Source organism: Neorhizobium sp. 05N33 (assembly GCF_056397445.1).
In genome coordinates, this window is record NZ_JBFTNK010000004.1 from 339,253 (window position 1) to 394,629 (window position 55,377).

The window sequence follows — 55,377 nt, forward strand, 5'->3', positions numbered from 1 at the left end:
TGGTGGCCGAAAAGCTCGATGCCGACGAGCTGGCTGGCGCCGGCATAGACGGTCGCGCTCATCAGCCCGGCTTCCATGACCGAGAGGCCGTTGTCGCTTGCCACGGCGCCGAACAACACGGCGAAGGGCGCCGAGGAGAGGGCGATGATAAGCCCACCCTTCACACCCTGTTTGAATTCGCTGCGATTCATTGGATAAATCCTTTTCGCATCGGCTTTAGAGCCCTGCGGGACCTCGCGCAATTCAATTGGGCTGATGGAACGATCGATTCCGCTGAACTATCGAGCTCCGGCGGCTCCGGTGCCGTCGATCAGTCGGCGAGGATGTCCTTGCTCGAAACGATGCCGATTCCTTTGGCTCTCATCTCGGCGATGGCGCTCTTTACGCCTTCCGGATCGATGCCACGGCTGGCATCCTCGATGAAGCGCACTTTTACACCCGGCAGCATTTCCACGGCGTCAAGAGCGGAAAATTTCACGCAGTAGTCGGTTGCAAGCCCGCAAAGATCAAGTTCGGTCACCTGCTGGGCTCTCAGATAGCCGGCAAGGCCCGTTGTTGCGGCCTGGTCGTTGTCGCGGAAGGCGGAATAGCTGTCGACGGCAGGGTTCTCGCCCTTCTGCTGGATATAGTCGACGGCATCGATGTTGAGGTCGGGATGGAATTCCGCATCCGGCGTGCCCTGCACGCAATGGTCCGGCCACATGACCTGCGGCTGGCCGGACAGTTCGCCCATCTCGAACGGCTTCTTACCCGCATGTCGCGAGGCAAAGCTGCCGTGGTTTTCCGGGTGCCAGTCCTGCGAGGCGACGATGACGTCGTAACCGCCGCCTTCTATCAGCTGATTTGCGACCGGCACGATCTCGTCACCGTGCGCCACGGGCAGATTGCCGCCCGGGCAAAAACCGTTCTGGATGTCGATCAGGAGCAGCGCTTTCATCCGTCATCCTCCGAATCCTGGATTGCCGAAGGATGCCAAGGGTGAAGGGCAGGATCAAGGCCGATATGTTTTGCAGCGCAGCAGTCAGCGCAGTTCCGTCGCGAGCTTGAGCACCGTATCCTGGCCAAGCGGCGCGTCGTCGGGAGCGACGATCAGCCGGTAGCCCATCAGCCTGGAAATCGGGGCAAGGGTGGCGAACATCAGCTTCTGCACCCAGATCGGCGGGCCCGCGAGGTAGAGATGGTCGCGATAGGCGTGGAGCTTCAGAGCGATGGCGAGCAGCTTCGCGTCCCCCTGCGGCGAGAAATTCTCCGGCGTCAGCACCGTCGACGCAGCGAGGTTGATGAAGAAACGCAGATGCTTCTGGCCGGGCATGAACGACACCGTGGCATGGGTTTCGTCGTCGCTGGCATTGCGGAAGAAATGCGCCTTGCCACGCGGGACCATGACGGTTTCGCCGACATCGGCGAAATGTTCGACGCCGTCGATCATGATCATCAGCCGGCCCTTGTGGACGTGGAAATATTCGTCCGCCTTGGGGTGGATATGGGCGATCGCATTGCCGCCGCCCGAACCACCCTTTTCGAGGATGACGTCGAACTTGGACAGAGCCTCGCTTTCCACCGGATCGGTGAAGACGAAGGTCTCCTTGTTGAAGTGGTTGACGATCCTGGTATGGGCGGGGACGAGTGCTCTCGGCATGGGTTCTCTCCTTGGCAATCTTTGATCAGGGCAATCTTTTGATCGGGGCAACCCGTCGAACGGGGAAGTGCCGGGAGAATGACCAGCAAGGCCAGTTCCGCCGGCGATAAAAGGCGTGTAGGTTGCCGGCGAAACTACCGCAAACACCTTTTTTGCCCGTCCATTCACCGTTTTTGCATAACCAATCCATGGGCCAATTGAACTACGACGATCTGCGCTTTCTGCTCGCCGTAGCCGAGACCGGCTCGACGCTTTCGGCTGCGCGCCTGTTGAAGGTCAGCCAGAGCACGGTGTCGCGGCGGATCGCCGGCCTGGAGCAGGATCTCGGCGTCGAACTCTTCGACAAAAGGCGCACCGGCTACGAGTTGACTGATGTCGGCCGATCGCTGATCGGCCCGGCGACGGTGGTGCGCGATGCCATGACGGCGTTCTCCAATGCAATGGACGCGGTTTCCTGCGACATTACCGGGAGCGTTCGTTTCACCACCAACGATGTATTGGCCGCTCGATTCCTGCCCTTGCTGATCAGCCGGCTCAAGGCGACGCATCCCAATATCAGCCTGCACGTGGTGACGACCGACAGCCGGCTCGATCTTTCAAGAGGGGATGCCGATATCGCGCTGCGCGCTGCCGCCCGTCCGGTCGAGGGCGGGCTCGTCGGCGTGCGGATCACCGACGACATCTGGAGCCTCTACTGCAGCCGCGCCTATGCCGAACGCCACGGCGTACCTCGTGAAGTCGGCGAACTTCACCGGCATTCGCTGATCTCCATCGACCCGCATATCAAGGATCATCCGGCCGTTTTGTGGGTGCGGAAAAACTTCCCCGAAAACGCGATCGTGGTGCGGCAGAACACCGTCTCTGCAACGCTGTCGAGCATTCGCAGCGGGCTCGGGATTGGGCTGTTTTCGGAGTTCGTGGCGACCGGTGACGACGACCTGATCTACTGTTTCCGACCCGAGATGCCGCCTGCTGCGGAGATCTGGCTGATCACCCATGAAAGGCTTCGGTATACACCTCGCGTCCGCGCGGTCATGGACGTCGCCAAGGCACTGCTGCTCGAATATGTGTCCGAGGGCCGGCGGAGGGCAGAAAGAGAAATGGTATAAAAATTGTGATAAGCCTTGAAAGAATGAGATTTTGTGGCTAAACAGCAACGGTCGTTGGCTTGACCTGCCTTAAAGCGCGCCGAGGGGGACACCCTGTTGCCGCATTTCGGTTAAACTTCCGACGGCATGCGCTTTTATGTGCACCACCGAAACCAAATCGGGGCGACGTAAAGACATTGGTTACCATAATCGTTCATCCTCACATGCAGTCGATTGGCGGCGGTGAGCAGGTTCTCTTCTTGCTCAATGCTTGTCGGGGTTGTTTTGGCAGTCTCGCGGAAGCGATGCCTGCCCGTGTGAGTAACGGTTCGGGTAACGAGTGATGGCGCGTTCGGTCCAGACGTCGGTGAATGGCAGGCAGGCAGGTAAAGTTCCGCAACGCCGCAAGAAATCCCGCTCTCTCTTGGTCAATGTCACGGTCGGTTTCGGCCTGACGGTCGCAGCCCTGATGGGTGCGTCGATGGTTACCATGGCGACCGCGGTGAAGTCGGCTTCCGACGTCAAGTTCGAAACGGCACTGACAAGACCGATCGCCCTTGCAGCTCCCGCCGCTGTTTCGCGCGAGCGCGAAATCGACGTCTCGAAATTCTCCCGCCTGCCCGGTAGCGCACCCGCCGATCCGAAAGGCAAGCGTCTGGCTGGCGCCGATGTGGCAGCCCTCGAGGCCCGCAAGCCGGATATTTCGGCCATCAAGCAGACGCTCAATGTCGCGATGGCGAAGGCCGTACGGCATCAGGAACATGAACAGCAGTTTGCCGCTCTCGAAAAGATCCGCCCGGATGCCAACGCCATCCGCGCCGTGCTTGCGCCTGCGATGGAAAACCTCGTCGTCGTGGCGCCGCGTGCCGGATCAACCTTGCCGGACATGATCCAGGATGCCGAGACGGTCACCACCGTTGCCGGGCTCAGGGACATGAAGCCCGTCGAGATGGCGGCGCTTGAAGAAACCGCTCTGAAGGAAGACGAGGACGGCGACGACGAAAGCGAAGTCGCGGTGGTCGAACAGGCCGCCCCGGCGGCGCCTGCCTATGCCCTGCCGAAGGCCGGCCCGCTGCCCGTGATCCGCCCGGGATCTACCGCCGACAAGCCCGCCAAGCCGGCAGCGCTTGCCGCCATCGCCGCGGTCGCGCCGCAAAAACCCTCCAGGGCGGCTGACGGCGACGACAAGCCGACCGCGCTCGCCTTTGCCAAACCCGACAATCCGATGCGCGAGGAGCCGACCCGTCCCTCGCAATCGGCGCCGGCCTGGCCGGGAATCGGCACAAAAGTGGCCGTCTACGATATCGCCGGCGGCATGGTCTATATGCCGAACGGCTCGAAGCTCGAAGCCCATTCCGGCATCGGCAAAATGCGCGACAACCCGAACTTCACGCATGTGACGATGCGTGGCCCGACGCCGCCCGGCACCTATAAGCTGTCGATGCGCGAAACGCTGTTCCACGGCGTTGCCGCGATCCGCCTGACGCCGGTCGACGGCAGGGCGCCGCAGGGCCGCACCGGACTGCTCGCCCACAGCTTCCTGCTGCGCGTGCGCGGCGACTCGCATGGCTGCGTCGCCTTTGCCGACTACAACGCGTTCCTGAAAGCGTTCCAGCGCGGCGATATCACCCATATGGTGATCGTGCCCAAGTGGGACGGCAAGCGTCCCGGCCGCGGCACCAATGGCGGCTTCATGGCCAAGCTGTTCGGCAACAACGACGCCTGATCAGGCGTCGTCTCCTCCGGCCCAATTTCAGCCGAGAATATCCCGCGCGACCCGCATAAAAATTTTCGTGCCGATCGGGATCAGGTCGTCGGGAAAATCGTAGTTCGGATTGTGCAGGTTCGGCATGTTTTCGCCGGCACCCAGGAAGAACATCGCCGATTTCGACACGGTCGCGAACCGGCCGAAATCCTCCGAGCCGCGCATCGTTTCTCCCGCCTCGTGCGAGATGCCTTCGGCTTCCATCGCCGCGCGCAGCAGCGTGGTGGCTTCCGCATGGTTTTCGCAATGGCCGAAGATGTCGTGATAGTCCATCGCGTATCCGAGACCGCCGACGGCTGCGACCTCGCGGACCAGATCTTCGGCCTTGGTCGTCAACGCCTGCATCTGGCCATCGGTCATGGTGCGCAACGTTACCCAGACTTCGGCATGGCCGGGCGCAATCCCAAAGGCCGGTTCGCCGACCGAGGCATGCGTCACCGTTGCCAGCACCATGTCGCCGGTTGCGATCGAGCCTCGGCTGAGGGCCGTCAGCGCCGGCATCAGCGTTGCCACCGCCGGCACCGGCGAGATGCCGGTCTCCGGCATGGAGGCATGCGCGGTGCGGCCGGACAGGACGATCTTCAGACCACGCGAGGCGCAGTTGACGATGCCGTCCTTCAGCCAGGCATGGCCGAGCGGCAGGCCCGGCATGTTGTGCAGGGAAAAGCTATAATCCGGCGCCAGTTCCTGGAATTTTTCGTCGGCGATGACGGCCGCCGCGCCGGCGCCTGTCTCCTCGGCCGGCTGGAAGAGCAGGATGACGCGGCCGCGTTTCGGCTTTTCCCGGCCGAACTGGCGCCCCAGCGACGCAAGCATGGTCATGTGACCGTCGTGGCCGCACATATGGCCTTTGCCGGGGATTTGCGAGCGATAGTCCGGCGTGCCGATCTCCTCGATCGGCAGCGCGTCCAGCTCGGCGCGGAACAGAACGGACGGGCCGGGAAGGCCACTCTCATAGATAACCGCGACGCCCGTGCCGCCGAGGCCGGTCACGATCCGATCCGGTTTCGTATCGGCGAGGACCCCTTGCACCTCCGCCGCTGTCGCGATCTCCTCGCCGGAGATTTCCGGCATGGCATGCAGCTTGCGCCGCCATGCGGTGAGCTCGATGACGTCCTGATTGCTGAGAAACATGGGCGCTCCCTGATTGCCGGGTTTGAGGTAACCGGGGCAGGGGCTCCCTGCAAGCAGAACCTCTGCCCTCGGCGTATCACCACTCGATGCCGATCTTGCCGAAATGGCTGCCGCTCATCTCGTAACGGAAGGCGTCGGCGAGCTTTTCGAGCGGGAACGCCCGGTCGATCACCGGCCGGACGAGACCCGTATCGAGTGCACGCACGAAATCCTGCTGCTGCCGGCGGCTGCCGACCAGGATGCCGGAAAGAACCGCCTGCTTGCCCATCAGCGCCGCCGTCGGCACTTCGCCGCGCGCGCCGGTCAGCACCCCGATCATGGCGATATGGCCGCCCATCTTCACCGCCTGGATGGACTGTCCGAGCGTTACGGGACCGCCGACTTCCACCACATGGTCGACGCCGCGGCCGCCGGTCCAGTCAAAAACCTGTTTGCCCCAGTCGGCATGATCCCTGTAGTTGACCGTAAACTGGGCCCCGAGCTTTTTGGCGCGCTCCAGCTTGTCGTTCGAGGAGGAGGTGATCGCCACCCGCGCGCCCATGGCTTTGGCGATCTGCAGCGCATAGATCGACACGCCGCCCGTGCCGAGCGCCAGCACCGTCTCGCCGGCCTTCAGCTTGCCGAGCTCGACAAGCGCCCGCCAGGCGGTCAGGCCAGCCGTGGTGATCGTCGCCGCTTCCACATGGCTGAAACCTTTCGGAGCAAGCGTGAAGGCGGCCGCCGGCCGCACCGCATATTCCGTCGCGAAGCCGTCGATCCCATCGCCGGGCGTGCGCGAAAAACCGCCGGGCAAAGGCGGACCATCCTGCCAGTCCGGAAAGAAGCAGGAGACCACATGGTCGCCCGGCTTGAACTCGGTCACCCCTTCGCCGACCTCCTCGACCACGCCGGCGCCATCCGCCATCAGCACCCGCCCATCGGTCGGCGTCCTGCCGCTTGCGACGCTCAGGTCATGGAAATTGATGGAACTCGCATGCAGCGCCACCCGGATTTCGCCCCGGCCCGGTTTGCCGGGATCCGGCAGATCGACGAGCTTCAGGGCATCGAGCCCGCCAGGGGCCGTGACGATGGCTCTCATGAGTTCCTCCCTTAAAAATTCCAAAGCTCCGGTGCTTGAGGTAGCGGGAGACAGGGAGGCTGACAAGGTTGACTGTCCGCCCGTGTGGCTGCTCTGGTGGCCAAGCAAGTCTAGAACATTTCAGTCCGATTTTGCGGTTGAAGCCAGTCTATCCTGGCTAAAACGTCGTCTGTAATCTCGGAAGCGGTGCGTCCGTCGGTATTTATGTAAAGAATATCCTTGCCCGTTTCGGTCGCCATGCGGTTCATCTGCCGGAGAGAACGTCCGAGTTGATCCTCCATGCTTCCTTCAGTTTCTCGCCGGGCCAATCTGCTGGCAATGTTTTCTTCTGTTGCCATCAAGCGAACGACAGTGAACCTGGCGCCGGGTATCGCCGATGTGATCCACCTTCTGTCGAAATCCAGGTGTATCATCACGCCCGACAGGATCAGGCGCTTGCTCCCCAGCTCCTTGTAAGTCGACCATATCGCCTTGAGGGTGAGGGCACTGACATCGATCGTGCCGGGAGACAGCCGCTCCAGGTCCTGACGCGAAGGGCGCGGGAATATCCGGTCCAGTTCGTCGCTTTCGATCGCCGCATGCGCAATACCGGCCTCGGCGAGGCGAGCAGAGATCTCCCAGGAAAGAGTAGACTTGCCGACGCCCGCAGGTCCGGTCAGCAGCAGGATTTCAATCTGGTCGTCAGGCCCTGCAGCAATGTCCAAGCTCACACCCGCTCCACAAACCCGTCCAGCACCCGTTTCTGCCCGGCGCGATCAAACTCGATCGTCAGCTTGTTGCCTTCGATCGCCGAGATATTCCCGTTGCCGAACTTGACGTGGAACACCCGGTCGCCGACCGAAAATTGCGAGGGCTTGTCGGCCACGGACTTGGCCACCAGTTCGCCGTCGATCGTGCGGGTGCGCGGGCCGCTTTCGCCGTAACCGATGCGTTCCACGGCGTGGCCGGAGCGGGTGCCCCAGTTGTCGCGGGTAGCGTCGGTCTTGTTGGCCTGGGCGCGTTTCCAGCCGGGCGTCGAATAGGTGTTGGCGAAGGGATCGGCCTTGTCGAAGCGCGACTGGCCATAGCCGCCGCGCCCGCCATAACCGCCGTAATTGCTGTCCGAGGCTGCGACGTCCACATGGGCTGCCGGCAGTTCGTCGAGGAAACGAGACGGCATGGTCGATTGCCACAGGCCGTGGATGCGGCGGTTGGAGACGAACCAGATATGGCAGCGGTGTTTTGCACGGGTCAGGCCGACATAGGCGAGGCGGCGTTCTTCTTCCAACCCTGAGCGGCCGCCCTCGTCGAGCGCCCGCTGGTGCGGAAACAGGCCTTCCTCCCAGCCGGGCAGGAAGACGGTGTCGAATTCCAGGCCCTTGGCCGAATGCAGCGTCATGATCGACACGGCATCGAGGTTTTCGTTGTTCTCGGCATCCATGACCAGCGAGACGTGCTCGAGGAAGCCGCGCATGCTCTCGAAAGCCTCCATGGAACGCACGAGTTCCTTGAGGTTTTCCAGCCGTCCCGGTGCTTCCGCCGACTTGTCGTTCTGCCACATGGCGGTATAGCCGCTCTCGTCGAGGATCTGCTCGGCAAGCGTGGTGTGCAACGTGTTTTCGAGCAGGCCCTGCCAGCGGCGGAAATCGGTGACGACGTCGAACAGCGCCTTGCGCGCCTTCGGCTTCAGTTCGTCGGTCTCGATGATGTCGGCCGCCGCCTGCAGCATGGGGATGTCGCGGGCGCGGGCGTAGTCGTGCAGGTAACGCACGGTCGTGTCGCCGAGGCCGCGCTTCGGGGTGTTGATGATCCGCTCGAAGGCGAGGTCGTCGGAGGGCTGGCAGACCATGCGGAAATAGGCCATGGCATCGCGGATTTCGAGCCGCTCGTAGAAGCGCGGGCCGCCGATGACGCGGTAGTTGAGGCCTAACGTCACGAACCGGTCTTCGAATTCGCGCATCTGGAACGAGGCGCGCACCAGGATCGCCATGTCGTTGAGCTTGTGCTTGCCGCGCTGGAGGTTCTCGATCTCCTCGCCGACGGCGCGCGCTTCCTCCTCCGAATCCCAGGCGGCATGCACCACCACCTTCTCGTCGTCGGGGTCGGAGCGGTCGGTGAACAGGGTCTTGCCGAGCCGGCCTTCGTTATGGGCGATCAGATGGCCGGCGGCGCCGAGGATGTGTTCGGTGGAGCGGTAGTTGCGCTCCAGCTTGATCACCTTCGCGCCCGGAAAGTCCTTCTCGAAGCGCAGGATGTTGTCGACTTCGGCGCCGCGCCAGCCATAGATCGACTGGTCGTCGTCGCCGACGCAGCAGACGTTCTGGGGAATGTCCTTCGGCCGCTGGGCGAGCAGCCGCAGCCACATGTATTGGGCCGTGTTGGTGTCCTGATACTCGTCGACCAGGATATAGCGGAACTTGCCGTGATATTCCTTGAGCAGATCCGGGTTCTTGCGGAAGATCGCGATCGGGTGCAGCAGAAGATCGCCGAAATCGCAGGCGTTCAGCGTGCGAAGCCGTGCCTGGTAGGCGGCATAGAGTTCGCGGCCCTTGCCGTTGGCAAACGCACGGGCGTCGCCCTCGGCAATGTCCGGCGGGGTAAGGCCCTTGTTCTTCCAGGTGTCGATCATGCCGGCGAACTGCTTTGCCGGCCAGCGTTTGTCGTCCAGTCCCTCGGCCTGGATCAGCTGCTTGATCAGCCGCACCACGTCGTCGGTGTCGAGAATGGTGAAGTCGGAGCGAAGGCCCGCGAGTTCCGCATGGCGGCGCAACAGTTTCACGCCGATCGAGTGGAAGGTGCCCATCCACGGCATGCCCTCGACCGCGCCGCCGACGAGCACGCCGACGCGTTCCTTCATTTCGCGGGCAGCCTTGTTGGTAAAGGTCACCGCAAGAATTTGTGATGGATAGGCGCTGCCGGTTGCCAGGATATGGGCGATGCGGGTGGTCAGCACCCGCGTCTTGCCCGTGCCCGCGCCCGCGAGCACTAGAACCGGTCCATTCAGCGTCTCGACCGCCAGCCGCTGCTCGGGGTTGAGGCCTGCGAGATAGTCGGGCGCACGGTGCTGGTCGCGGGCCGCCATGGCGCGCGCGGCGATGCCGAGGCCGCCACTGCCCGCAGCCTGTGCCGGAGCGGGGGCCGTGTTGCGCGGCGCCTGCGGGTGCTGCGGTTCTTCATCGAAGAACGGAATGTCGTCGAAACTGTTCGTCATGCGGCCAATGTAGTGATTCGGACCTGAAAGACCAGAAAATGTTCTGCTTTCATTCCCAGTCTCCACACAAGGCAAGGCTAAAGTGTGAAGAGCCCGGCGGTTGCGCTCTGCGAAAGCGGCAATTTTAGGAGTATAAGTATGCTTGCCGTCTAACATACCCGTGAGATTTCGCGAGGTTACATTTTTGTAAGGTTGCCGAAGACCCATTGCGTGAGCACCCGCAAAAAAGGATACTCCCCGGCAATATGGCCTTTTCGTGCCTCCTTCGGAGAATTGAATGCGGATTTGGAAACAGCTTCTGCTCTGTCTCGCCGTCCTGGCGGGAGCGCTGGCTCTGTGGGTTTACCTAGTGCCGAGTGCAGGAGCCACGCTTGCAAAGTTCGGCGTTCCCGGTGGAGTGATTGCAGCCATAAGCCCGAAACATGCCCCCCAGCCCGCAACGGCGGCAGCCGCCGGTGCAAACGGCAATGCGGCGGCGCGCCAGCAAGGTCAGGGCGCAGTACAGGGAAATTCTCAGAACGGATCCACGAACGCGGCCCAGAACAACGCGGGCCAGAACGGCCAGCGCGGTGCCGGCGGACAGGGCGGACAGGGTGGCAACCGCGCCACGCTCGTCGTCGCCCAGCCGGTGGCGATCGGTACCGTCAACGACCGCCTCACGGCGATCGGCAGCGGCGAGGCGATCCAGTCCGTCGTCGTCATGCCGCAGTCTTCCGGAACGATCAACGAGATCAGGGTCGTTTCCGGCCAGAAGGTCACCAAGGGCCAGGTGCTCGCCCGCCTCGACGACGAAGAACAGACGATCGAGCGCGAAAAGGCGCAGGTCGCGCTGCAGAGCGCCCAGGAAAAATCCGCGTCCTACAAGAACCTCCAGTCGTTCTCGCGCCTCGACGTGCTCAATGCCCAGATCGCCGAACAGGCTGCCAAGCTTGCGCTCGCCACGGCCGAACTCAACCTGAAGCGCCGGGATATCGTCGCGCCGATCGAGGGCATCGCGGGCATCGTCGCGGTCAATATCGGCGACAACGTCACCACCCAGACCAATGTGGTGACAATCGACGACCGCACGGCTATTTTGGTCGACTTCTGGGCGCCGGAGCGTTTCGCCGTTGCCATCGAGCCGGGCCAGGCAGTCGACGCGAGCTCGATCGCCCGCCCGGGCCAGGTCTTCTCCGGCAAGGTAGAGGCGATCGACAACCGTATCGACGCGGCAAGCCGCACGATGCGCATCCGCGCCCGTGTCGAAAATCCGGGCGATGTTCTGCGCGCCGGCATGGCTTTCAATGTCGGCATGCGCTTTGCCGGCGAAAGATACCCGGCGGTCGATCCGCTCGCCGTCCAGTGGGACGGCGAGGGTTCCTATGTCTGGCAGGTCAAGGACAATAAATCGGTCAAGACCCGGGTGCGCGTCGTTCAGCGCAATCCCGATGCAGTACTCGTGGGCGCCGAGCTCCAAGAGGGCGACAGGATAGTGACCGAAGGTCTGCAACGGGTGAGGGAGGGGGCGTCAGTCCGGATTTTCGGCGCGCCGGAAACCGCTGAGGTGGCGCGCCAATGAAGATGGAGCTTCCGAGGCATGGCCACGACGACGAGGGGAAGGGCGATGCGGAGAAATCCAGCCAGAGCTTCACCGCTCTCTTCGTCCGCCGGCCCGTTCTTGCCGCCGTCCTGAACACGCTGCTCGTCGTCGCGGGTCTTGCGGCGCTTGCCGGCGTCGAAGTGCGTGAACTTCCCGACGTCGACCAGCCGGTCATCACGGTACGCACCAATTACGACGGCGCCTCGCCGCAGACGATGGACCAGGAAGTCACCCAGGTCATCGAAGGCGCGGTCGCCCGCGTGTCCGGCCTGAAGGCGCTGTCGTCGCAGTCGCAGTTCGGTTCCAGCCGCGTGACGATGGAATTTTCCGATAGCATCAACCTGTCGGAAGCCGCCAACGACGTGCGCGATGCCGTCGGCCGGGTCATCAACAAATTGCCGGAAGATGCCGACGAGCCCCGCATCGTCAAGGCTGACGCCGATTCCGACGCCATCATGCGCCTGGCGGTGACATCCTCGAAGATGTCGATGGAAAACCTGACCCAGCTGGTCAAAAACGCGGTCGTCGACCGCCTCGCCGCCGTGGAAGGTGTGGCGGACGTCGAACTTTACGGCGACCAGGACAAGGTATTCCGCGTCGACATCAACCAGGCTGCGTTGGCCGGTCGCGGCTTGACCGTTGCCGACGTTTCCAAGGCGCTGTCGAGCGCCGCTCTCGACGTTCCGGCCGGTTCGCTGAAGAGCACGACGCAGGACATCGTCGTTCGCGCCACCGCCAGCCTCACCAAGCCGCAGGATTTCGAAAACGTCCTGATCGGGCCGAACGTCCGCATCCGCGATGTGGCGACCGTGGCGCTCGGCCCGGACGACGGCACGACCGTGCTGCGCGCCAACGGCGTGCAGGGCGTCGGCCTCGGCATCATCCGCCAGGCGCAGTCCAACACGCTTAACATTTCCGAAGGCGTCAAGGCCGCCGTCGCGGAGATGCAGAAGACCTTGCCGGAAGGCACCCGCATCGCGGTTACCGGCGACGACGCGATCTTCATCCAGGGCGCGCTGCACGAAGTCGAGACCGCATTGATGCTCTCGGCGGCGGTCGTCGTCGTGGTCATCTTCCTGTTCCTTCGCGACTGGCGCGCCACGCTGATCCCGGCGATCACCATGCCGGTGGCGCTGATCGGCACGTTGGTGGCGATCTATCTCGTCGGCTTCTCGATCAACATCCTGACGCTGCTTGCGATCGTTTTGGCGACAGGTCTCGTGGTCGACGATGCGATCGTCGTGCTCGAAAACATCGTCCGGCGACGGGCGGAAGGCATGGGACCACGCGCCGCCGCCGTGCTCGGCACCCAGGAAGTGTTTTTCGCCGTCATCGCGACGACCGCGACGCTCGCGGCCGTCTTCATTCCGCTGTCCTTCCTGCCCGGCCAGATCGGCGGGCTGTTTAAGGAATTCGGCTTCGTTCTCGCCTTTTCGGTGGCGCTGTCGTCGGTGACCGCCCTGACGCTCTGCCCAATGCTTGCGTCGCGCATGCTGACCAAGCCGATGAAGGAAGACCACGGCCTGCTCGGTGCTTTCGGCAACGCGTTTGCCAGCGTCTATGCGTCCTCGCTGCGGTTTTGCCTCAACGCGCCGCTTGTCGTCATCGTCGTCTCGGTGGTCTTCTCGGTCGCCGCCTACAACGTCTTCGGCCTCGTCAAGAGCGAGCTGACGCCGCGGGAAGACCGCGCCACGATCATGCTGCGCCTGACGACGCCGCAAGGCGTCAGCCTCGATTATACGCGCGATCAGATGCAGCGTGTCGAGGAGAACCTGAAGTCGCTGCGCGATTCCGGCGAGATCACCAATGTGTTCTCGATCTCGGGGTTCGGCAGTAACACCAATAGCGGCTTCATGGTCCTGACGCTGGCGCCCTGGGACGAGCGCACCCGCAGCCAGGACCAGATCGCTGCCGACGTCAATGCTGCAGCGCTCAGGGTTCCGGCGCTGCGCGGCTTCACCATGCAGGCGAACAGCCTGAAGATCCGGGGCGCCGGCAACGGGCTGCAGATGGCGCTGGTCGGCAACGACTACGACCTCCTGACCTCGACCGCCCTGAAACTCGTCTCGCATATGGAAAGCGAAGGCGGCCGGTTCTTCGATACGCCGCGCCTCACCAACGAGCCGACCCAGGCGCAGCTTTCGGTGGCGATCGACCGCGAGCGGGCCTCCGACCTCGGCATCGACATTACCGGCCTGTCGACCGCCATGCAGTCGCTGCTCGAGGGCCGTTCCGTCGTCGACGTCTTCGTCAACGGCGATGCGCTGCCCGTCAAGCTCACCTCGACCACGAGGCCGATCGACGATCCGACCGATCTTGAAAACATCTTCCTGAAGACCGGCGACGGCAAGATCGTGCCGATGTCGACGATCGCGACCCTGAAGGAAGGCGCGGTTGCGCCGCAGCTCAACCGCGAACAGCAGCTCGCGTCGGTCTCCATCTCGTCGAACCTGCGCGACGGCGTGGCGCTCGGCGATGCGGTCAAGGAAGTCACGGCGATCGCCCAGCCGCTGCTGCCGGCCGGTGTCCGTCTGGTGCCGATGGCGGAGGCCAAGACGCTTGGCGAAAACTCCAACGCCATGCTGATGACCTTCGGTTTTGCGATCGCGATCATCTTCCTGGTTCTGGCGGCGCAGTTCGAAAGCGTCTTGTCGTCGATCATCATCATGTCGACCGTGCCGCTCGGGCTTGCCTGCGCCGCGATCGCACTGGTGCTGACCGGATCGAGCCTCAACGTCTACAGCCAGATCGGCCTCGTGCTGCTCGTCGGCGTGATGGCGAAGAACGGCATCCTGATCGTCGAGTTCGCCAATCAGCTGCGCGACCGCGGGTCAAGCGTGCGCGAGGCGATCGAAACGGCCTGCGCCCTTCGCCTGCGCCCGGTGATGATGACGATGATCGCCACCGTCATCGGCGGCGTGCCGCTGCTGCTGGCTCAAGGCGCCGGTGCGGAAGCCCGTATCGCTCTTGGCTGGGTGATCGTCGGCGGCCTCGGTTTTGCGGTCATCGTGACGCTCTTCATCACCCCGGTTGCCTATCTTCTGATCGCGGGCTTCGCCAAGCCGCATGTGCACGAGGAAGCACGGTTCCATCAGGAACTGGCGCATGCCACCCGCCGCAAGCCGGAAAAGCAGGACAACGAGGAAGAGGACGGCAAGGAACGGCTGCTCGCTGCCGAGTAACGGGCCGAGTGACGATCCGTTCGAGAGCGCGGGTACTTCGTTTCCTCCCATCCTTCCTGTCCTCGGACCTGATCCGGGGACAGAAGAGATAATGTCGAGGTTTTTTGCGATCTACCGGCCCAGCAAGGCGTTGAGCTGACCGGCAAGCTCGCCGCCACCGGCGCGGTCCTCGGCCATCTTCTGGAACAATCCCGCCATTCCCCTGAAAATCTGCGAGGCCGGATCGTCTTCGCCGAGGAACGCGGCGATCTCCTCCATCTCCGCCACCCAACGATAGGCTTTTGCATACATGTCGGGAATGGCGCTTGTGAGTTTCCGGTCGAGATCGGGCGCGCTTTCGGCCATCTCCCGCTTAAGACTCTGGTCGGCACCCGATCCGATGGCAGCGAGAAGCATGGCGGTGCCGAGCCCGGTCATGCCCTTGTTGATGCCGGCATAACACATCTTTAGCGCCGAGGCCGCTCCGACAGCCCCTTCGATCCGGCGGATGTGAAGCCCGTGCGCAGCGAGAACGGCGCTTTTGTCCGCCCCGTCGCCACTGATATAGAGTTTTGGTCCGGCCTTTCCCGGCTGCGGCGGCAGGCCGATGATCGAGCCGTCCAGGACGTTCGCCTGGCCGGGCCTGAAAGCGGCTGCGACCGCATTCATCGTCTTTGGCGAGATCGCGTTGCAGTCGATGAATGTCACCGGGCTTGGGCGCTCTCCGATCGCCGCGGACAGACGTTCGGCAACGCCGATCGCCTCGGCGGGCGGAACGATCGACAGAACGATCTGCGCCCCGATGATGTCTTCAAGCGAGGCGGGTGCCATTCCGGCGGCCCTGGCCCGCTCGCGGGTCCCGGGTGAGCGGCCTTCCAGATAGGTCAGCACGCTTGCGCCGCCCTCCGCCAACTGCCGGCCGATCCCGCTCCCCATCGCACCCGCGCCGATGATTGCAATTGTCGCCATCGCTGATCTCCTGAAATTTGATAAAAGCAGAACCTGATTTAGAGCATCGATCGACGACTCGCAGGTGAACTATTTTGCGCCGGGACAAAAAGACCTGTCCGTGACGCGAAGGCCTTGCCCGCGATTCGCGCCCGGCACCCGGAAACTCACCCTGCCGGGGCGCAAGGACTTACCGGCACGGGAGGCTCATCGTCGACATCTCGCTGCGGTGGTCGGTTTCGAGACTTCTTATCGTCACAACGGTCACGAGCCGGGCCTGTTAAACTTGCGGCAACCTTGTGCATGGCATGGCATATCCCGCCACGCAGCAGAAGGAGAGACGTATGGCGCTGATCGGCTTCAAGAATACCCATAACCAGTCCGTATACATCAATCCCGCCCAGGTGCTTTACGTCACGACCTTCGAAGAGGAAGTCACCATCGTCGCTCTTGCGCTCGCCAGCACCGGCGGCAAGCCCACGGCCGTCTATGTCCGCGGCAATGTCGATCAGGTACAGCAGCGGCTGAGCGTAGCCATAGCGGGCTAGGTTCGGCATCAGGTTTCGCGTCCGGCATCCTATTCGAGTTCGTTGGGCCGCGCCGTCGCGGGGATGTCCCAAGCTTCACCCGCCTGTCGGCTCAACGACTTAGTTTAATTTTCCACCTCTCTCATCCCCGTCCTCCCAGCCCGTGCCTAAAATCCCCCCGTTCCGTCGCGGATACACCGGCAGGCGTGCTGGCGAGGCGGGACCGGCGCCGGGTGGGAGGAAACGACGTAAGTCCTTCCATTCGGGGTCCACGGAAAATGGTCTCCCTCCGGCGACGCGGGACGGATGAGAAAGCTGTCGGACCCGACTTCTCGTTTCGTTTTCCGTCATGGAGCGTCGGGCGTGCCTGTGAGGCACACAGGGTGATCGGGGCCGCGCCGTGCGGCGTCCGAGGGTTTTTAAAGAGCCCGGATTGTGCGGCGCAGGTGGAAGACGATGCCGGGCGGCAGTCATGGCCTGCGGCATCCTGGTCTGCGAGCGTGCATGACGCCCTCTTTCGGAGGGGCACGCAACCGTTCCCACAACACCCGTCATCGCAGAGGGACCGAAGTCGCGGATATTAACCGCCGAACGGGGCGCTGAGAGGTGTCACTTATTACTTATCTTACAAGGCAGCTTTCAGCGCCCCGTCCGACTCAAAAAAACGAAATCGCCAAGGCCGGATTCCGCCCGATCGGCCCACCGCTGTTCCGTCTGGACAAAACCCGACCCGTCGCCTAACCAATCCCTTGAAAAGACAAGGAGGAGAATGGCCATGGCGATCAAGGACGTGAAGGCGGGCCTTCGCAACGAAGAGGGCATCTCGACGGCCCTCGGCATCCTCAAGCAATCCTTCGGGGAGCGTTTTCAGACCGGCCAGTCGTTTCGCGAGCAGCACGCCCATACGACGACCTATCTGCCGGCTCAGCTTCCGGACGGCGTCGTCTTCGCTGAAAGCGCCGATGACGTCAAAGCCGTTGTCAGGGCCTGTGCCGAACATCGGGTACCGGTCGTGCCCTTCGGTATCGGTTCCTCGCTCGAAGGCCAGGTGAATGCGCCGTCGGGCGGTATCTCGATCGATTTCAGCCGCATGAACAAGGTGCTTCGGGTCAGCCCGGCCGATCTCGACGTAACCGTCGAGCCCGGCATCACACGCGAGGAACTGAACCGTGAGCTTCGCGACACCGGCCTGTTCTTCCCGATCGATCCCGGCGCCAATGCCTCGATCGGCGGCATGGCCGCCACCCGCGCCTCCGGCACCAATGCGGTGCGCTACGGCACGATGAAGGACAATGTCCTGTCGCTCACCGTCGTCACCGCAGACGGCGAGGAAATCCGCACCGCGCAGCGGGCCCGGAAATCCTCGGCCGGCTACGACCTGACCCGTCTCTTCGTCGGCTCGGAAGGAACTCTTGGCGTCATCACTTCGGTGACGTTGAGGCTGCAGGGCATTCCGGAAAAGATCGGCGGCGGCGTCTGCGCCTTTCCGAGCGTCAAGGCCGCCTGTGACGCCGTGATCATGACCATCCAGATGGGCATTCCGGTCGCCCGCATCGAACTGCTGGACGACGTGCAGATGCGGGCCTGCAATGCCTATTCGAAACTCTCTTATCCGGAAAAGCCGACGCTGTTCCTGGAATTCCACGGCACCGAGGAAACGGTGGCGCTGCAGTCGGCGCAGTTTGCCGAGGTCGCCACGGAATGCGGCGGCGACGAATTTCTATGGACCGCCAATGCCGAGGAGCGGGCAAAGCTGTGGAACGCGCGGCACAATGCCTACTGGGCGAGCCGGGCGCTGGCGCCGGAACTCGACGGCCTGTCGACCGACGTCTGCGTGCCGATCTCGCGGCTTGCCGAGTGCGTAGCCGAAACCCAGGCCGATATTGCGGAACAGGGGTTGCTGGCGCCGATCGTCGGCCATGCGGGCGACGGCAATTTCCACGTCCTGGTGCTCTTCGACGGTAAGGATCCGGCTTCGGTCGACAAGGTCGAGGCGTTCATCGGCCGTCTCAACCACCGGGCACTTGCGATGGACGGAACCTGCACCGGCGAGCATGGCATCGGCCAGGGCAAGATGTCGTTCCTGGAAGAGGAACTGGGCGGTGCAGTCCAGCTGATGCGGACCATCAAACAGGGGCTCGATCCCAAGAATATCTTCAATCCCGGCAAGATCTTCAGGAATGCCGAATGAGATGCTCCCGCAAGCTTGACTTGCCTGCGAACCCAATAGAACTAGTCTCTTAGCAAGATCAGGGAGACGGATACCGTGCTCGGACGCATCCTGTTGGCATTCGGCGGATTGGTGGTGGTGGCGCTGTTCACGGCGCTGCTTGCTCCGTTGTTCGTCGACTGGGCGAGCCTGCGGGTAAGCTTCGAGGAACAGGCAAGCCGCATCCTCGGCAAGAAGGTCACCGTCCACGGCAATGTCGATGCGCGTATACTGCCGTTTCCCTCAGTCACCCTGCACGACGTAAGGGTGGGGGCCGATACGGACGGCCAGCCTTTGGTGCAGATCGCGCAATTCTCGATGGATATGGAGCTTGCGCCCTTCCTCTCCGGCGAGGCGCGGATCTTCGACATGCGCATCGAGCAACCGAAGGCGCGGGTCCGGCTGCTGAAGGACGGTACGCTCGACTGGATGCGCGGCAGTCGCGCCGCGATCCCGGCTCATACCGTCGTCATCGAGGACGTGCATGTCACCGGCGGCGAGATCGACCTGATCGACGAACAGTCCGGCCAGTCACGGCAGATCACCGGTTTTGCCGGCGACTTTTCCGCAGGTTCGCTGCGCGGCCCCTGGCGCGGTGAAGGCAATGCGACGCTCGACGGTTACGAGACCCGGTTCAACCTGGCGAGCGGCACGGCGGATGCCGAGGGCAAGCGTATGCCGCTGCGTCTCAGGCTCTGGCCGGATGCGCAGCCTGTCGAGATCAATCTCGACGGCGAGCTTACCGTTGCCGACAACAGGCCTGCCTATAACGGCAACTTCACACTCGATTTCCTGCAGGAGGAGGACGAGACCGAACCGGTGACGCCGCCACCGCCCGGACCGCGCCTGAAGGGCGGTTTCGAGGTCACCAATGAGCGCATCCGTATTCCGCAATACCGGCTGGAAGTCGGGGCAAGCGACAATCCTTACGTAGTGACCGGTGAGGCGACGCTCGATACCGGCAACAAGCCTGAGTTCCTGCTGACGGCCGATGGCCAGCAGATTGACGTCAACCGGTTGGGCGACGGCGCGCGGGCCAAGACCGGTCGCGATGCCGCCGCCTCGGCGCAGCGGCGCATCAACAATTTCATCCGGCTGGCGGCGTCTATTCCTATTCCGCAGGTGCCCGGCCGCGCCAGCCTGAGGCTGCCGGCGATCGTCGCTAACGATACGACCATCCGCGACATCAGGCTCGACATACGGCCGGCGGGCCGCGGCTGGACTGTGGACAACGTCGTGGCGACCCTGCCGGGCCGCACGCAGCTGGAGGCGAAGGGCAGCCTCGTGCTTCGCGATCGGACGTCCTTCGTCGGCGATATGCTGGTCGCGTCCAGCCAGCCGTCCGGCCTTTCCGACTGGCTTTCCGGACGGGTGGCCCCCGAACTGCGCCAGCTGCGCTCAGCCGGCTTTTCGGCGAAGGTCAATCTCACACCAGACCTGCAACGGTTCGACAATCTCGAACTGGCGATCGGGCCTGCGACGCTCAAGGGCCGTCTGGAACGCCAGTCGACCCAGGGGCAGACGCCGAACCTGTCGATGAGCCTTGCGGGCAACGAGATCGATATCGACGCCATGCGGGCGCTTGCCTCGCTGTTGACCGGCGACGATGCCGGTCAGGATGTGCTGGACCATCGCGTCGCAGCGACGCTGAAGGCGGACCGGTTCACTGCCTTTGGGGTTGCCGCCAACAATGTCGATACCGCTTTCACCGTGGCTGGCGGCGCGCTCTCGCTGGAGCGCCTGACGGTCGGCAATATCGAAGGGGCGACGATATCGGCACGAGGCCGCATCGAAGGTTCGCTGCTTGCCTATTCGGGCACTGGCAACCTCTCGTTTCGTTCCGGCGATCCGACGGCCTTCCTGACCATGCTGCGCAACCGGCTGCCTGCGCATCCGGCTCTCGCCCGGCTTGCCGCAAACGGCGCCTGGTTCGCCAACACGGATCTCGGCGCCAACCTGACCGTCGGCGGAAGCTCGAACGGGGTGGAGATCGTCCTCAAGGGCAAGACGAACGGCAGCGCGGTCAATGCCGACCTCAAGCTTCCCGGTCTGTTCGACCTGACCAGCGACCCCGACATGACGCTCGTCGCCTCGCTCGACAATCCCGACCCGATGGTTCTTCTCGGCCAGGCGGGTCTCGATCCCCTGCCTTTCGAAGGGGACGGCACCGGCGAACTGCTGCTCAACGTGCATCAGGGGCCGGGTGCCACGGCAAAGACCGCGCTGTCGTTCACGACCGGAAAGACCTCGCTGGACGTCAAGGGTGACATGCGGATCGGCAGCGACGGTTTTGGGGAGGGCAGCGGTCACGTGACGCTGCGGAGCGCCGATCTGGAACCCTATCTGCTGATGAACGGTATCGCGCTGCCGCAATTCGGGACCGGTCTGCCGGTCACGCTGGATGCGGATGTCAGCATGACGCCGGAGGCGGTCAAGATTGCGGCGCTCAGCGGCGCGGCGGACGGCAACTCGATCAGCGGCGATATCGCCGTCGACCGCAAGGCGCCGGGCATGCCGGCGACAGGCTCGCTCAACCTCGACAACCTCGACCTCGCCTGGCTCGGCGAGGCGATCTACGGGCCGGTCAGCGATCCGAACAGCGGCGCTTTTTCCTCAAAACCCTTCGCCCCGCCGGTCTTTTACGGCGCGGATGTCGCTCTCGATGTCAAAGCGCGGACGTTCCATACGGGCGCGTTCGGCAATATCGGCGATTTTTCGGCCCGCGTCACGCATCGTAGCGGCGGCATCACCATCGAGAATGGTGCCGGCAACTGGCAGGGCGGCCGGCTCGCCGGTCGGCTGCTGATGTCGAACGGTGACGGAACGGGACTTCTGCAGGCCCGTCTTTCGGCTGAGAATGCCGATCTCGCGTCGCTCGTCTGGACGAAAAGTGGAAAGCCGGTTGCCGACGGAAGGCTGGATTTCAACATGTCCGCCGAATCGACCGGCAAGACCCTGGCCGAGCTCCTGGGCGCCACGAGCGGCTCGGCCGAATTGCGGCTGAAGGGCCTGACCGTCGCCGGCATCAATCCCGATGCGATGAAGCCCCTGATGGCCGGGGTGGACAAACTCGGCGGCGAGGTGACGGAAGCGAGGGTCCGGCCGATCGTTTCCAGCCTGCTGCATCAGGGAAGTGCGGCGGTCGGCAACGTCACCATTCCGGTGACGATCACAGCGGGTGAAGCGCGGGCGCAGAATATTGCAGCCGCCGTGGGCACAACAAAGCTGTCGGGTGAGGGGCGCTTCGATCTGCTCGACGACCGTCTGAGCGCGAATCTGGCGATCACCTACAATGCCGGCGACGAGGCGCTGGCCGGCGGCGATCCGACAATCCGGCTCGACTATGCGGGGGATATTGCCGCGCCTACCGAACGGATCGATATCGCGGCGATGACCAATTTCCTGTCGCAACGCGCCTTCGAGCAGCAGCGGCGGCGTGTGGAAACCCTGCAGGCGAGCGTTCTGGAAAAGCAGCGCCTTCGCCGCGAGGTGGCGCTTTATAATTTCCAGGCAATCGAGCGGCAGGCGGCCCGCGAAAAGGCGGCGGCTGAAGAGCGCGCCCGCCAGCAGGCAGCCGAAGCGGAACGCCAGCGCCAGGGCGTGGAGGCGGCGGCCCGAGCGGCGGAAGAAATGCGTCAGCGCCAGATCAGCCAGCCGCCGCAGCTGATCGTGCCGCCGACCGACGACGCGATCCGTCAGAACTTCCCGAGCCTTCCGTCCGCGGGCACGCCCAACATACCGAGCCTGCCGGGGGTGCAGCGATAGCTGCCGCAACGCGTTCGGGTCTATTTAGGAGGACTTCAGCCAGGTCAGGACGTGGACGCGCAACGCCGAGGAGAGATTGCTGCCGGCACCCCTTTGATCGTCGATCTCGGCGATCAGGGTTGCCAGGCTGATATCGCGTTTTGTGGCGATCGCTTTCAGCTCAAGCCAGAATTCGTCTTCGAGCGAAAAACTGGTGCGATGACCGTGAAGGGTCGCGGAATGTTTGCGGATCACGAAACTCTCCGGACCTTCTGAACAAGCTCGCTTATTCAGACTGTGGTACTTCCGGCGTCAAGCCGATCGGCGCAAGCCTGGTTAGCGGATCCTTAATATGCACCGGACGGACACTCAGTCGTCCTTGCCGGGCTTTTCCAGGTGGCCCTGCTCGAGCCCCTTCTCCGCCTTGTCGTTGCGTGCCTTGGTCAGCGACTTTTCGGCCTTGGTACGGCCGAAGGTGAGGCGGTTCTGTTCCGCCTCCTTTTCCTTTTCGCGCCGTTCCTTAGCTTTGCGGAACTGGCGAAGGTTGACGATTTCGGCGCTCATGGCTGACGCGCCTCCCGGCGCTTACTGCTTCTTGCGGAAGGAATCGAGCGAGATGACGGAGCCGGGCTTCTTCTCTTCGCCGGGCTTGGCTTCGGTATCGGCGGACTTGGAAACGGCTTCGACGGGGATCGCCGTGATTTCGGCGGTGGTGTTTTCGTCCTCGTCGGCGAGCGGCACTTCGAACTCGAGTTCGAAATTCACAGACGGATCGTAGAAGCCGCGGATGGCATTGAAGGGAACGACCAGGCGTTCCGGCGTGTCGGAGAAGGAAAGGCCCACTTCGAACTGGGTTTCGGAGACCTTGAGATCCCAGAACTGGTGCTGGACGACGATAGTCATCTGTTCGGCATATTTCGCCTTGAGGTGCTGCGAGATGCGCACGCCCGGGGCGCCGGTGAGGAAGGTGATGAAGAAATGATGGTCGCCCGGCAGCCGGCCGGTGGCCGCAACCTCGGTCAAAACCTTACGGATGACGCCGCGCAAAGCGTCCTGCGCCAGAATATCGTAACGGATGTGGTCCTGCCCCATACGGTCCTGTCTTTCCATTCTCTCGTCTTTTAGTCAGACGCGTTATGCCATGCCGGCCCGGTGCGGGGAAGCCCCGACGAGCATCCGAGTCAGTTCCATAGTATTCGACTGGGGAGCGAAGGTGAAGGCTTCTGTTGCCAGGTGCCTTCGGACCCCGCCTTAAAGTGCTACCTCTAAGGACTTAGTTCGGATTTCCCGCACCGCCATTAGGCAGCGAGAGCATAACCCTTAGCGTTGTTGTCGTTTGCAACTACACTTTTTGACCCGATAACGGTGGTATCATGCCGAGCAAAAGTTCGATCTTTAAGCCCTTGTCGATCCTATTTCGCCCCCATCAAAAGCCGGCCCTCATGGTTTCCCAATGTGACCGACCGGTTTTTGGTGGAGGCGCCGGGTACCGCCCCCGGGTCCAATAGGTTTATTACACCGACCGTTTATTGCCATAGCCGGACCGAAGTCCGGCAAGGCTGATATAGGCGCATCGCCCGCCGGTGAAAAGGGGTCGCCAGCGGAAAGGCTTCGATTATCCGACCGTTACGACGATTTTTTGCAGCTGGCTCGGAGGAAATGAGCTTCGCTCGGCTGTTTGCGGTTTCACAAGCAGGATTGAGAGCTGCGATCGCTCGCCACTGCGGCGCCGTGGTTTTCGGATGGCCTCCCGAAAGGTAAGGCCGCGCTCCCCGAGGAAGCGCGGCTTTTGGGATCACTTTACCTGCGTGACCGTCAGCTTGCTGTTCCGGGGCCAGCTCGACGGGAACGACCGACAGTTGGCATCAGCTACGGCGACACCGACAGACTGGCTCGGATCGAGTTGATCAGCTTCGGGTGGGCCACCGCAATCGTATTTGCAGTCGGGCTCGGCGGAGCCGTCGTCCTCAGATATCGCACCCGTCGGCGGATTTCCGAGCTGTCTCAAACCGCCCATGCCATCGGACGCGGCGAACTTGCGAGGCGACTGCCGGTCTCTTCGAGGCGTGAGTGCGGTTGGAAAGGATAGCGATTTTCGGGTTGTCACCCTCACGCCCGTTCACGGTTGGACATCGATTACCAGCATCAAGCCGCCACCGCCGTTGACCTCCACATTGTTGTTGGTCGTGTGGTGGGGGATATGGCAGTGGACGAGCCATTTGCCCGGCCGCCGGGCGGTCCATATGACGTCGTACTGTTGTCCGGGAGCAACGTTGACTGTGTCGGCCATGTAACGGGCTGTCGGCGGTAGTGTCTCGCCGTCACGCGCGGCGACCTCGAACGGGCCACCGTGGATGTGCATCGGATGGATGGCCGTCGTGTGTGAGCCGATGAAGCGCACCTTCAACTTCTGCCCGACCTTCATCCTGATCGTGTCGGTTGCGGGATATGATTTCCCGTTGATCGTAAAGAAGTTGGGCAGCGCACCTTCCATCGGCATGGCCGGAAAGGTGAGCCATTCCCGCTTCACCCATTCCTGAAGTTGCATCGTATATTCGAGATCGGCGGGAATTTCATTGGCCGCATCCTTGGGATCGATGATCAGCGCCCCGTACAGGCCAAGCGACTGCTGCCGATCCACATGGTCGTGCGTGTGGTAGAAATACGTGCCGGACTGCCCGACCGTGTACTCGTAGGTGAAGGTCTGGCCCGGCTCTATCGGCTTCTGGGTGATGTGGGCCGGCCCGTCCATCTCGTTTGGCAGGATCAGGCCATGCCAATGGACGGTCGTGCTTTCGGGCAGCCGGTTCGTGACGTTGATCCGGACCTTGTCGCCCTGCACGACCCGCAAGGTCGGCCCCGGAACCTGATTGTTGTAGGCATAGGCCTCCACCGTTTCGCCGGGCAGGATCGACCATCGGATCACCGAGGCAGTCAGGTCGAAGACCTTGACGTCGCCGTCCATGCGCGGCTGAAGAACTTCGCCGCCGGTCGCCGTCTCCCGCGCCTGAAAACTCATGAGACGCGGATCGACCGCCGCCATGTCGCGCATCGCGTCGCCGGGCGTATCGAACGTCATGATCATCCCCGGGGCCATGATCGCACGACCGACATCGTGGGCGCTCAGATGCATGTTCACCCTGGTGAACGGATAGGCGAAGCCGGCGACCAGCATGATCGACGTGAAACTGGCCATCGCAGCGATCTGAACGCGGGTAGGGGCGAATGCGCGGTTTGCGTGATCTTGCCCCGACACGTGATGCTGATGACTGCCGGCTTGCTCTTGTCGGTTCTCGTCTCCATGGGCATGTGCGCCCTGCTGCTGGTGCTGCCCATGCGTATCGCCGGCCATTTGGCCTCTCTCCGTCATCAGCCCGTGCTTCAGTCCCTTGGCAACCAGCCAGACATTGAACGGGTAGGCAATCGCAAAACCTACCCCGATGCCGAGGGCCATCACGCCCCAGAAGAGCATTTCTCCCGGCCACATGGCCCTCATGTCGCGGCCCATCATCAGGATCGCCATGACCGGAGCCATCCCAGCCATCATCGCATTCATGCTGATAAATTCCGGCATGAACGAATTTCGGACATTCTGCCAGTAGGAGCCGCCCATCATGTTCTTCATGAACAGAGCCTGGAAGATGAACAGGCCGAGCGTGAAACCGGCAATGTATTCGATGATGATGTCGATCCACATCGGCAGGCCGAGAAGTGCGGTGATCGCGGCGGCGATGATGATGCCCGTGGCGTCACCGGCAACGCAGTGGATCGTGGAGCCGATCCCCTGCTTCCACAGCGGCTTGATGAATTCCTCATGCGTTCCGGGCACAGGTTCCTTGTCCGCCAGGATGTAGAGGAGCAGGCCGATCGGCCCGAGGTAGAGCGTGACGAGGATGAAGCCCCATTTCATCACCGCCGGTTCGGGATTGTTCCTGAACTGGTCCCAGGCAACGTACAGAGTGCTGAGGCCGGCCAGGATGAACCAGACGAAGAGAAGGTAATCGATTGGCTGGATGAACATGGCTTCCTCCACATCGCGAAGTCACGAGATGGAGCGGACGCTACAAGTTTCCAGCGTTGGAAGGTCAAACGCCGCCAGGCATGTTTCGACATTGACGAGCAGGCGGTGCCATGCTTCATCATCGACCCGGACAGGTCGTTTTCGACTGGCGTTGTCGGGCTCGCAAAGGGCAGGGCTGGGCCGGATGGGATTTGAGGAGGCGCGGTCATGGGCAAGCGGATCGTATTCACCGGCGGCAGCGGCAAGGCCGGGCGGCATGTCGTGCCGTATCTTCTCGGGCAAGGGCATGAGGTCTTCAACCTCGACCTGGTGCCGCTCGATTGCCCTGGCGTCAACACTCTCATTACCGATCTCAGGGACGGCGGCGAGACTTTCAATGCGCTCTCCATGCATTTTGGCTTCAAGGGGCTGGAGAGCGGCAAGGGGCCGGCGCCCGTCGATGCGGTGGTGCATTTCGCCGCCGTGCCGCGCATCCTGATGCGGCCCGACAACGCGACGTTTTCGGTCAACACGATCTCCACCTACAATGTCATCGAGGCGGCGATGAAGCTCGGCATCTCCAAGGTGATCATCGCGTCCAGCGAGACGACCTATGGCGTCTGCTTTGCCGAAGGCGACAAGGACTATCATTCGTTTCCGCTTACCGAAGATTACGATGTCGATCCGATGGACAGCTACGGTCTCTCCAAGGTCGTCAACGAGAAGACGGCGCGGGCCTTCGCCATGCGTTTCGGCGCAGACATCTATGCGCTGCGGATCGGCAACGTGATCTCGCCGGAGGACTACAGCCGCTTCCCCGCCTTCCTGGCGGACCCGCCGTCGCGCAAGCGCAATGCCTGGAGCTACATTGATGCCCGCGATCTCGGCCAGATCGTGCATCTGTGCGTCGAAAAGGACGGGCTGGGCTTCCAGGTCTTCAATGCGGTCAACGACACGATCACGGCGCTTGAGCCGACCAGACCCTTCCTGGAGCGTTGGGCGCCCGGAACGCCCATCACCGGCGAGATCGGTGAATTCGAGGCGCCGATCAGCAACCGCAAGATCCGGGAGGTGTTGGGTTTTGCCGAAAGCCACAATTGGCGGAAATACGTCTCCAATTGATTGGCACCGCTAAAACGGGGGAAAGCCATCAAACGAGATTGGTCGGGCCCACCTGTGCTACTATATGATTCCATGACGATGGAATCGGCGGCCTGACCCCATGAAACAATATCTCGATCTTCTCCGGCATGTGATGGAAACCGGCACCGACCGGGGCGACCGGACCGGCAAGGGCACCCGCTCGGTGTTCGGCTACCAGATGCGCTTCGACCTCACGGAAGGTTTTCCGGTCCTCACGACCAAGAAGCTGCATTTGAGATCGATCATCCACGAGCTCCTGTGGTTCCTGAAGGGCGACACCAATATCGCCTACCTGAAAGAGAACGGCGTTTCGATCTGGGATGAATGGGCCGACGAGAAGGGTGAGCTCGGGCCCGTTTACGGCTACCAGTGGCGCTCCTGGCCCGCCCCCGACGGCAGCCATGTCGACCAGATCTCGCAGCTGATCGAGGGCCTCAAGGTCAATCCGAATTCGCGCCGGCATATCGTATCGGCCTGGAACGTCGGCCAGCTCGACGACATGGCGCTGCCGGCCTGCCACTGCCTGTTCCAGTTCTATGTCGCGGACGGCAAGCTCTCCTGCCAGCTCTACCAGCGTTCCGCCGACGTCTTCCTCGGCGTGCCGTTCAACATCGCGTCCTATGCGCTGCTGACGATGATGGTGGCGCAGGTGACCGGCCTGAAGCCCGGCGACTTCGTCCATACGCTCGGCGACACGCATATCTATTCGGACCATTTCGAGCAGGCGAAGCTGCAGCTGACCCGCACCCCGAAGGCTCTGCCGACGATGCGCATCAATCCCGCCGTGAAGGACATTTTCTCCTTCCGCTTCGAGGATTTCGCGCTCGAAGGGTATGAGGCCGATCCGCATATCAAGGCGGCGGTGGCGGTGTGAGCAGGCCTCGCCTCGTCATCATCGCCGCGGTTTCGCAGGACGGCGTCATCGGCCGCGATGGCGACATGCCCTGGAGGCTTTCGACGGATCTCAAGCGCTTCAAGGCGCTGACCTTGGGCAAGCCGGTCATCGTCGGGCGCCGAACCTTTGATTCCTTCGGAGGACGGCCGCTTCCGGGTCGGCCGCATGTGATCGTTACCCGCAACCCGGATTTTCATTATGACGGCGTCGATGTGGCTGCATCGTTTGACGAAGCCGTCGAGGTTGCCGGCCGCAGGGCGCAGGAAACCGGCTCGGACGAAATCTTTGTGCTGGGCGGTGGCGAGATTTACGCGCAGGCGATCGGGATCGCCGACATGCTGCGCATTACCCATGTCGAAACCGGGATTTCCGACGGCGATACGCTCTTTCCGGCCATCGATCCGGATCTCTTCGACAAGGTGGAGGAGATAGCTGTTCCGGCCGGCGAGAAGGACAGCTATCCGACCCGTTTCGCCACTTATGTCCGTCGAGCCGCGACAAACTGAAACATTTCGTTACCGTTGAACGGGAAGTTATTGAACCTGCGTTGAAAGCGGGCCTCCCCATCCCTATAACGGGCAATAGCCAGATCGATGCCGCACGGCAGGGTCGCGGCTTGGGAGCGAATACGAACAAAGAGGTTTTGATGCCCTGGAGCAATCAGAATGGTGGCGGCGGTGGCCCTTGGGGCGGCGGTGGCGGTAATAATCAGGGCCCCTGGGGACAGGGACCGAACCGCCCGCGCGGCGGCGGGGGAAGCGGCGGGCCGCCGGACCTCGAAGACATCATAAGGCGCAGTCAGGACAGGCTGCGCGGCATGATGCCCGGCGGCTTCAACGGCGGCGCCTTCACGATCGTGATCATCGTCATTTTCGCCTTCCTCGCCTTTCAGTCCATCTACACCGTTCAGCCGGACGAGCGTGGCGTCGAACTGCGTTTCGGGCGGCCGAAGGATGAAATCTCCATGCCGGGCCTGCATTTCCATTTCTGGCCGCTCGAAACCGTCGAGATCGTCAAGGTCACCGAACAGCAGCAGAATATCGGCGCGACGCGGGGCTCCAGCTCCAATGCCGGCTGGATGCTGACCGGCGACCAGAACATCGTCAACGTGCAGTTCTCGGTCCTGTTCACCGTCACCGATCCGAAGGCCTATCTGTTCAACCTCGAAGGCCCGGCCGCGACGCTGCAGCAGGTTTCCGAAAGCGCCATGCGCGAAGTCGTCGGCCGTCGCCCGGCGCAGGACATCTTCCGCGACAACCGCGAAGGCATCTCGACCGAAGTGCGTAATATCATCCAGGGCACGATGGATACCTACGGCTCCGGCCTTTCCATCAATGCCGTGCCGATCGAGGATGCAGCTCCGCCGCGTGAAGTGGCCGACGCGTTCGAAGAAGTACAGCGCGCCGAACAGGACGAGGATCGTTTCGTCGAAGAAGCGAACCAGTATTCCAACCAGAAGCTCGGCCAGGCGCGCGGTCAGTCAGCCCAGGTCCGTGAAGAGGCATCCGCCTACAAGGACAAGGTCGTCAACGAAGCGCAGGGCGAGGCGCAGCGCTTCGTTTCGATCTACAACGAATATGCGAACGCGCCTGAAGTGACGCGCCGGCGGATCTTCCTCGAAACCATGGAAACGGTCCTGAAGAATTCCCGCAAGATCATTCTGGACAACAAGGACGGCGTGGTCCCCTATCTGCCGCTCAACGAGATGATCAAGCCGCAGACGAACCAGGGAGGCACACGATGAACTCCAATCGACTCCCCGCAATCCTGATCGGCCTCGCCGTTCTCCTCGTGCTGATCTATTCGTCGGTTTTCGTGGTCAACGAGCGCGAACAGGCAGTCGTCGTCCGCTTTGGTGAGATCCAGGACGTCAAGCGCGCGCCTGGCATCTATTTCAAGCTGCCATTCGCCTTCATGGATGCCGATCGTGTCCAGTATGTCGAGGACCGGGCTTTGCGCTTCGATCTCGACAATATCCGCGTCCAGGTGCGCGGTGGTGCGTTTTATGAAGTCGACGCTTTCGTCGTCTATTCGATCGCCGATCCGCGCCTCTTCCGGGAAACGGTCTCGGGTGATCGCGATTCGGCCGAGTCGCGGCTTCGCACCCGCCTCGATGCAGCGTTGCGCCGTGTCTATGGTCTGCGCAATTTCGATGCAGCGCTCTCCAACGAGCGCTCTTCGATGATGCAGGAAGTTCGCACCGACCTCACTGCTGCGGCGGAAACCCTTGGGCTTGCGATCCGCGACGTTCGTATCCGGCGCACCGACCTCACTCAGGAAGTCTCTCAGCAGACCTTCCAGCGCATGAAGGCCGAGCGTCTTGCCGAGGCCGAGCTGATCCGCGCCCGTGGTAACGAGCAAGGCCAGCGGCGTCGTGCCATTGCCGACCGTCAGGTCGTCGAACTGGTCTCCGAAGCGCAGCGGGATTCGGAAATCCTGCGCGGTCAGGGCGACGCCGAGCGCAACAAGATCTTCGGCGAGGCCTTCCAGCGCGATCCGGCCTTCTTCGAGTTCTACCGCACGATGCGCGCCTATGTGGCTGCACTTGCCGATAACGGCACGACGCTTGTGTTGTCGCCGGATTCGGAATTCTTCCGGTTCTTCAACTCGTCTGCAGGTCAGGCACTTGCGCCGGTGCCGGCACCTGCGCGGCCGGCGCCGCCTGCTGCACCCGCAGCGCCGGCGAACTGATCCCATAGGACTGGGGCGGCGCAATGCCGCCCCTTTCATAACAGGACCATCCACAGGCGTGACGGGTAGAGGACACAATCCTCACGAAAAGGTAATTTCCACCGTCGTCATTCCGCCTTATGCTCTGCCGAAACTCCGCCCGATTCAAAGGTTCCTATAGCCTGCCCGGGTCGAGACCGCTCTTCCGGGGTGATGCGGACAATCCAACAGCGAGGACGCCAGATGGCCCATTCGGTTCGATCGACCTTCAAGCGCACCGTCACGCTTGCGGCAACTTTTGCCGTCCTGGCGGCACCCTTGCAGGCGATTGCCCAGACGCCGGTCCCTGCCGCTCCGGGGCAGAATGCAAATCCGCCGGCCGCCGGTTCTCCCGGCGTCATGCTGCCGGCCCCGCCAACACCGTCGCCGAGCATCAATCCGCCTCCGGCTCCAGCGCCGATGGCAGGCGGCGGCCCGGGTTCGATCGCTGATCTCGCCGAAGGTCTGCTCGATGCCGTCGTCAACATCTCGACATCGCAGAGCGTCAAGGACCAGGGGGCCGGCCCACAGCCACAGATCCAGGAGGGCTCGCCTTTCCAGGAGTTCTTCGAGGACTTCTTCGATGGCCAGGGCAAGCAGAACGGCAATCAGAAGGTTTCTTCCCTCGGCTCCGGCTTCGTGATCGACCCTTCCGGCTACGTGGTCACCAACAACCACGTCATCGAAGGTGCCGACGACATCGAGGTGATTTTTCCGAACGGCACGAAGCTCAAGGCCAGGCTGGTCGGCACTGACACCAAGACCGACCTTTCGGTGCTGAAGGTCGAGCCCAAGGCGCCGCTGAAGGCAGTGCGTTTCGGCGATTCCCGCCGCATGAGGATCGGCGACTGGGTGATGGCGATCGGCAACCCGTTCGGCCTCGGCGGGTCCGTGACACTGGGCATCATCTCGGCGCGTGGGCGCAACATCAATGCCGGCCCTTATGACAACTTCATCCAGACGGATGCGGCGATCAACAAGGGCAATTCCGGTGGCCCGCTGTTCAACATGCGCGGCGAGGTGATCGGTATCAACACGGCGATCATTTCACCCTCCGGCGGTTCGATCGGCATCGGTTTCGCCGTGCCGACGGAACTCGCCGAAAATGTCGTGCACCAGCTGACCGAATTCGGCGAGACGCGTCGCGGCTGGCTCGGCGTGCGCATCCAGCCGGTGACCGACGACGTTGCGGCAAGCCTTGGTCTAGACCGGGCACGTGGCGCGCTGGTGTCGGGCGTCGTCAGCGGCGGGCCGATCAAGAATGGCGAGATCAAGGCCGGCGACGTGATCCTGAGCTTCGACGGCCAGGCGGTCAACGAGATGCGCGACCTGCCGCGCATCGTGGCGGAAAGCCCGGTCAGCAAGGAAGTTGACGTGGTGATCCTGCGCGACGGTAAGCAGCAGACCGTCAAGGTGACGCTCGGGCGCCTCGAAGACAGTGCCGAGCCGCAGGAGGAAGACGATCAGCCGGCCCTGCCGGAAGGCCAGGGCCAGAACAAGGCGCCCAACAACAATGCGCCCGGCGACCAGAAGGGCGAGCTCAGCCGGGACCCTGCCGCAGCCTTCGGCATGACGCTCGCCGTGCTCGACGAGGACCGCCGCAAGAGCTTCAGCATTGTCGAAAGCGTCGAGGGCGTGGTGATCACGGCCGTCGCGCCGAACTCGCCCGCCGCCCAGAAGGGGCTGAAGGTCGGCGAGGTCGTGGTCGAGGTGGCGCAGGATTTTGTCGAAAGCCCGGCCGACGTCGTCAAGCGGATCGCCGTGCTGAAGTCCGAAGGCCGCCGCAACGCGCATGTGATGGTTTCGGATCCTTCCGGCAACCTGCGCTTCGTGGCGCTGCCGCTGGAGTAAGCTCAAGAGCAAAGCGGTCAGCGGGTGCGTTCCGCAGCCGCCTTCTGCCGTTGCCATTCGTCGCGCGTGACCGCATAGACCACATGCGGTTTCAGATGCGTGTGCGTATCCGGCACCCGCGGATGGTCGAAATCCATGCCGGTGATGCGGTGCAGGCCGAGCCGTTTCATCACCGCGGTCGATCGCCTGTTTTCGCCGACTGCAAAGGAGACGACTGCGTCGAGATGCTTTTCCCCGAAAGCGAAGTCGAGCAGGGCGCGTGCTGCCTCCGTGGCATAACCGTTGCCCCAGAACCGGGTCGCCAGCCGCCAGCCGATCTCCACCGTTTCCAGCGGAAAGATATCCGGCATGTTGGCGAGGGACAGGCCGCAGAAACCCATGGGCTCCTGTGTTTCCTTCAGTTCCAGCGCGTAGAAACCGAGCCCCGTCTCGGTGATCGTGTCGTTGAGCCTGGCGAGAAACGCATCCGCCTCTTCATGGGTGCGGCGGAACGGAAAAAACTCCATCACCTTCGGATCGGAATTGATCTCTCGAAAGAGATCACGGTCGCTGTCGATCCAGCTCCTGAGGCGCAGGCGTTCGGTTTCGAGGATGATCATCGGACGATGCACGGTCAGCCTGCGCTATGACGTTCTCGAAGAGGATTTTGGCTTCTGGAAACTGATGCGGAGCTTTGTGCCCGTCGCATCGGCGAACCGTTGCAGGGTGCGGGTCGAGGGCATGGAACGACCACTCTCCAGCCGGGCGATGGCGGCCTGAGTCGTGCCCATGGCCTTGGCGACGTCTTCCTGCGTCATGGAGGCCTGGGCGCGTGCCTTGATCAAGGCCTCCGCGAGGGCAAACTCCTCTTCGAGCGCATCATAGGCTGCGACGAATTCGGGGTCCTTGAACCATTCCTTCGCTGCCTTGCTTACCAGAAGGCTCTTCTTGTTCATCTCACATCCTTTGCCCGTCTGAGCGCGATCTCAATTTCGCGTCTGGGCGTTTTCTGCGTCTTCTTCTGAAAGACATGCAAGACCACGATCCGATGACCTGAAGCCGTTACATAAGCTGCCCGGGCTATCCCGTCTCGGCCGCGCATCCGCATTTCCCAGATCGGCCCTTCAAGGTGCTTCACATAGGGCTCGTGCACCTTGGCGGGTCCTTCCAGTTCGATCAGCTTTACGATGCGGAGAAAACTGGCAACAATATCGGTGGGAAACGCCTCTAGCTCGATCCTGATGCGATCGTTCAGAAATTCCATTTTCCAACGCATTGAATATACCATTTTTGCAATGATTTTCAATGCGTATGATGCGATGCGAACTGCACTCCGTCAATCGCTTAGGTTGTGTCTAGGTGACGATGAAATCCGTCCTGCGATAACCCTGGATGTAGAGCAGGGCGGTTAAGTCGCCGTGGTCGATGCGCATCTTGGCCTGGGCGGCAACGGTGGGCTTGGCGTGCAGCGCGACGCCGGAACCGGCGATGTCGAGCATGCCGAGATCGTTGGCGCCGTCGCCGACGGCGATCGTGTCGTCCGGCAAAATCCCGAGTTTTTCGGTGATGGCGAGAAGCGCGTCGATCTTGGCCTGCTTGCCGAGGATGGGTTCGGCAACCTCACCGGTGAGAATGCCATCGTTTTCGAGGAGGATGTTGGCGCGGTTCTCGTCGAAGCCGAGGGTCGCGGCGATGCGGCTGGTAAAGACGGTAAAGCCACCCGACACGAGGGCGGCGTAATTGCCTCTGGCCTTCATGGTGGCGATCAGTTCCGGCCCGCCAGATGTCAGCGTGATGCGCTTGGCGATGACGTCGTCGACGACGGTGATCGGCAGGCCCTTCAGAAGTGCGACACGTTCGCGAAGGGCGGGCTCGAAGGCGATCTCGCCGTTCATGGCACGCGCTGTGATCGTCGCGACCTTGTCCTTCAGCCCGACGACATCGGCAAGCTCGTCGATGCATTCCTGGCCGATCATGGTCGAATCCATGTCGGCGATCAGGAATTTCTTGCGACGCGTATCCGCAGCCTGGATAACGAGATCGATGGGTGCGCTGCCAATGAGAGCCCTCAGATCGGCCTCGGCTATCTGCGGGTCGGTTCCGTCGCGCAGCGCGATATCGCAGGCGATACCATCCGCCAGCCAGTAGAGGCCCGAGGCTTTCACTGCCTCCGCCGCTTGTTCTCCGAGCTTTTGCGTGAGAACTGGGTTTGACGGATGGGCAATGAGCGTGGCAACGAAAGCCATATGAGCGACCTTATCGACAATTTTGATGCGATCCTGATAACCGGGCCGACGGCCAGCGGCAAGTCGGCGCTTGCATTGCGCCTGGCGCGCGAGAAAAACGGTGTGGTGATCAATGCCGACAGCATGCAGGTCTACGACACGCTGCGGATCCTGACGGCGCGACCGGCGGAGGACGAGATGGAGGGCGTGCCGCACCTGCTCTACGGGCATGTGCCGGCGACGAGGGCTTATTCCACCGGCGAGTGGCTGCGGGACGTGACGGCGCTCCTGCCGGAATTGAAGCGCGACGGCCGGCTGCCGGTCTTCGTCGGCGGCACCGGGCTTTATTTCAAGGCGCTGACCGGCGGGCTGTCCGACATGCCGGAAATCTCGCAGGATATTCGCTGCGAGGTGCGCCTGCGCCTGAAGGAGGAAGGGCCGGAGGCGCTGCATGCGGAGCTTTCAGCCCGCGATGCGACGGTAGCGGCAAGCCTCGAACCAAAGGACGGGCAGCGGATCGTCAGGGCGTTGGAGGTTCTGACCGAGACCGGTCGCTCCATCACCGAGTTTCAGGGCAGGCTGGGGCCAATGGTGATCGATCCTTCGAGGGCGAAGAAGCTTGTCGTCCTGCCGGACAGGAAGCTGCTGCACGAACGGATCAACCGCCGTTTCGAGACAATGCTGGAGACCGGGGCCGTGGATGAGGTGAGGGCGCTGCTGGCGCTCGGTCCCGCACCCGATCTGCCCGTCATGAAGGCGATCGGCGTTGCACAGATCGCCGAGATGCTGGAAGGCCGCATCAGCCGGGAAGAGGTTATCGAACGCAGCTCTGCACTGACCCGCCAATATGCTAAGCGGCAGATGACCTGGTTTCGCAACCAGATGGACGAAAGCTGGGAGCGATTGGCCTGAGACCGGCTCAGTCCTTGTCGTAAAGGCTACTCAGCGGTTTCTTCAGCAGGCTTTCGCGCAGCGATCCTTCGCGCCGGAGCAGCGGGTTCGGGCGCGGCGCGCCTTCGGGTGCCGGCGGACGCTGGAATGTCGGAGGTGCGGGCTGGTAGGGCGGCGGCTCAGGCGGACGGTCGCGGCGCAGTTCTGCGAAACGGTCGGGTCGGGGCGCTAAGGGTTGTTCGGGTGCCGCCGCGCGCGGCAGCATTTCCGGCCGATAGGGTTCCAGCTGCGGGTTGGTCGCCATGGGCGGTGTCGGGTTGATCGTCACATGGCCGGTCGAGCGGATCTCCCGGTTCCAGCGATCGAGTTCGGCATCGCCTGCCGGCGGGAAATCGTCATCGGCGTCCTCCTCGGTATCGGAAGCACCTTCCGGGAAGGACGCCGTCGCCGTGGCGTAGCTTTGCTGGAAGGCGGAAATATCCGGGCCGCTGACGGCGCGCATGCGGGCGATCACGGTGCGCAGGTCGACCGTATCCGGCGTGTCCTCCGTACCCTTGTCGGCGACGCCATTGGCCTTGGGCAGGTATTTCTTTTCGACGCGGGAAAACCGCATGCGCATCGGCACGGAGATCGCCTCGCCGAAGGCGATCGCCTCGCCATTGCCGATCGACGACAGAAAACTGGTCGTCGAGATCGACGAATTCGGGATCGCCGATTTGATGATTTCCTGGTCGCGGTCGTTGGACAGTCGCATCGCGAACACGGTCGAGCACTGCGACAGGATCGTCTGGTCGAGTTCGCCGGGACGCTGGGTGATGACGCCGAGCGAGACGCCGTATTTGCGGCCTTCCTTGGCGATGCGCGAGATGGCCTGCCTTGTCGGGAAAAAACCCAGTTCACGGTCGGCCGGCACATAACGGTGGGCTTCTTCGCAAACGACGAGCATGTGGATGGCGCCATTGCTCCAGAGCGCCAACTCGAACGCCATGCGGCAGAGGACCGAGGCGATGGAATTGACGACTTCAGAGGGAATGCCGGCGAGCTGGAAGGTCGAGATCGGCCGGTCGTCGCCGGGAATGCGGAAGATATAGGCGATCGTCTCCATGATCGTGTCGTTGATCGTATTGTTGGAGAACATGAAGTGATAGCGCGGGTCGTTGATCGCCGACAGGATGCGCATCTTCAACGACCGCAGGAAGGGCTTTTCGCCGCGGCCTTCGAGGCGGCCGATCCGTTCGTCGATCAGGGCCAGCAGGTCCGCCATACGGTAGGGAACCGGCGTATCGGCAGTGACCGAGCTTTTTTCGGTCGAGCGGCGCATCAGCGACGTTTCGTTGCCGCGGAAGGCGCGTTTCGCCTCGGGGATGAGGTCGCGCAGGATGTCCAGTTCTTCCGCCACGGCCGGACGACCGCGGAAGACGACTTCGGAAAACTCTTCGAGCCGCATCAGCCAGAAGGGCAGGTCGAGTGTTTCGGTATCGATGACGACGGCGTGATCCGGAAAGGCTGCGGCAAATTCGTTGTGCGGATCGAGAATGAGGACGCGCAGCTTCGGGTCGGTCTCGATCGCCTTGTGGAGGAGCAGGGAGACGGCGGTCGACTTGCCGACGCCGGTGGAGCCAACGATGGCGAAATGTTTCGACAGCATCGACGGGATATGGATCGTCGCGTCGATCGTGTCGTCCTGCGTCAGCTTGCCGACCACGCAGGTTTCGTTCTTGCCGGTATCATAAATGCGGGAAAGGTCGGCGGCACGAATCCGGTGCGCGACGGCGCCGAGATAGGGATAACAGGAAATGCCGCCGGTGAATTCGTCGCGGCCATTAAGCCCCTTGCGCACCTCGCCGAGCAGTTCGGCCTCGATGTGAAAGCCGGTGTTGCCGTTTTCGCTCCATTCCTTGCCACCGGTCTGCATTGCATAGGCAAGCGCCACGACACGGTTTTCGCCGACGCTGATGGAGATCAGCCGGCCGACAGACCACAGTTCGGTAAGATCGGTCTCGCCGTGTTCAGCAACGGCGGAAATGGTGGCGTGCGAGCCGGTGCAGGCGACGACGCGGCCAAGCATGCGGTTGCCCGGCTTCTGGATGTCGCGACGATCCTGCTCTCCTGCAGATGCGGAATGTTGCAGATCGTTGTTCAACAAACTCTGGCCCCTATCATTGGGGGTGGCGGAACGGGTCACGGTTCGTCCGTCGGGTCGCTGCCCTCCAAACAGGAGGACTATATTGTGCCGGCCTTAACAACTCGTGTAGGAAAGCGCGCGGTCGAATGCGCGGAAACGGAGCAGCAAAATCAGGCCGATGAGGATTTTTGGTGCAGGCCCACGTTGACGAACGACATTTATCTGGCTAACACTTCGCGCCATGAAGATCTCGATCGCTCTTATTGTGGTGGGAACGCGCATGGGCAGGACGGTGTAACCGTCCGGCGACAGCCACCCATGCGCGGAAAGACAGGCTCCTCCAAGGGGCCTTTTTTTATGCCTTCAATCCGGCTCGGAGGAGCCGCCGGTAAAAATCCAGCAGCGAATGGACCAAGACAATGACGGATACGAACAACCAGGGGTCGGGCAACCAGATGCCAGATAATCAGACGCCAGATAACCGGATGACTGGTGCGGAGATCGTCCTGAAGGCTCTGAAGGACAATGGTGTCGAGCATATCTTCGGATATCCGGGCGGCGCCGTCCTGCCCATCTATGACGAGATCTTCCAGCAGGACGACATTCAGCACATTCTGGTCCGCCACGAGCAGGGCGCCGGCCACGCGGCCGAAGGTTATGCCCGCTCCACCGGCAAGGTCGGGGTTATGCTGGTGACCTCCGGTCCAGGCGCCACCAATGCCGTCACCCCACTGCAGGATGCGCTGATGGATTCGGTGCCGCTGGTCTGCCTGTCGGGCCAGGTCCCGACGACGCTGATCGGCTCGGACGCCTTTCAGGAATGCGACACCGTCGGCATTACCCGGCCCTGCACCAAGCACAACTGGCTGGTCAAGGACGTCAACGAACTGGCCGGCATCATCCACGAGGCCTTCCGCATCGCCCAGACCGGGCGGCCGGGTCCGGTCGTCGTCGATATCCCGAAGGACATCCAGTTCGCGACCGGCACCTATACGCCGAAGCCGGAGATCGCCCAGAACACCAGTTATCAGCCGCGCACCCAGGGCGACATCAACGCCATTCAGGCGGCCATAGAGCTGATGGCCTCGGCGCGCCGGCCGATCCTCTACACCGGCGGCGGTGTCGTCAATTCCGGCCCGCACGCCTCGCGGCTGCTGCGCGAGCTGGTCGAGCTCAGCGATTTCCCGATCACCTCGACGCTGATGGGGCTCGGCACCTATCCGGCGTCGGGCAAGAACTGGCTCGGCATGCTCGGCATGCACGGTTCCTATGAGGCAAACATGGCGATGCATGACTGCGACGTCATGGTCTGCATCGGCGCCCGTTTCGACGACCGCATTACCGGCCGCCTCAACGCGTTCTCACCGAATTCGCGCAAGGTCCATATCGATATCGACCCGTCCTCGATCAACAAGAACGTGCATGTCGACATCCCGATCCTCGGTGACGTCGGCAGCGTTCTCGAAGACATGGTCCGCCTGTGGCGGGCGCTGCCGAAAAAGCCGGCCAAGGCGCAGACCGAGGAATGGTGGAGCCAGATCAACCGCTGGCGGGCTCGCAAGAGTTTTTCCTACAAGCATTCCAACGACGTCATCATGCCGCAATATGCGCTGCAGCGCCTTTTCGAGGCGACCAGGGGGCATGACACCTATATCACGACGGAAGTCGGCCAGCACCAGATGTGGGCGGCACAGTTCCTCGAATTCGAGGAGCCTAACCGCTGGATGACTTCTGGCGGCCTCGGCACGATGGGCTACGGCCTGCCGGCGGCGATCGGCGTTCAGGTGGCGCATCCGGACGCCCTCGTCATTGACGTCGCCGGCGACGCATCGATCCAGATGTGCATCCAGGAAATGTCCTGCGCCATCCAGCATAACCTGCCGGTCAAGATCTTCATCCTGAACAACCAGTATATGGGCATGGTCCGCCAGTGGCAGCAGCTGCTGCACGGCAACCGCCTGTCGAATTCTTATACGGAAGCGATGCCGGACTTCGTCAAGCTCGCGGAAGCCTATGGCGCCGTCGGCATCTACTGCGACGATCCGAAGGAACTCGACGACAAGATCGAGGAAATGATCGCGGTCAAGAAGCCGGTGATCTTCGATTGCCGCGTCGCCAATCTCGCCAACTGCTTCCCGATGATCCCTTCGGGCAAGGCACATAACGAGATGCTGCTGCCGGACGAAGCCACCGACGAAGCGGTTGCCAATGCCATCGATGCCAAGGGTCGCCAGCTCGTCTGAGACGGGCGGCACATCCTTCAACAAAATTCTGAGGAAATGGACCCAAGACCATGAATGCGCATCAGCAACCGACCGGATCCGCCTATTTCATCGCGCCTGAGACGGCGAAAGCCGAAAGCCATACGCTTTCGGTTCTCGTCGCCAACGAACCGGGCGTGCTCGCACGGGTTATCGGCCTGTTTTCCGGCCGCGGCTACAATATCGAGAGCCTGACGGTTTCGGAAACGGAACACGAAGCTCACCTATCCCGCATTACCATCGTCACGCGCGGCACGCCGACGGTGCTCGAACAGATCAAGGCGCAGCTCGAACGCATCGTACCGGTGCACCGAGTCGTCGATCTGACGGTTCGCGCCCACGCACTGGGCCAGGAACGGCCGATCGAGCGTGAGGTGGCGCTGGTCAAGGTTGTCGGCCAGGGCGACCGCCGCGCCGAGACACTGCGGCTCGCGGATGCTTTCCATGCCAAGGTCGTCGATGCGACGGTCGAGCATTTCATCCTGGAGATCACCGGGAAATCCTCGAAGATCGACCAGTTCGTGGCGATCATGAAGCCGCTCGGCCTGGTGGAAGTCTGCCGCACAGGGATCGCGGCGATGAACCGCGGCCCGCAGGGGATGTAACGGGTCGGACGGAGATCGATGTCTTGCGGGCGTTCGACACGCTTATGGCGAAGCGCCGAACGTCCGATCTCCGCTAGATCATTTCCAATGGCGCCTTGCGCGACGGTGGCGGGAAGGCGGCGTCGAGGGCTGTCCAGTCCGCCTCGCTGAGATCCAGATCGACCGCCTCGGCATTTTCCGCGACGCGGTCCGGATTGGCGGATTTCGGGATGGCGATGACGCCGTCGCGTTCCAGCAGGAAGGCAAGCGCCACCTGCGCCGGCGTCGCCTGATAGGCCTTGGCGATGCGGATCAGTTCGCCGCTTCTGGCAAGCCGGCCCTGTTCGATCGGTGAATAGGCCATGACCGGGATGCCGCGCTCCTGGCACCAGGGCAGAAGATCGTATTCGATGCCGCGGCGGGAGAGATTGTAGAGCACCTGGTTGGCGGCGCAGTTCTGGCCGTCCGGCACCTCCATCAGTTCCTGCATGTCGTCGAGATCGAAATTGGAGACGCCCCAGGCGCCGATCTTGCCGGCCCGGCGCAGCTCCTCGAAGCCGGCGACGGTTTCCGCCAGCGGATGTTCGCCGCGCCAATGCAGGAGATAGAGGTCGAGGCGATCGGTCTTGAGCCGGTCGAGGCTGCGTTCGCAGGCCTCGACGACGCCCTTTCGGTTGGCATTCCAGGGATAGACCTTGCTGACCAGAAACACCTGGTCCCGGCGGCCGGCGATCGCTTGGGCGGTGATTTTTTCGGCCCCGCCCTCGCCATACATTTCCGCCGTGTCGATCAGCGTCAGGCCGAGGTCGAGGCCGCGCTTCAGGCTCTCGATCTCCACCGCCGCCTTGCGGCTGTCCTCGCCCATCTGCCAGGTGCCGAGGCCGAGAGCCGGAACCGAAATGCCGGAGGGCAAGGTGACTGTCGGAATGTCGGGCATCTGGGACCTCGGTCTGTCGCTTCTGGAGACGTATATCCTACTCAGATATGGCTTCGATTGAAGCTGCCAAGTTCCGCTTGAAGATCTTCTCCAACGATCCTATCACCGGAAGGCGGGCCATCCGCGAAACGAGATGGTCGAGATAGCCGGGACGGATTTGCGCTAGGAGAAAATATGTCGCTGGAAACTTTTCTGGCCCTCGTCCTGTTCGCCTTCACGACTTCGATCACGCCGGGGCCGAACAACATGATGCTGTTCGCGTCGGGCGTGAATTTCGGCTTTGCGCGGACAATTCCCCATATGCTCGGCATCGGTGCCGGTTTTCTGTCGCTGCTGATCGCGGTCGGCCTCGGTCTCGGCGCACTGCTGCATTCGGTGCCGGTCGTCTATATGGCACTCAAATTCGCCGGCGGCGCCTATCTGCTCTGGGTCGCCTGGAAGATCGGCACGTCGCGCAGCCTGTCAGACGGCAAGACCGGTGCGCAGCCGATGACATTTTTTGGCGCGGCGGCCTTCCAGTGGGTCAATCCGAAGGCCTGGGTCATGGCGGTCACCGCCATGGCGACCTATACGAACCCGGAATATTACCTGCCGACCGTGATGCTCGTGGGGCTGGCGTTCGCCGCGGTCAACGTGCCGAGCGTTTCGACCTGGGCCGGCTTCGGTTCGGCGCTGCGCGAATGGCTGTCGGTGCCGGCGCGGCTGAAATGGTTCAACATCACCATGGCGCTCTTGCTTGTCGCAAGCCTCTGGCCGATGTTGAAGTGAGGGAGACGACCATGTCTACACATCATCACCACGATCACGACCATGGGCATGACCACGATCACGACAACCGCTACAGCGACATGCAGGCGCGCGTAAAAGCGCTCGAAACGGTGCTGACCGAAAAGGGGCTGATCGATCCGAAGGCGATCGATGCGATCGTCGACACCTATGAGACGAAGATCGGCCCGCGCAACGGTGCCCGGGTGGTCGCCAAGGCCTGGAGCGACGCCGATTTTGCCGAATGGCTGAGAACCGATGCGACCGCGGCGATCGCAAGCCTTGGGTTTACCGGCCGGCAGGGCGAACACATGCGGGCGGTGTTCAACACGCCGAACACCCATAACCTGGTCGTCTGCACGCTCTGCTCCTGTTATCCATGGGCGGTACTCGGGCTGCCGCCGGTCTGGTACAAGGCGCCGGCCTATCGCGCGCGCGCTGTCATCGATCCGCGCGGCGTGCTTGCCGAGTTCGGCCTGGTCCTGCCGGAGACCAAGAAGATCCGGGTCTGGGATTCGACCGCCGAACTACGCTATCTGGTGATCCCCGAAAGGCCCGAAGGCACAGAAGGTCTCGGTGAGGAGGCGCTTGCTGACCTCGTCAGCCGCGACGCGATGATCGGCACGGCGATAGCGGGGCCGCGGCCATGAACGGGCCTCATGATCTCGGCGGCCAGATGGGCTTCGGGCCGGTGGCGCCTGAAAAGGACGAGCCGTATTTTCATGCCGAGTGGGAGAAGCGGGCGCTGGGGCTGACACTATCCGGCGGTGCTCTCGGTGGCTGGACGATCGACGAAAGCCGGCATGCGCGCGAAAATATTCCGCCGGCGGCGTATCTGGGCGCGAGCTATTACGAGATCTGGATCCGGGCGCTGGAAGTGCTGCTCGAACGCCATGGTTTTGCGGCGCGGGCGGAAATCGATGCGGGCCGCAAGCAGATGGAGCCGGCGACGCCAAAACGCATCCTGAAGGCGGAGATGGTGGCGGGCGCGCTTGCCAAGGGCGGACCGTGCGACCGGCCCATCGAGGCGGAACCACAATTCCAGCCGGGCGACCGGGTGCGGACCCGCAATTTCAATCCGGAGACACATACGCGGCTGCCGCGTTATGCCCGCGCAAAGACCGGTGTCGTCGAGGCCGTGCAGGGCTCCTTTGTGTTTCCGGACGACAATGCGCATGGCAAGGGCGAGAACCCGCAATGGGTCTATACGGTTGTGTTCGACGGGCCAGAAATCTGGGGCGAGGGCGCCGACCCGACGCTGACGGTCTCGATCGATGCCTGGGAGAGCTATCTTGAGCGCGTGTGAGGTCCCCTCGGCATTGGTGCAGTCGCCCGGATTGCCGAAGTCACCGGAGGGTGATCCGGTGTTTCCGGAGCCCTGGGCGGCGGAAGCCTTCGCGATGACCGTGCATCTGCACGAGCGCGGCCTGTTCAGCTGGAGCGAATGGGCCGAAGCGCTTTCAGGCGAGGTCCACAAGCCAGGCAGAGCGGATGACGGCAGCGACTATTTCGATAGCTGGGTGGCGGCACTCTCCGGCCTGCTGGTCGGCAAGGGCATTGCCGACGGCGAAACGATCCTGGCGCTTCAACAGAGCTGGCAGCGGGCGGCCGAGGCGACGCCGCATGGCCGGCCGATCGAGCTTGCCAACGATCCGCTGCGCTGAAGTTCAACTCGGAAACTGCCGGTAACATTCCTCGGCGACCCGGCGCAGCATGTCGCGGGAGATTTCGCCGGTGACGGCGTATCCGAGCTCGCCGTCGATCCAGTAGAAGGTCTCGACGGTGCTGGCGGAGGCGAACCGAAAACTGGTCGTGCGGTTTTCCTTGTTGCGGCCGACGAGCACGGTCAGGCGCTGGCCTGTCTGGTCCTCGTACATGAACAGCGCGCCCGGCTTGCCGCCGACCGGCAGGAGGCGGCCGCCGACCAGCTTGAAGCCCTGTCCCTGCAGGTTCGGAACCTTGAGATTGGCGATCGACAGCCGCTTGCCAAGCCAGTTGGCGAGATGCGTCTCTTCGTTTGCAAACACTTCGACCGGGTGGCGCACCTCGCTTGCATAAACGAGGAAGGCGTTGCGCGCCTCGCGCGGCAGGACTTCGGTAGCGGCAAGCTGGATATCCGGGCGTTCGAACAGCAGCGGGCCATAATGGCCTCCGAGCGCGCCGGCTGCGAAGATCACGACCGCGGCGGCTGCCAGCGCGAAGCGGCGGGACGGCCGGGTGCTGGTGCGCGCCAGACCGCCCGTGAGAAGCTGGATATCGGTGGGTTTCGATCGTTCATGACCGGCGAAGGCGGCGCGCAGCTCGTCGTTCTGCTCCTGCCAGTCGGCCACCATCTGTGCGGCGTCCGGGTTTTCGGCCAGAAAATCCTGCACGCGAGCCCGGTCGGCTTCGTCCAGGAAGCCGTCGGCATAGGCGTGCAGTTCCGCTTCGGATACGGATCTGGCTTCGGTCATCGTGGTCTCCGCAATGGTATGACGTTTTCCTCCCGCATTTTTTCCCGCAAGGCCTGGCGCGCCCGAGACAGGCGCGACATCACGGTGCCGACCGGAATCTCCAGCATCTCGGCGACTTCCTGATAGGCGTAACCTTCGACGACGACCAGCATCAGCACCGCGCGCGCCTCCTTCGGCAGCGTCTCCAGCGCCTGCACGAGACGGTTCTTTTCCAAGGGATCGTCGGCACCCGTGCTTGCAGCCAGGCTCTCCGCCTCCTCTATGCCGACGGACGGGCGTCGCGCGATTGACCGCCGCGCGTTGAGGTGAAGATTGGTCATGATCCTGTAGGCCCAGGACTTGAAATTCGCGCCGCGCCATTGGCCACGGCTGACCAGCGCCTTCTCGACGCAATCCTGCAACAGGTCCTCGCTCTCCGTGTCCGAGCGCGTCAGGCTGCGCGAATAGCGCCTGAGCGAGGGCAGGAGGGCTAGGATCTGCGCCTCGAAGGAAAGCGGCGCGGGAGCCTGTGCCTCACGCGCCGTTCCGGAAGTGGATTGATCAGGGCTTTGCGACATCCCAAACGCCGTTCACGCCGTCACCGGTGGTGTCGCCTTCCTTGGTGTCCTTGACCCAGTAATAGAGCGGCATGCCATCCTTCGCCCACTGCTTGGCCCCGTCCTTGCGGGTCACGATAGAGTATGCACCATCGGCCTTCGCATCGGAAGCGGCCATGACCGGCGGCCAGTTGGTGGCGCACTTGTCGTAGCAGTTGGAAGTACCTGGCTTGTCGTTCTTGAAGGTGTAGAGCGTCATGCCCTTTTCGCCGACGAGGACTTCGCCCTTGGTCGAGGTCTTGACGGTCTTGAACGGGCCGGCGGCAAAGGCGACCGAGGTCAGCGCTGCGAGCGCGAAAGGCACAAGAATGAAGGTCTTCATGGATCGTCTCCCTGGTTGATGGCGGCCTCACATCGGCCACCGAAGTCAAGACACCGGCAGGGGCGGATTTATTCCGTCGAGGACCAAAGATTTTTTCGGAGATGATCGAACCGCTCATCCCGGCCTTTGATTCATCTTTCGTTCTTTTTCGGTTGCGCTTGGCCGCAGAATCCTGCCAAGTCCCGCCATGCAATTTGCACCGCAACAGGACGAGGCCCTCAAGGCCGTTTCACAATGGCTGAAAGAGGGCCGCGGCCAGGTCTTCCGGCTGTTCGGTTATGCGGGCACCGGCAAGACTACGCTTGCCAAACATTTCGCCGAAAATGTCGATGGCGAGGTGCTGTTCGCGGCCTTCACCGGCAAGGCGGCGCAGGTTCTTCGCTCCCGCGGGGCGCGCAACGCGAAAACCATCCACTCGCTGATCTACAGGCCGCGCGGCGAGGAAGCGGTCGAGGACGATGCCGGCAAGACGTCGATCTCGCCGATGTTCTCGATCAACCGCCAGAGCCCGGTCGCCAAGGCCGCGCTGATCATCATCGATGAATGTTCGATGGTGGACGAGGCGCTCGGCAAGGACCTGATGAGTTTCGGGACGCCGATCCTGGTGCTCGGCGATCCCGGCCAGCTGCCGCCGGTTTCCGGCGGCGGGTTCTTCACCGAACAGGATCCGGACTATCTGCTGACGGATATCCACCGCCAGGCGCGCGACAACCCGATCATCAAGCTGGCGATGGACGTGCGCGAAGGCAAGGAGATCATGTATGGCGATTACGGCACCGCGAAGGTGATTTCCCGCAACGAGGTGACCCAGCCTTTGGTGATGGAGGCGGACCAGGTTCTGGTCGGCACCAACAAGACCCGCAAGCGCTACAATCAGCGGCTCCGGGAACTGAAAGGTTTTACGGCCGACTATCCGCAATCCGGCGACAAGCTGGTCTGCCTCAGGAACGACCCGGCCAAGGGGCTGCTCAACGGCTCGCTCTGGCAGGTGATGAGTTCGTCGCGCGAGACCGTGAAGCCCGGCATCAACCTGATGATCCGGCCGGAAGACGACGACATGGATCGCGGTGCGGCCAAGATCAAGCTTCTGAAACAGGCCTTCGAAGAGCAGGAAGGCGAAATCCCCTGGACGACCCGCAAGCGCTATGACGAGTTCGATTACGGCTATGCGCTGACCGTCCACAAGGCGCAGGGGTCGCAGTGGAACAACGTCGTTCTGTTCGATGAAAGCTGGGCGTTTCGCGACAGCCGGGAGCGCTGGCTTTATACTGCGATCACCCGCGCAGCCGAGACGCTGACCATCGTTCGCTGAGGCGGCTCCGGGGTCAGTTCGGCACGAAACCCAGCAGCATCGCCTTTGCGACCGCCTGGAAGCGGTTGGTCGCCTGGAATTTCTGGATGATGTCATCCTCCATCCGGCGCAGGTCCTCGAATTCGAGGTTGAGCGCGCGGGCAAGCCTTGGCGCCGAATAACCTTCGGCCATCAATCCCAGGCAGCGTTTCTCGATGTCGCTCAGAATCAGGGACATCGGCTTGGGGCCGGTGAGCGCCTGCTCTTCTTCCTCGGCCACCAGCAGGTTTTCGATCTGCTGCATCTGCCGGCGGATGTTGGAAATGTCAGACGTGAGTTCCCGCTTGCGCCGGGCCAGCATGTTGTGGAACATCTCGTTGGCTTCGGTCTCCGACGTCGCACCGGCAAGCTCTTCCATCAGTTCCTGGATGACCGCCACCGGAATGCCGATCTCGCGGCAGGCATTGATGACCGCCATGCGATGGATCTGGACCCTGTCATAGACCCGCATGCTGCCGGAGCGGCGGGCGGTGATCAGGCCCTTTTCCTCATAGAAGTGAAGGGTGCGGTGGGTGACGCCGAAGAGATCCGCCATTTCGGCGATCGCCACAGGCTGGCTCGGCATTTCAAACGGAAGGGAGACCTGGGGAAGAGGAGGAAAATAATGGGCTGCTCGCGCCGGCGGCGCATTTTCGGTCATGGCCTGCATGGTATCGCTTCGCATCGAGTCCCCTTGCGCCTGAAGTCGGCGGCGTGGTCGAATATGCATCTGAAGGTTGCGACATTGCGTCGGACCTCTCGGATGGAACCTCGGTACTGAAAATGCGGACCCGATTGAAATGAGTGGCAGAATTCGCTGTTCAAACCGTATTCCGCCGCCTTTTGGCCTGCCCGGCGAACTCTGTTAGATATAGATTAGCTAAAACTTTAAGAAATGGTAGCCCCTGTTGCCTCGTGAATTCTCGTCCATCAAAACTCTTTATAAGTGCATTTTTCTAAACCCGGTGGCATTGCGAAGGCGCATGGCCTAAAAGCGGATCGACCTTTCAAAACCGGGTATTGCCATGCCGACCAAGCTTTCCGTGAACCTCAATGCCATCGCCATGCTGCGCAACCGTCGCGATCTTCCATGGCCAAGCGTCGAAGCGCTGGGGCGCATCGCGCTGCAGGCGGGTGCGGCCGGCCTGACGGTGCATCCGCGCCCCGACCAGCGCCATATCCGCTTCACCGATCTGCCGGTTCTTCGGGCGCTGATCGACGACGAGTTCCCGAATGCCGAGTTCAATATCGAAGGATATCCGAGCGAGGATTTCCTGGCGCTATGCGAGGCGACCCAGCCGGAGCAGGTAACCCTGGTGCCGGACGATCCGACCCAGGCGACCTCCGACCACGGATTCGATTTCCGTGCCACGAGCGAGATGCTGAAGCCGATCGTGGCGCGGCTCAAGAAGGGCGGCATGCGGGTGTCGCTGTTTGCCGATGGCGACGGCGACGTCGAGGCGATGAAGCTCGCCGGGGGGACGGGCACTGATCGTATCGAACTCTATACCGGGCCCTATGGCGGCTGTTTCGACAATCCGGAGCGCGGCGCCGAAATCCTTGAAAAACTCGGGCGGACGGCGGATGCGGCATTTGCCGAAGGGCTTGGCGTCAATGGCGGTCACGACCTGACGGTCGCAAACCTGCCGGCACTGGTGAAGCGTATTCCGAAGATGGCGGAAGTCTCCATCGGGCATGGCCTGACGGCGGATGCGCTCGAATACGGCATGGCGGAAACCGTGCGCCGCTTCCGCCGCGCCTGCGGCCAGATTGTCTAATTCGACGACAGTTTTGCCTCGCAGAGCTCGAGCTCCCAAGTCTGGCCGTTACATTCGGGCCCGAACAGGTTGTGCTTTTCCTCCGCGACGAGCTCGAAGCCGGCCGTTTGATAGATGCGGATTGCCGCACTCAGGCAATCATTGGTCCAGAGCGACAGCTTTTTGTAACCGGCGAGCGTCGAGAATTTGATACATTGTTCGACGAGCGTCCGGCCGAGGCCAAGGCCGCGGGCGGCGGGATCGAGGTAGAGAAGGCGCAGCTTGGCTGTGTCGCCGCCGCCATCCGCCACGACCACCGAGCCGACACGTTTGCCGTCGCGTTCGGCGATCCAGCAGCGTTCGCGCTCAGGGTTGAAGTTGGCGATAAACTTGCCGGCGACCTCGGCGACCAACCCTTCGAACTTGTCATTCCAGCCGTATTCCCGCGCATAAGCGACCGCCTGGGCTTCGATCAGCCAACCCATGTCACCGACACGGTGCGGACGGATGACGATCGGCGGTGTCGGCGCGGTCGACTGCGGGTCGAGAATATTGCGGATCACCTGCATCGAGCCGATCAGTCTTTCGTGGCCGAATGCGTCCACCTCCCTGAGATCCCTGGCGATCTGCTGGCGGGAACGTTCGCCGAGCGTCTGGTATTCGGCCTGTCCCTTGTCGGTGACAACAAGGATCTGGCTGCGTTTGTCATCGGGATCCGGCTCGCTGTCGATGAAGCCGGCCTCGCGGAATTTTTTGAGGAGCCGGCTGAGATAGGCGGGATCGAGGCCGAGATCGCGGTTGAGCTCGGTTGCCGAAACCCGTTTGCGGGCGCCCATCTCGTAAAGGATGCGCGCCTCGGTCAGCGTGTAATCGGTGTCGAGATAGCCCTTGGCGAGAACGCCGAGCTTGTTGGTGTAGAAACGATTGAAGGCCCGGACGGCATCCAGAACGGCAGGATCGGTCATCGGCAGATTCTCCTTTAGGGAGACTCTGTCAGGCATTTATTGGACTGAGTCAAATAAATTTACGCTGCAGCCTGTTTGGCCGCCGGCTGGCCGAGTGCGAAATCGACTGCGGCCTTGGCGTGGATGGCGGTGGAATCGACGCCGGGCAGGGGCAGGCCTGCCGGATCGAGCAGGAGGCAGATTTCCGTGCAGCCGAGGATGATGCTGTCGGCGCCTTCAGCCTTCGCCTTTTCGATCATGGCGATGGCCCGGGTGCGGGAGGTATCGAGAACAATCCCGGCGCAGAGTTCGTTGAAGATGATGTTATGGATATCGGTACGATCGTCCGCATCCGGCACCATGACATCGATACCGAGCCCCTTCATGTGATCGGGATAGAAGCCGTGCTCCATCGTGTAGCGTGTGGCGAGCAGGAGCGGCCGCTTCAGGCCTTGCGATTTCAACGTCTTGGCGGTCTCGTCGATAATATGGATAAGGGGTATGTCGATCGCGGTCTGTACCTGCGGGGCGACGAGATGCATGGTGTTGGTGCAGATCAGCGCGCATTCCGCGCCGGCCGCCTTCAGCCTGCGCGCGCTGCCCGCAAGATGCTCGGCCGCCAGATCCCAGCGGCCGGCCTTCTGCATGTCGACGATCTCGGCAAAATTGACGGAATGGAGCAGGAGATCGGCCGACGCAAAATCACCGAGGCGGTCGCGCACCATCTCATTGATCAGGCGATAATAGACAGCGGTGCTTTCGAAACTCATTCCGCCAATCAAGCCGATCCTGCGCATTTTTTTCTCCAAACGAGATGGAATTTGGCAACTCCATCTCATTATCGCGAAATTCGGAGAGCCGCAATCCACCGAGATGCTAAGCGGCGAGGGCCGCCTTCTGGGTGTCGAAATAGGCAGCGAGCGTCTGCGGCTTCTGGCCGGTCAGCGTCTCATAGTCGCTCGTCACCTGTTCGAAATTGCCGGCGCGGATATTGGCATCCGCCGAGACCAGCATAGTCGCGACGAAGGCGGGCAGGCCGGCGCCGGCAAGGCCCTGTGTCAGCTGCTCGTCGGTGACATCAACGACATCCAGCGGCTTGCCGGTGGCCGCGGATGCGCGGGCGGCGATTTCTGCGGCCGTCAGGGATTCCGAACCAGTGAGGGTCAAGATGCGGCTGCCGGCCGGCGGATTGGCAAGGGCTGCGGCTGCGGCACGGGCGCAGTCGTCGCGGCTGATCGTGGTGATCTTGCCGGTGCCCACGGACGTGTACCATTTGCCGACCTGAAGATTGTGCGGCATGCCCATCAGATAATTGTCGTGGTACCAGGAATTGCGCAGGATCGTGTAGGCGACGCCGCTCGCCTTGATGGCCTCTTCGGTGCCGAGATGATCCGGCGCGAACGTGACCAGCGACTTGTCGGGGTTGGGCATGGACGTATAGACGATGTGCTTCACGCCGGCCTTCTTGGCGGCGGAAACGGCGTTCCTGTGCTGCGTGATGCGCTTGCCGGGCGTTGCCAGTTCGTCGGTGGAAATGATCAGCACGCGGTCGACACCGGTGAATGCCTTCACGAGCCCGGCTTCGTCGTCGAAATCGGCTGCGCGGGTTTCCAGGCCGCTGGCGGCAAGGTCGGCGAGCTTGTTCGGATCACGGCTGGCAGCGACGATGTCGGCGGCAGCGACCTTGGATGTCTCCAGCAGGTGACGCAGCACTGCGCGGCCCAGATGGCCGGCGGCGCCGGTGACGAGAAGTTTGGTCATGCGGTTTCTTTCCTGGCGATGGCCGGCCTGTCGGCGCGGCGGTTATTGTTGGTCTCAAAAAGAGACTAGCGCTAGAATAGGAATTGACTTCGATCTGTAAAGGAGGCAGTTTCCAGGGAGATCGTTACTTCAAGGGAACCACCTCCATGGCCCTCAATGCAAGCCGTAAGCCGATGCTGGATGGCAAGGAATGCGATACGTCCGGATGGAACATGGATAATTGTCCGGTCCGGGACGTTATCGACCGGATTGCCGGCAAATGGTCGACGCTGCTTCTCGGGGCCTTGGCGCGCCAGCCCTATCGCTTCGGCGAGCTTCGCCGGCTGGTGCCGGATATTTCCCAGCGGATGCTGACCCAGACGCTGCGTGACCTGCAGCGCGACGGTTATATCGAACGCGAAGTGTTTCCGACCAAACCACCGAGCGTCGAATACCGGATGACTGATCTCGGACGCTCGCTCTTCGAGCCGCTTTCCAAGGTGCTGCAATGGGCGGAAGCCAATCATCCGTCGGTGAAGGCCGCGCGGGTGAAATACGACGAGAGCGAACTCGCCTGATCGAGCCCGCTATGGATCAAGGCTTGTCAGGCATATTGATCGCTGGAAGCTCGCATGTCGGCAAAACGACGCTGGCAAAACGTCTGGCCGAGACTCTCAACTTGAACATGGTATCGACCGATAGTCTCGGGCGGCATCCAGGGCGGCCGTGGCCGAGYGTCCGTCCACCTGTGGCCGAGTATTATAGGCGCCTTTCGCCGGAGACGATCTACTGGTTCCTGAGGGTGCATCACGAAAACATGTGGCCCGGCCTGAAGCGAATGATCGACGGCGAGATAGAAGCTCGAAAACCATTTGTGCTGGAAGGATCGGCACTGCGGCCTGAATTCATCGCGCCGCTCGTTTCGGAGACGCTTGTCGGGATATGTCTCCATGCCGATACAGATTTCCTGCGGGAGAGAATGCGAGCCGAGGCGGGATATCTGCAGGCCGGGGAGGGCGATCGAGCTATGTTCGACGCGTTTATTGAGCGTTCCGTTCACGACAATGCGGAAATGCACAAAGCGGCTCGGGAAAACGGGCTGAGGATCGTTGATGCGGCCGATCCGCATGCCGTCAATAATCTTTTCGACGAATTGGTGCGGCGCGGACCGTCTTTGAGTTCGGCCGGAGGTTAGTCTTTGCGGTCAGTACATCGCAGGCTGGCAGGGCGGCCCGGAAGCCGCCCTGTAGTTTATTGGCGCGGTGGTGGTCAAGCCGCCAGCGAGGCGATGTCGATGACGAAGCGGTAGCGCACGTCGCTCTTGATGACGCGTTCATAGGCTTCGTTGATATCCTGGATATTGATCTTCTCGATCTCGGACGTGATGCCGTGCTCGCCGCAGAAATCCAGCATTTCCTGGGTTTCCTTGATAGAGCCGATCATCGAGCCGGAGAGGCTCTTGCGGCCGCCGATGACCGAGAAGGCATGGACCGGAACCGCATGTTCCGGGACGCCGACCAACACCATGGAGCCGTCGAACTTCAGGAGGCCGAGATAGGCGTTCCAGTCGATCGTCGTGCCGACCGTGCAGATGATCAGGTCGAATGTTCCGGCGAGCTTGGCGAAAGTCTCGGCGTCGCTGGTGGCGTAATACTCCTTGGCGCCGAGCCTCAGGCCATCTTCCTTTTTCGACAGCGTCTGGCTGAGCGCGGTGATATCGGCCCCCATGGCCGCACCGAGCTTGACGCCCATATGGCCAAGGCCGCCCATGCCGACGATCGCGACCTTCATGCCGGGACCGGCCTTCCAGTGGCGCAGCGGCGAGTAGAGCGTGATCCCGGCGCAAAGCAGCGGGGCGCCGGCGTCGAGCGGAATATTGTCCGGGAAGGAGAGGACATAACCTTCCTTGACGACGATCTGGTCCGAATAACCGCCATAGGTCGGCGTCGTGCCGTCGGCCTCGACGTCGTTATAGGTCTGGGTGAGGCCCGGCAGGAAATGTTCGTAGTCGAGATCACGGGTGGCGCAGCCAATGCAGGAATTCACGAAGCACCCGACACCGACACGGTCGCCGACTTTGAACTTGGTCACACCAGCGCCGACGGCCGAAACGACGCCGGCCACTTCATGGCCCGGCACCATCGGAAAGCGGGAGTTGCCCCATTCGTTGCGGGCCTGGTGGATGTCCGAATGGCAGACGCCGCAATACTGCACCGAGATGACGACGTCGTCGTCATTGGGTTCGCGGCGCTCGAAGGTGAAAGGCGTCAGTGGTTTCGACGCGTCGGTCGCGGCATAGCCTTTTGCAATAGCCATGGGAGCTCCATTCATCTGTTGGTTGGGAGGGAATTGGACGCGCGGACTATGCCTCCGGACCTCGCAACGGCGTTAGAGCGATCCTGCGAGCTTTTTGCACGATCCTGCAAAAGTGATCGCCCGCCTGTTGGTTTCATCGGCAAGTCGGCATAGGAAAAGCGCTCATCTGCTCATCCCGGAGGCTCCATGACACTGCCCTTCAATCCCTATCACGAGGCGGCCTCGATTGCCGCGCGGCACGTTCAGAAGGATGGGGAAGTGTTCACGGCCGTTGGAAATCTGATGCTCAGCCGGCGGGCGGTCCCAACCGCACCGCTCTATATGGACTACCGGCCCTGCATCGGTTTGGTCCTGCAAGGCACCAAGAGCGTCAAGCTGGGGGACGAGATGATTGCCTACGGCGTCGGCGATTATCTTCTCACCTCGATCGAATTGCCGGTGACCTCGCGCGTCACGGTCGCAAGCCCGGAGGTGCCGCACTTGTGTTTCGCGCTTGCCATCGATCCGGACCGCCTGTCCGCGCTGCTGGAGCGGGTCGACGTTCCCCGGCCTGGTTCCGACACGGATGCCATGCGCGGCATCGTCTCCAATGTCGCGCCTCCGGAACTGCTCGATGCCGCGACAAGGCTGCTTCGGCTCCTCGATCGGCCTGCGGATATTGCGGCCATGGCGCCGCTGATCGAGCAGGAAATTCTCTATCGTGTCCTCTCCGGGCCGGATGGCCCACGACTTATTCATATCGCGACCGCCGAAAGCCGCAGCAACCGGATCGCCCGCGCCGTCGCCTGGCTGCGCGCCAATTTCCACCGGCCGCTGCGGATCGAGGACCTGGCGGACCATGTGGGCATGAGTCCATCTTCGCTGCATCACCATTTCAAGTCGGTGACCGCGATGACGCCGGTGCAGTTCCAGAAGAAGCTGCGCCTGCATGAAGCGCGGCGGCTGATGCTGTTGGAAGGGCTCGATGTCGGCAGCGCCGGCCACCGGGTCGGCTACCAGAGCCCGTCGCAGTTCAGCCGCGAATACAGCCGGCTCTACGGTGTGTCACCGCTGCGTGATGTGGGTGCGATCCTGGCTGCCGCGGAATAGCGAGGCTTAAACCCTCGTGGATCAGCCGGGAAACTTCAGCGCCTTGTCGTTGCGGCAGCTCGAAGAACGGACTTGACGGCTGCGGCGGATGCTTTATACGAGCAGAACCGTACCGTACGGTACGCAAAAGGATTTGAGAACGTGAGAGCCGACGCCACCGACATGCCCGAATTTTCGCCGCGCCAGAACGCCGTTCTGGAACAGGCGCTTCGGCTGCTGGTGGAAGGCGGCGAGAAGGCGCTGACGACCTCCGGTCTTGCCCGCGCCGCCAATTGCTCCAAGGAAAGCCTCTACAAGTGGTTTGGCGATCGTGAAGGCCTGCTGGCCGCAATGATCGCCCATCAGGCGAGCAAGGTGCGCACCTTTGAGCGTTCCGGCGAACGGCTGACCGCTGATCTCCTGC

General features: G+C 62.4%; 52 protein-coding genes and 1 other RNA gene (2 of these 53 cut by a window edge). 26 read left to right on the top strand and 27 right to left on the bottom strand.

Going from position 1 to position 55,377, the window contains the following annotated elements; genetic code table 11:
- From AC1DLT_RS14015 to AC1DLT_RS14025, 3 genes are all read right to left on the bottom strand, one after another.
- A protein-coding gene (locus AC1DLT_RS14015; RefSeq protein WP_477487117.1) for an AzlC family ABC transporter permease crosses the window boundary here: on the bottom strand, nucleotides 1-191 show its 5' portion. The gene continues 529 nt to the left of window position 1, outside the view; the window shows 191 of its 720 coding nt (coding positions 1-191); its start codon is at nucleotides 189-191; the stop codon falls past the left edge of the window.
- 119 nt (nucleotides 192-310) lie between these two features.
- Complete coding sequence (gene pncA / locus AC1DLT_RS14020; protein WP_247138057.1) at nucleotides 311-937, bottom strand: bifunctional nicotinamidase/pyrazinamidase; 627 nt, start codon at nucleotides 935-937, stop codon at nucleotides 311-313.
- An 84-nt stretch (nucleotides 938-1,021) separates the two neighbouring features.
- Nucleotides 1,022-1,639 (bottom strand): cupin domain-containing protein, encoded by a 618-nt coding sequence (locus AC1DLT_RS14025; protein ID WP_477487118.1) that lies wholly within the window; start codon nucleotides 1,637-1,639, stop codon nucleotides 1,022-1,024.
- Between the two features lie 188 nt (nucleotides 1,640-1,827).
- Between AC1DLT_RS14025 and AC1DLT_RS14030 the strand changes: the two genes are divergently transcribed.
- Together AC1DLT_RS14030 and AC1DLT_RS14035 are read left to right on the top strand one after the other, a co-directional pair.
- Nucleotides 1,828-2,748 carry a LysR family transcriptional regulator gene (locus AC1DLT_RS14030; protein ID WP_477487119.1) on the top strand — a complete coding sequence of 307 codons (921 nt, stop codon included), beginning with the start codon at nucleotides 1,828-1,830 and terminating at the stop codon, nucleotides 2,746-2,748.
- A 322-nt stretch (nucleotides 2,749-3,070) separates the two neighbouring features.
- Complete coding sequence (locus AC1DLT_RS14035; RefSeq protein WP_477487120.1) at nucleotides 3,071-4,453, top strand: DUF2778 domain-containing protein; 1,383 nt, start codon at nucleotides 3,071-3,073, stop codon at nucleotides 4,451-4,453.
- A gap of 27 nt (nucleotides 4,454-4,480) precedes the next feature.
- Here AC1DLT_RS14035 and AC1DLT_RS14040 read toward each other — a convergent pair whose 3' ends face one another.
- From AC1DLT_RS14040 to AC1DLT_RS14055, 4 genes are all read right to left on the bottom strand, one after another.
- Complete coding sequence (locus tag AC1DLT_RS14040; protein WP_477487121.1) at nucleotides 4,481-5,626, bottom strand: amidohydrolase; 1,146 nt, start codon at nucleotides 5,624-5,626, stop codon at nucleotides 4,481-4,483.
- Between the two features lie 76 nt (nucleotides 5,627-5,702).
- On the bottom strand, nucleotides 5,703-6,704 hold the full coding sequence (locus AC1DLT_RS14045; protein ID WP_477487122.1) for a zinc-dependent alcohol dehydrogenase family protein: 1,002 nt from the start codon (nucleotides 6,702-6,704) through the stop codon (nucleotides 5,703-5,705).
- Nucleotides 6,705-6,814: 110 nt separating this feature from the next.
- Nucleotides 6,815-7,408, bottom strand: a complete 594-nt coding sequence (locus AC1DLT_RS14050) for an AAA family ATPase (RefSeq protein ID WP_477487123.1) — start codon at nucleotides 7,406-7,408, stop codon at nucleotides 6,815-6,817.
- A 2-nt stretch (nucleotides 7,409-7,410) separates the two neighbouring features.
- Nucleotides 7,411-9,894: an ATP-dependent helicase gene (locus AC1DLT_RS14055; RefSeq protein ID WP_477487124.1), complete on the bottom strand. Its 2,484-nt coding sequence runs from the start codon at nucleotides 9,892-9,894 to the stop codon at nucleotides 7,411-7,413.
- Nucleotides 9,895-10,171: 277 nt separating this feature from the next.
- Between AC1DLT_RS14055 and AC1DLT_RS14060 the strand changes: the two genes are divergently transcribed.
- Nucleotides 10,172-11,452 (top strand): efflux RND transporter periplasmic adaptor subunit, encoded by a 1,281-nt coding sequence (locus AC1DLT_RS14060; RefSeq protein WP_477487125.1) that lies wholly within the window; start codon nucleotides 10,172-10,174, stop codon nucleotides 11,450-11,452.
- A gap of 2 nt (nucleotides 11,453-11,454) precedes the next feature.
- Nucleotides 11,455-14,655, top strand: coding sequence for an efflux RND transporter permease subunit (locus AC1DLT_RS14065; RefSeq protein ID WP_477487244.1), 3,201 nt, complete (start codon nucleotides 11,455-11,457; stop codon nucleotides 14,653-14,655).
- Nucleotides 14,656-14,766: 111 nt separating this feature from the next.
- On the opposite strand, the gene AC1DLT_RS14070 is transcribed toward AC1DLT_RS14065, so the two are convergent.
- On the bottom strand, nucleotides 14,767-15,603 hold the full coding sequence (locus AC1DLT_RS14070; protein ID WP_477487126.1) for an NAD(P)-dependent oxidoreductase: 837 nt from the start codon (nucleotides 15,601-15,603) through the stop codon (nucleotides 14,767-14,769).
- A gap of 323 nt (nucleotides 15,604-15,926) precedes the next feature.
- On the opposite strand from AC1DLT_RS14070, the gene AC1DLT_RS14075 reads away from it, so the two are divergent.
- From AC1DLT_RS14075 to AC1DLT_RS14085, 3 genes are all read left to right on the top strand, one after another.
- The gene (locus tag AC1DLT_RS14075) at nucleotides 15,927-16,130 is read left to right on the top strand and encodes a hypothetical protein (protein ID WP_038543470.1); all 204 of its coding nucleotides are present in this window, start codon (nucleotides 15,927-15,929) and stop codon (nucleotides 16,128-16,130) included.
- A 754-nt stretch (nucleotides 16,131-16,884) separates the two neighbouring features.
- Nucleotides 16,885-18,300, top strand: a complete 1,416-nt coding sequence (locus AC1DLT_RS14080; protein ID WP_477487127.1) for an FAD-binding oxidoreductase — start codon at nucleotides 16,885-16,887, stop codon at nucleotides 18,298-18,300.
- Between the two features lie 75 nt (nucleotides 18,301-18,375).
- Nucleotides 18,376-22,083 carry an AsmA family protein gene (locus AC1DLT_RS14085; RefSeq protein ID WP_477487128.1) on the top strand — a complete coding sequence of 1,236 codons (3,708 nt, stop codon included), beginning with the start codon at nucleotides 18,376-18,378 and terminating at the stop codon, nucleotides 22,081-22,083.
- Nucleotides 22,084-22,107: 24 nt separating this feature from the next.
- Here AC1DLT_RS14085 and AC1DLT_RS14090 read toward each other — a convergent pair whose 3' ends face one another.
- The 5 genes from AC1DLT_RS14090 to AC1DLT_RS14110 form a co-directional block, all read right to left on the bottom strand.
- Nucleotides 22,108-22,317, bottom strand: a complete 210-nt coding sequence (locus AC1DLT_RS14090; protein ID WP_038543466.1) for a ribbon-helix-helix domain-containing protein — start codon at nucleotides 22,315-22,317, stop codon at nucleotides 22,108-22,110.
- A 114-nt stretch (nucleotides 22,318-22,431) separates the two neighbouring features.
- On the bottom strand, nucleotides 22,432-22,626 hold the full coding sequence (locus AC1DLT_RS14095; protein WP_038543464.1) for a DUF4169 family protein: 195 nt from the start codon (nucleotides 22,624-22,626) through the stop codon (nucleotides 22,432-22,434).
- Nucleotides 22,627-22,647: 21 nt separating this feature from the next.
- A complete protein-coding gene (locus tag AC1DLT_RS14100) occupies nucleotides 22,648-23,154 on the bottom strand; it encodes an SspB family protein (protein ID WP_477487245.1) in 507 nt (168 codons plus the stop codon).
- Between the two features lie 120 nt (nucleotides 23,155-23,274).
- Nucleotides 23,275-23,656: a transfer-messenger RNA gene (ssrA, locus tag AC1DLT_RS14105) on the bottom strand.
- 525 nt (nucleotides 23,657-24,181) lie between these two features.
- Complete coding sequence (locus AC1DLT_RS14110; RefSeq protein WP_477487129.1) at nucleotides 24,182-26,083, bottom strand: multicopper oxidase domain-containing protein; 1,902 nt, start codon at nucleotides 26,081-26,083, stop codon at nucleotides 24,182-24,184.
- Between the two features lie 207 nt (nucleotides 26,084-26,290).
- On the opposite strand from AC1DLT_RS14110, the gene AC1DLT_RS14115 reads away from it, so the two are divergent.
- From AC1DLT_RS14115 to AC1DLT_RS14140, 6 genes are all read left to right on the top strand, one after another.
- Nucleotides 26,291-27,184, top strand: coding sequence for an NAD-dependent epimerase/dehydratase family protein (locus AC1DLT_RS14115; protein WP_477487130.1), 894 nt, complete (start codon nucleotides 26,291-26,293; stop codon nucleotides 27,182-27,184).
- Nucleotides 27,185-27,284: 100 nt separating this feature from the next.
- Nucleotides 27,285-28,079, top strand: a complete 795-nt coding sequence (locus AC1DLT_RS14120; RefSeq protein ID WP_247135590.1) for a thymidylate synthase — start codon at nucleotides 27,285-27,287, stop codon at nucleotides 28,077-28,079.
- Nucleotides 28,076-28,606 carry a dihydrofolate reductase gene (locus tag AC1DLT_RS14125; RefSeq protein ID WP_477487131.1) on the top strand — a complete coding sequence of 177 codons (531 nt, stop codon included), beginning with the start codon at nucleotides 28,076-28,078 and terminating at the stop codon, nucleotides 28,604-28,606. Before AC1DLT_RS14120 ends, AC1DLT_RS14125 begins: the two co-directional genes overlap by 4 nt.
- Nucleotides 28,607-28,746: 140 nt before the next feature.
- The gene (gene hflK / locus AC1DLT_RS14130) at nucleotides 28,747-29,844 is read left to right on the top strand and encodes an FtsH protease activity modulator HflK (RefSeq protein ID WP_477487132.1); all 1,098 of its coding nucleotides are present in this window, start codon (nucleotides 28,747-28,749) and stop codon (nucleotides 29,842-29,844) included.
- A complete protein-coding gene (gene hflC, locus AC1DLT_RS14135; RefSeq protein WP_038543440.1) occupies nucleotides 29,841-30,791 on the top strand; it encodes a protease modulator HflC in 951 nt (316 codons plus the stop codon). The genes hflK and hflC overlap by 4 nt, the downstream gene beginning before the upstream one ends.
- Before the next feature lie 222 nt (nucleotides 30,792-31,013).
- Nucleotides 31,014-32,660, top strand: coding sequence for a Do family serine endopeptidase (locus tag AC1DLT_RS14140; RefSeq protein ID WP_038543438.1), 1,647 nt, complete (start codon nucleotides 31,014-31,016; stop codon nucleotides 32,658-32,660).
- Nucleotides 32,661-32,677: 17 nt separating this feature from the next.
- Here the strand turns inward: AC1DLT_RS14140 and AC1DLT_RS14145 are convergent, their stop codons facing one another.
- The 4 genes from AC1DLT_RS14145 to serB all read right to left on the bottom strand — a co-directional run bounded on the left by AC1DLT_RS14145 (nucleotide 32,678) and on the right by serB (nucleotide 34,885).
- Nucleotides 32,678-33,259: a GNAT family N-acetyltransferase gene (locus tag AC1DLT_RS14145; protein ID WP_477487133.1), complete on the bottom strand. Its 582-nt coding sequence runs from the start codon at nucleotides 33,257-33,259 to the stop codon at nucleotides 32,678-32,680.
- 24 nt (nucleotides 33,260-33,283) lie between these two features.
- Complete coding sequence (locus tag AC1DLT_RS14150; protein WP_477487134.1) at nucleotides 33,284-33,595, bottom strand: helix-turn-helix domain-containing protein; 312 nt, start codon at nucleotides 33,593-33,595, stop codon at nucleotides 33,284-33,286.
- Nucleotides 33,592-33,903: a type II toxin-antitoxin system RelE/ParE family toxin gene (locus tag AC1DLT_RS14155; protein WP_244447502.1), complete on the bottom strand. Its 312-nt coding sequence runs from the start codon at nucleotides 33,901-33,903 to the stop codon at nucleotides 33,592-33,594. Before AC1DLT_RS14155 ends, AC1DLT_RS14150 begins: the two co-directional genes overlap by 4 nt.
- A gap of 91 nt (nucleotides 33,904-33,994) precedes the next feature.
- Nucleotides 33,995-34,885, bottom strand: a complete 891-nt coding sequence (gene serB / locus AC1DLT_RS14160) for a phosphoserine phosphatase SerB (protein ID WP_477487135.1) — start codon at nucleotides 34,883-34,885, stop codon at nucleotides 33,995-33,997.
- Between serB and miaA the strand changes: the two genes are divergently transcribed.
- A complete protein-coding gene (gene miaA, locus AC1DLT_RS14165; protein WP_477487136.1) occupies nucleotides 34,886-35,776 on the top strand; it encodes a tRNA (adenosine(37)-N6)-dimethylallyltransferase MiaA in 891 nt (296 codons plus the stop codon). It begins immediately after the preceding gene.
- Nucleotides 35,777-35,783: 7 nt separating this feature from the next.
- On the opposite strand, the gene AC1DLT_RS14170 is transcribed toward miaA, so the two are convergent.
- Complete coding sequence (locus AC1DLT_RS14170) at nucleotides 35,784-37,901, bottom strand: ATP-binding protein (protein WP_477487137.1); 2,118 nt, start codon at nucleotides 37,899-37,901, stop codon at nucleotides 35,784-35,786.
- 434 nt (nucleotides 37,902-38,335) lie between these two features.
- Here AC1DLT_RS14170 and AC1DLT_RS14175 point away from each other — a divergent pair, with 434 nt between their 5' ends.
- The gene (locus AC1DLT_RS14175; RefSeq protein ID WP_256427129.1) at nucleotides 38,336-40,123 is read left to right on the top strand and encodes an acetolactate synthase 3 large subunit; all 1,788 of its coding nucleotides are present in this window, start codon (nucleotides 38,336-38,338) and stop codon (nucleotides 40,121-40,123) included.
- A 50-nt stretch (nucleotides 40,124-40,173) separates the two neighbouring features.
- The gene (gene ilvN / locus AC1DLT_RS14180) at nucleotides 40,174-40,746 is read left to right on the top strand and encodes an acetolactate synthase small subunit (RefSeq protein ID WP_024164177.1); all 573 of its coding nucleotides are present in this window, start codon (nucleotides 40,174-40,176) and stop codon (nucleotides 40,744-40,746) included.
- 73 nt (nucleotides 40,747-40,819) lie between these two features.
- Here the strand turns inward: ilvN and AC1DLT_RS14185 are convergent, their stop codons facing one another.
- A complete protein-coding gene (locus AC1DLT_RS14185) occupies nucleotides 40,820-41,662 on the bottom strand; it encodes an aldo/keto reductase (protein WP_477487138.1) in 843 nt (280 codons plus the stop codon).
- 174 nt (nucleotides 41,663-41,836) lie between these two features.
- Between AC1DLT_RS14185 and AC1DLT_RS14190 the strand changes: the two genes are divergently transcribed.
- Genes AC1DLT_RS14190 through AC1DLT_RS14205 form a run of 4 tightly spaced genes read left to right on the top strand, consistent with a single transcriptional unit; the run spans nucleotide 41,837 to nucleotide 44,091 of the window.
- The gene (locus AC1DLT_RS14190) at nucleotides 41,837-42,430 is read left to right on the top strand and encodes a LysE family translocator (RefSeq protein WP_477487139.1); all 594 of its coding nucleotides are present in this window, start codon (nucleotides 41,837-41,839) and stop codon (nucleotides 42,428-42,430) included.
- A gap of 11 nt (nucleotides 42,431-42,441) precedes the next feature.
- Nucleotides 42,442-43,077, top strand: coding sequence for a nitrile hydratase subunit alpha (gene nthA / locus AC1DLT_RS14195; protein WP_477487140.1), 636 nt, complete (start codon nucleotides 42,442-42,444; stop codon nucleotides 43,075-43,077).
- Nucleotides 43,074-43,733 (top strand): nitrile hydratase subunit beta, encoded by a 660-nt coding sequence (nthB, locus tag AC1DLT_RS14200; RefSeq protein ID WP_477487141.1) that lies wholly within the window; start codon nucleotides 43,074-43,076, stop codon nucleotides 43,731-43,733. The genes nthA and nthB overlap by 4 nt, the downstream gene beginning before the upstream one ends.
- Complete coding sequence (locus AC1DLT_RS14205; RefSeq protein ID WP_477487142.1) at nucleotides 43,720-44,091, top strand: nitrile hydratase accessory protein; 372 nt, start codon at nucleotides 43,720-43,722, stop codon at nucleotides 44,089-44,091. The genes nthB and AC1DLT_RS14205 overlap by 14 nt, the downstream gene beginning before the upstream one ends.
- A 3-nt stretch (nucleotides 44,092-44,094) precedes the next feature.
- Here AC1DLT_RS14205 and AC1DLT_RS14210 read toward each other — a convergent pair whose 3' ends face one another.
- Genes AC1DLT_RS14210 through AC1DLT_RS14220 form a run of 3 tightly spaced genes read right to left on the bottom strand, consistent with a single transcriptional unit; the run spans nucleotide 44,095 to nucleotide 45,798 of the window.
- Nucleotides 44,095-44,880: an anti-sigma factor family protein gene (locus tag AC1DLT_RS14210; RefSeq protein ID WP_477487143.1), complete on the bottom strand. Its 786-nt coding sequence runs from the start codon at nucleotides 44,878-44,880 to the stop codon at nucleotides 44,095-44,097.
- Nucleotides 44,877-45,437 (bottom strand): RNA polymerase sigma factor, encoded by a 561-nt coding sequence (locus tag AC1DLT_RS14215; RefSeq protein WP_105415747.1) that lies wholly within the window; start codon nucleotides 45,435-45,437, stop codon nucleotides 44,877-44,879. Before AC1DLT_RS14215 ends, AC1DLT_RS14210 begins: the two co-directional genes overlap by 4 nt.
- Nucleotides 45,421-45,798, bottom strand: coding sequence for a COG4315 family predicted lipoprotein (locus AC1DLT_RS14220; protein ID WP_105400834.1), 378 nt, complete (start codon nucleotides 45,796-45,798; stop codon nucleotides 45,421-45,423). Before AC1DLT_RS14220 ends, AC1DLT_RS14215 begins: the two co-directional genes overlap by 17 nt.
- Before the next feature lie 187 nt (nucleotides 45,799-45,985).
- On the opposite strand from AC1DLT_RS14220, the gene AC1DLT_RS14225 reads away from it, so the two are divergent.
- The gene (locus AC1DLT_RS14225; RefSeq protein WP_477487144.1) at nucleotides 45,986-47,110 is read left to right on the top strand and encodes an ATP-dependent DNA helicase; all 1,125 of its coding nucleotides are present in this window, start codon (nucleotides 45,986-45,988) and stop codon (nucleotides 47,108-47,110) included.
- Nucleotides 47,111-47,123: 13 nt separating this feature from the next.
- Here the strand turns inward: AC1DLT_RS14225 and AC1DLT_RS14230 are convergent, their stop codons facing one another.
- Nucleotides 47,124-47,813 (bottom strand): MerR family transcriptional regulator, encoded by a 690-nt coding sequence (locus AC1DLT_RS14230; protein WP_477487145.1) that lies wholly within the window; start codon nucleotides 47,811-47,813, stop codon nucleotides 47,124-47,126.
- A 340-nt stretch (nucleotides 47,814-48,153) separates the two neighbouring features.
- Between AC1DLT_RS14230 and AC1DLT_RS14235 the strand changes: the two genes are divergently transcribed.
- The gene (locus AC1DLT_RS14235) at nucleotides 48,154-48,906 is read left to right on the top strand and encodes a pyridoxine 5'-phosphate synthase (protein WP_477487146.1); all 753 of its coding nucleotides are present in this window, start codon (nucleotides 48,154-48,156) and stop codon (nucleotides 48,904-48,906) included.
- Here the strand turns inward: AC1DLT_RS14235 and AC1DLT_RS14240 are convergent.
- From AC1DLT_RS14240 to AC1DLT_RS14250, 3 genes are all read right to left on the bottom strand, one after another.
- Complete coding sequence (locus AC1DLT_RS14240) at nucleotides 48,903-49,850, bottom strand: bifunctional helix-turn-helix transcriptional regulator/GNAT family N-acetyltransferase (protein ID WP_477487147.1); 948 nt, start codon at nucleotides 49,848-49,850, stop codon at nucleotides 48,903-48,905. The genes AC1DLT_RS14235 and AC1DLT_RS14240 overlap by 4 nt on opposite strands.
- Nucleotides 49,851-49,909: 59 nt before the next feature.
- Nucleotides 49,910-50,626, bottom strand: coding sequence for an aspartate/glutamate racemase family protein (locus tag AC1DLT_RS14245; protein ID WP_477487148.1), 717 nt, complete (start codon nucleotides 50,624-50,626; stop codon nucleotides 49,910-49,912).
- Nucleotides 50,627-50,705: 79 nt separating this feature from the next.
- Nucleotides 50,706-51,590, bottom strand: coding sequence for an SDR family oxidoreductase (locus tag AC1DLT_RS14250; protein WP_477487149.1), 885 nt, complete (start codon nucleotides 51,588-51,590; stop codon nucleotides 50,706-50,708).
- Nucleotides 51,591-51,763: 173 nt separating this feature from the next.
- On the opposite strand from AC1DLT_RS14250, the gene AC1DLT_RS14255 reads away from it, so the two are divergent.
- Together AC1DLT_RS14255 and AC1DLT_RS14260 are read left to right on the top strand one after the other, a co-directional pair.
- Nucleotides 51,764-52,147 carry a winged helix-turn-helix transcriptional regulator gene (locus tag AC1DLT_RS14255; RefSeq protein ID WP_405029331.1) on the top strand — a complete coding sequence of 128 codons (384 nt, stop codon included), beginning with the start codon at nucleotides 51,764-51,766 and terminating at the stop codon, nucleotides 52,145-52,147.
- An 11-nt stretch (nucleotides 52,148-52,158) separates the two neighbouring features.
- A complete protein-coding gene (locus tag AC1DLT_RS14260) occupies nucleotides 52,159-52,764 on the top strand; it encodes a hypothetical protein (protein WP_247034132.1) in 606 nt (201 codons plus the stop codon).
- Between the two features lie 74 nt (nucleotides 52,765-52,838).
- Here the strand turns inward: AC1DLT_RS14260 and AC1DLT_RS14265 are convergent, their stop codons facing one another.
- Complete coding sequence (locus AC1DLT_RS14265; protein ID WP_247034130.1) at nucleotides 52,839-53,885, bottom strand: NAD(P)-dependent alcohol dehydrogenase; 1,047 nt, start codon at nucleotides 53,883-53,885, stop codon at nucleotides 52,839-52,841.
- A gap of 186 nt (nucleotides 53,886-54,071) precedes the next feature.
- Here AC1DLT_RS14265 and AC1DLT_RS14270 point away from each other — a divergent pair, with 186 nt between their 5' ends.
- Together AC1DLT_RS14270 and AC1DLT_RS14275 are read left to right on the top strand one after the other, a co-directional pair.
- The gene (locus AC1DLT_RS14270) at nucleotides 54,072-54,974 is read left to right on the top strand and encodes an AraC family transcriptional regulator (RefSeq protein WP_477487150.1); all 903 of its coding nucleotides are present in this window, start codon (nucleotides 54,072-54,074) and stop codon (nucleotides 54,972-54,974) included.
- Nucleotides 54,975-55,136: 162 nt separating this feature from the next.
- On the top strand, nucleotides 55,137-55,377 hold the 5' end (the start) of the coding sequence (locus AC1DLT_RS14275) for a TetR/AcrR family transcriptional regulator (protein ID WP_038543383.1). 398 nt of this gene lie beyond the right edge of the window; only the first 241 of its 639 coding nucleotides appear in the window; its start codon is at nucleotides 55,137-55,139; its stop codon lies off the right edge, out of view.

Excerpts from the sequence above, each read along its gene's own strand:
- pncA (WP_247138057.1), bottom strand. The coding sequence starts at position 937 with ATGAAAGCGCTGCTCCTGATCGACATCCAGAACGGTTTTTGCCCGGGC.
- AC1DLT_RS14025 (WP_477487118.1), bottom strand. The coding sequence starts at position 1,639 with ATGCCGAGAGCACTCGTCCCCGCCCATACCAGGATCGTCAACCACTTC.
- AC1DLT_RS14030 (WP_477487119.1), top strand. The coding sequence starts at position 1,828 with ATGGGCCAATTGAACTACGACGATCTGCGCTTTCTGCTCGCCGTAGCC.
- AC1DLT_RS14035 (WP_477487120.1), top strand. The coding sequence starts at position 3,071 with ATGGCGCGTTCGGTCCAGACGTCGGTGAATGGCAGGCAGGCAGGTAAA.
- AC1DLT_RS14040 (WP_477487121.1), bottom strand. The coding sequence starts at position 5,626 with ATGTTTCTCAGCAATCAGGACGTCATCGAGCTCACCGCATGGCGGCGC.
- AC1DLT_RS14045 (WP_477487122.1), bottom strand. The coding sequence starts at position 6,704 with ATGAGAGCCATCGTCACGGCCCCTGGCGGGCTCGATGCCCTGAAGCTC.
- AC1DLT_RS14055 (WP_477487124.1), bottom strand. The coding sequence starts at position 9,894 with ATGACGAACAGTTTCGACGACATTCCGTTCTTCGATGAAGAACCGCAG.
- AC1DLT_RS14060 (WP_477487125.1), top strand. The coding sequence starts at position 10,172 with ATGCGGATTTGGAAACAGCTTCTGCTCTGTCTCGCCGTCCTGGCGGGA.
- AC1DLT_RS14065 (WP_477487244.1), top strand. The coding sequence starts at position 11,455 with ATGGAGCTTCCGAGGCATGGCCACGACGACGAGGGGAAGGGCGATGCG.
- AC1DLT_RS14070 (WP_477487126.1), bottom strand. The coding sequence starts at position 15,603 with ATGGCGACAATTGCAATCATCGGCGCGGGTGCGATGGGGAGCGGGATC.
- AC1DLT_RS14075 (WP_038543470.1), top strand. The coding sequence starts at position 15,927 with ATGGCGCTGATCGGCTTCAAGAATACCCATAACCAGTCCGTATACATC.
- AC1DLT_RS14080 (WP_477487127.1), top strand. The coding sequence starts at position 16,885 with ATGGCGATCAAGGACGTGAAGGCGGGCCTTCGCAACGAAGAGGGCATC.
- AC1DLT_RS14095 (WP_038543464.1), bottom strand. The coding sequence starts at position 22,626 with ATGAGCGCCGAAATCGTCAACCTTCGCCAGTTCCGCAAAGCTAAGGAA.
- AC1DLT_RS14100 (WP_477487245.1), bottom strand. The coding sequence starts at position 23,154 with ATGGGGCAGGACCACATCCGTTACGATATTCTGGCGCAGGACGCTTTG.
- AC1DLT_RS14110 (WP_477487129.1), bottom strand. The coding sequence starts at position 26,083 with ATGTTCATCCAGCCAATCGATTACCTTCTCTTCGTCTGGTTCATCCTG.
- AC1DLT_RS14115 (WP_477487130.1), top strand. The coding sequence starts at position 26,291 with ATGGGCAAGCGGATCGTATTCACCGGCGGCAGCGGCAAGGCCGGGCGG.
- AC1DLT_RS14120 (WP_247135590.1), top strand. The coding sequence starts at position 27,285 with ATGAAACAATATCTCGATCTTCTCCGGCATGTGATGGAAACCGGCACC.
- hflK (WP_477487132.1), top strand. The coding sequence starts at position 28,747 with ATGCCCTGGAGCAATCAGAATGGTGGCGGCGGTGGCCCTTGGGGCGGC.
- hflC (WP_038543440.1), top strand. The coding sequence starts at position 29,841 with ATGAACTCCAATCGACTCCCCGCAATCCTGATCGGCCTCGCCGTTCTC.
- AC1DLT_RS14140 (WP_038543438.1), top strand. The coding sequence starts at position 31,014 with ATGGCCCATTCGGTTCGATCGACCTTCAAGCGCACCGTCACGCTTGCG.
- AC1DLT_RS14145 (WP_477487133.1), bottom strand. The coding sequence starts at position 33,259 with ATGATCATCCTCGAAACCGAACGCCTGCGCCTCAGGAGCTGGATCGAC.
- AC1DLT_RS14150 (WP_477487134.1), bottom strand. The coding sequence starts at position 33,595 with ATGAACAAGAAGAGCCTTCTGGTAAGCAAGGCAGCGAAGGAATGGTTC.
- AC1DLT_RS14155 (WP_244447502.1), bottom strand. The coding sequence starts at position 33,903 with ATGGAATTTCTGAACGATCGCATCAGGATCGAGCTAGAGGCGTTTCCC.
- serB (WP_477487135.1), bottom strand. The coding sequence starts at position 34,885 with ATGGCTTTCGTTGCCACGCTCATTGCCCATCCGTCAAACCCAGTTCTC.
- miaA (WP_477487136.1), top strand. The coding sequence starts at position 34,886 with ATGAGCGACCTTATCGACAATTTTGATGCGATCCTGATAACCGGGCCG.
- AC1DLT_RS14175 (WP_256427129.1), top strand. The coding sequence starts at position 38,336 with ATGCCAGATAATCAGACGCCAGATAACCGGATGACTGGTGCGGAGATC.
- ilvN (WP_024164177.1), top strand. The coding sequence starts at position 40,174 with ATGAATGCGCATCAGCAACCGACCGGATCCGCCTATTTCATCGCGCCT.
- AC1DLT_RS14185 (WP_477487138.1), bottom strand. The coding sequence starts at position 41,662 with ATGCCCGACATTCCGACAGTCACCTTGCCCTCCGGCATTTCGGTTCCG.
- AC1DLT_RS14190 (WP_477487139.1), top strand. The coding sequence starts at position 41,837 with ATGTCGCTGGAAACTTTTCTGGCCCTCGTCCTGTTCGCCTTCACGACT.
- nthA (WP_477487140.1), top strand. The coding sequence starts at position 42,442 with ATGTCTACACATCATCACCACGATCACGACCATGGGCATGACCACGAT.
- nthB (WP_477487141.1), top strand. The coding sequence starts at position 43,074 with ATGAACGGGCCTCATGATCTCGGCGGCCAGATGGGCTTCGGGCCGGTG.
- AC1DLT_RS14210 (WP_477487143.1), bottom strand. The coding sequence starts at position 44,880 with ATGACCGAAGCCAGATCCGTATCCGAAGCGGAACTGCACGCCTATGCC.
- AC1DLT_RS14215 (WP_105415747.1), bottom strand. The coding sequence starts at position 45,437 with ATGTCGCAAAGCCCTGATCAATCCACTTCCGGAACGGCGCGTGAGGCA.
- AC1DLT_RS14220 (WP_105400834.1), bottom strand. The coding sequence starts at position 45,798 with ATGAAGACCTTCATTCTTGTGCCTTTCGCGCTCGCAGCGCTGACCTCG.
- AC1DLT_RS14225 (WP_477487144.1), top strand. The coding sequence starts at position 45,986 with ATGCAATTTGCACCGCAACAGGACGAGGCCCTCAAGGCCGTTTCACAA.
- AC1DLT_RS14230 (WP_477487145.1), bottom strand. The coding sequence starts at position 47,813 with ATGCGAAGCGATACCATGCAGGCCATGACCGAAAATGCGCCGCCGGCG.
- AC1DLT_RS14235 (WP_477487146.1), top strand. The coding sequence starts at position 48,154 with ATGCCGACCAAGCTTTCCGTGAACCTCAATGCCATCGCCATGCTGCGC.
- AC1DLT_RS14240 (WP_477487147.1), bottom strand. The coding sequence starts at position 49,850 with ATGACCGATCCTGCCGTTCTGGATGCCGTCCGGGCCTTCAATCGTTTC.
- AC1DLT_RS14245 (WP_477487148.1), bottom strand. The coding sequence starts at position 50,626 with ATGCGCAGGATCGGCTTGATTGGCGGAATGAGTTTCGAAAGCACCGCT.
- AC1DLT_RS14250 (WP_477487149.1), bottom strand. The coding sequence starts at position 51,590 with ATGACCAAACTTCTCGTCACCGGCGCCGCCGGCCATCTGGGCCGCGCA.
- AC1DLT_RS14255 (WP_405029331.1), top strand. The coding sequence starts at position 51,764 with ATGCTGGATGGCAAGGAATGCGATACGTCCGGATGGAACATGGATAAT.
- AC1DLT_RS14265 (WP_247034130.1), bottom strand. The coding sequence starts at position 53,885 with ATGGCTATTGCAAAAGGCTATGCCGCGACCGACGCGTCGAAACCACTG.
- AC1DLT_RS14270 (WP_477487150.1), top strand. The coding sequence starts at position 54,072 with ATGACACTGCCCTTCAATCCCTATCACGAGGCGGCCTCGATTGCCGCG.